Origin of the sequence: Phreatobacter sp. AB_2022a (assembly GCF_026847585.1) — a bacterium.
Taxonomy (GTDB): domain Bacteria; phylum Pseudomonadota; class Alphaproteobacteria; order Rhizobiales; family Phreatobacteraceae; genus Phreatobacter.
Map to the genome: position 1 here is coordinate 1 of NZ_JAPSET010000004.1, position 56863 is coordinate 56863.

Consider the following 56863-nt stretch of genomic DNA (forward strand, 5'->3'; position numbering starts at 1 on the left):
GCGGCGCCGTCGCGCTGAGCGACTAGCCCGGCTTCGCCCGGGCATTCCCGAAAGGTGCCCGTCAAGGGCGCCCGACACGACCATGGCAAGGGCCGGGAGACCGGCCCTCGTTTTTTGTTGCGGCGTGGGGCCGCCATGCGCGCCTCCCGCTACCCGAATCGAACCGAGAGCTTTAAAGAGGAAGTCCCATGACGCGGTATATTTTCATCACCGGCGGCGTGGTTTCGTCCCTTGGCAAGGGACTGGCTTCGGCCGCTCTCGGTGCGCTGCTGCAGGCGCGCGGCTACTCGGTCCGCCTGCGCAAGCTTGATCCCTATCTCAACGTCGATCCGGGCACGATGAGCCCGACCCAGCACGGCGAGGTGTTCGTCACCGACGACGGCGCCGAGACCGATCTGGACCTTGGCCACTACGAGCGCTTCACCGGCCGGCCCTGCACGCGCCAGGACAACATCACCACGGGCCGGATCTATCTGGACATCATCACCAAGGAGCGGCGCGGCGACTATCTCGGCGCGACCATTCAGGTGATCCCGCACGTCACCGACGCCATCAAGGATTTCGTCCGGACCGGCAATGAAGGCTACGACTTCGTGCTGGTGGAGATCGGCGGCACGGTCGGCGACATCGAGGGCCTGCCGTTCTTCGAGGCGATCCGCCAGCTCGGCAACGAGCTGCCGGAAGGCGACAGCATCTACGTCCACCTGACGCTGCTGCCCTTCATCGCCTCGGCCGGCGAACTGAAGACCAAGCCGACCCAGCACTCCGTGCAGGAGCTGCGCTCGATCGGCATCGCGCCCGACATCCTGCTCTGCCGCTGCGACCGGCCCATCCCGGAAGGCGAGCGCAAGAAGCTCGCCCTGTTCTGCAATGTCCGTCCCTCGGCGGTCGTCGAGGCGCAGGATGCCGCCTCGATCTACGACGTGCCGATGGCCTATCACCGTGCCGGCCTCGACGGCGAGGTGCTGCGCGCCTTCGGCATCGAGACGGCCGATGGTCCGGACATGCGCCGCTGGGCCGATGTCTCCGACCGCGTCCACAATCCCGAAGGCGAGGTCAACATTGCCATTATCGGCAAATATACCGGCCTGAAGGACGCCTATAAGTCGCTGATCGAGGCGCTCGCCCATGGCGGCATGGCGAACCGCGTGAAGGTCAATCTCGACTGGATCGAGAGCGAGGTCTTCGAAAAGCAGGATCCCTCGCCCTATCTCGAACATGTCCACGGCATCCTGGTGCCGGGCGGCTTCGGCCAGCGCGGCGCCGAGGGCAAGATCCGGGCGGCGCAGTTCGCCAGGGAACGCAAGGTGCCCTATTTCGGCATCTGTTTCGGCATGCAGATGGCTGTGATCGAGGCGGCCCGCAACCTCGCCGGCATCGGCAACGCCAATTCGACCGAGTTCGGCCCGACGCCCGAGCCGGTGGTCGGCCTGCTCACCGAGTGGCTGAAGGGCAACGAGCTGGTCAAGCGCAGCCAGGCGAGCGATCTCGGCGGCACCATGCGCCTCGGCGCCTATACCGCGCATCTGAAGGCCGACAGCAAGATCGCCGGCATCTACCGGTCCGACACCATCTCCGAGCGGCATCGGCACCGCTACGAGGTCAATCTCGACTACAAGGCCCGGCTCGAGGCCAAGGGCCTGGTGTTCACCGGGCTCTCGCCCGACGGCGTGCTGCCCGAAACCATCGAATATCCCGACCATCCCTGGTTCATCGGCGTGCAGTACCACCCCGAGCTGAAGAGCCGGCCGTTCGAGCCGCACCCGCTGTTCCGCTCCTTCATCGAGGCGGCCAAGGTGCAGTCGAGGCTCGTCTGACCGCTATCGGAACCGGGCCAGGTCGGACCGAGGAGACGCTCGCAACATGTCGAGACGCGTGTCGTTCTGGTTTCTTTCGGTCATCCCGGCCTGATATCAATCTGGGATGAACGACAGACACACGACACGCGGTGCGGTCGCCGTGGGGCTGATCGTCGCGGGGGTCGCCGCGACGATGGGCTATGTCTGGTTCCGTGGCGGCGATTGTCCCGGCGGCACCGAAATCCCGTCCGAACGCGCCTGTCTCGCAAGCGGCCGCGCCGCCGGCCAATGCCGGGCGCTGCTGGCCGAGGCCACTGCGCTGCTCGCCCGTTCCGGACCGGTCTATGCGACCCGCGAGGCGTGCCAGGACCGCCACACGAGCTGCCAGGAGAGCCGCGGCGCAGCCGGCTTTGCGCCGCGCGCGACCGGTTTCTGCCTGATGCCCGGCGCGCCCGCGCGGATCGTGCCGCGCTTTGCGCCCGCCTGAGACGGCGAAACCGAAGCCCACCGGACGACAGCTTCAACCGGAAACAATCCGCCCCTAGCATCCGGCCTCATGCTGGCAGGGGCTGATTCATGATCGCCGACTATCTCTCCGGATTTCCGGCCTTTCTCGCGCATTTCGCCCTGGCGATCTGTTTCCTGGCCATTTTCGTCTGGATCTACACCTGGATGACCGGGCACGACGAGATGGCGCTGATGCGCGAGGGCAATGTCGCCTGCGCCATTGCGCTCACCGGCAGCGTCGTCGGCTTTTCGCTGCCGCTGGCCAGTTCCATCGAGCATTCTGTCTCGATCCTCGACAATGCCCTCTGGGCCACCGTCTCGCTGCTGGTCCAGCTCGGCGTCTATCTGATCGTCAAGCTGCTGTTCAAGGACCTGTCGAAACGCCTCGAAGCCGGCGAATTGCCGGCCGGCATCTGGCTCGCCGGCATCTCGATCGCCGGCGGCCAGCTCACCGCCGCCTCGATGACCACGTGAGGTGCGCCCGATGACCGCCGAGCCTCTGCCGCCCGAGCCTCAGCGCAAGCGTTCCATTCTCCTGTCGCCCGCCGGCATCGGCGCCATGGCCGTGGTGGGTGTCGGCGCCATCGTCGCGACCAATGGTTTCGGCGTCGGCAACCGGCGCAACTGCACGAGCTCCAACCGGATCGCGACGACGGCCGAGCAGTGCCAGCTGACCATGCCGGGGCCGCTCTGTGCCGCCGCCTTCGCGCAAGGAGCGACCGCCGTCGGCCTGTTCCAGGGCAGCAGCGGCGCCTGGCAGCATGTGGTCCTGAGGCGCGGGGGCGACGGGCGCTATCTCGATCCGGCCAATCGGGTTTTTCAGGAGGGACGAGCCTGCCGGTCGTCGTCCTCGTCGTCATGGGGGCGCTCGAGCGGCTCCCACTATTACTACTATTCCGGCGGCGGCTCTTCGGGCAGCTCCTACGGCAGCGCGTCCTCGACCAGCCTGTCGCCGAGCGCCAGCCAGGCCGTCCAGCGCTCGGGCTTCGGCTCGACCGCGCGCAGCATGTCCTTTTCGAGCGGCGGGTGAGGCCGGGCGAAGCCATGTCGTGCCGGGCCGGGGATGGTTTACGATCGATGAACGACGAGAATGCAATCTTTCTGCGCTATCGATTCTCAATTTGAGGCGTTCTTGATGTTTGCGCGCGCTGGCTCTTTCCACGAGCGCTTGGCCAGGTGGCTGCGGCCGTGCCGGCCGGCATGCCGGCGCGAGGAGGGACGATGATGATGAACGGACAGCAGGCCCTGGGGCCCGAACGCAAGCGTTCCGCACTCGTCGCCCCTCTCGCGGTCGGCGCCCTGGTGATCGGCGGGGCGGCGATCTGGGGCGGCGGCACCTTCAGTTCGTCCCGGCCCACCGCGGATGGCGCGGGCAATGTCGCGACCGCCGCGTCCTCGACCTCGACCAGCGACCAGATCGCACGCGGCGCCTGCGGCATGAACCGGATCGCCCGCTCGGTCGAACAGTGCCAGGCATTCCTGCCCGGCACGTCCTGCGCCGACAGCTTCTCGCGCGGAGCCGAGGCGGTGGGGTTGACCCGAACCAGCAGCGGGCCATGGGAGATCGTGGCGCTGCGCCGCGACGGCGTGGAGCGCTATGTCGACACGGCTAACCGCCGCTTCGAGGAGGGCCATGTCTGCTCTGCCTCGAACGGCACGTCGCGCATTCCGATGATCATTCCCTTCCTCATTCCCGGCTCGAACGGCCAGCGGACCGGCCTTGCGCCGTCGCCGGGCACCGCGCCGCAGGTCGCGCCGCAGACCGGTCCGGCCGGCAGTCAGAGCCCCGCGGTGCAGCGCTCCGGCTTCGGCTCGACCGCCCGCAGCATGTCGATTTCGAGCGGAGGCTGACCATGCAGCGCAAGGCCATGGCGGAGCGGCCGAACTGGCGCGCGCTGGCGGACGACTATGGCTTTGCCTATGCCATGCCCGACGGCCAGCAATACTGGGACGAAAGCGCGGCCTATCTGTTCACGCTGCGCGAGATCGAGGACGACCTCGAAAGGGCGACGGAGGAGATCGTCGCCCTGTGCGGCGAGCTCGTCGGCAGGGCGGTTCGCGACGAGACCTATCTCAAGCGGCTCAACATTCCCTCGACCTTTTGGGACTGGATCGCCGCCAGCTGGCAGCGGCCGGACCCCAGCCTCTACGGTCGCTTCGACTTCATCTATGGTGGCAACGGGCCGGCCAAACTGCTTGAATTCAATGCCGATACGCCGACGGCCCTCTATGAGGCGGCGGTGTTCCAGTGGCTGTGGCTTGAGGATCGGGTCGCCGCCGGGGCGCTGCCGCGCGGCGCCGACCAGTTCAGCAGCCTGCACGACAAGCTGATCGCCCGCTTTCGCGCCATCCCGACCAACCGGCCGCTGCACCTCACCGCCTATTCGAGCGAGGTCGAGGACCGCAAGACGGTCGAATATCTCTCCGAATGCGCCATGGAGGCCGGTCATACGGTCGTGCTGATCGACATTGCCGATATCGGCCTCGACGGTCAGGGCCGGTTCGTCGACGAGCAGAGCCGCACGATCGAGACGCTGTTCAAGCTCTATCCCTGGGAATGGCTCATCCATGAACCCTTCGGCGCGTCGATCCCGTCAAGCCCGACGGTCTGGATCGAGCCCGCCTGGAAGATGCTGCTCTCCACCAAGGCGATCCTGCCGGAGCTCTGGCGGCTGGCGCCCGGCCATCCGAACCTGCTGGAGGCCTATTTCGAAGATGATCCGGCGGCGAGCGCACTCGGCCGCAGCTATGTCGCCAAGCCGATCGTGTCGCGCGAGGGCGCCAATATCGAGATCCGCCGCGACGGGGCGACGCTGGTCGCCGCCGAGGGCCCATACCAGAACCTGCCGCGTGTGCTGCAGGGGCTGGCGCCCGATGTCGTCTTCGACGGCATGCGGCCGGTCATCGGCGCGTGGATCGTCGACGATGCGGCCGCCGGCATCGGCATCCGCGAGGACAAGGGCCTCGTCACCGGCAACATGTCGCGTTTCGTGCCCCATGCCATTGTCGGCTGACCGGAACGGCCGGCCCTGCCGAAACGCCTGAGGCCGTCATCGGTTGATTGCGACGGAGAGGTCTGTCAGAAGGCTTGTCCGTCTGACCAGACCCAAGGCCATCTCACCGATGACTGCTCAATCGACCGTTACCGTCGGTTCCGTCCGCTTTGGCAACAAGCTGCCGCTGGCGCTGATTGCCGGGCCCTGCGCCATGGAAAGCCGCAGCCACGCCCTGGAGGTCGCGAGCGCCCTGAAGGAGATCGCCGGGCGTGTCGGCATCGGCCTCGTCTACAAGTCGTCGTTCGACAAGGCCAACCGCACGTCGGGCAAGTCGTCCCGCGGCATCGGCCTCGCCGCGGCGCTGCCGATCTTTGCCGAGGTCAAGGAGAGCCTCGGCGTGCCCGTCATCACCGACGTGCACGAGATCGAGCAGTGCGCGCCGGTCGGCGAGGTCGTCGACATCCTGCAGATCCCGGCCTTCCTGTGCCGCCAGACCGACTTGCTGGTCGCGGCCGCGCGCACCGGCCGTGCCGTCAACGTCAAGAAAGGCCAGTTCCTGGCGCCCTGGGACATGGCCAATGTCGCGGCCAAGGTGACGGAAGCCGGCAATCCCAACGTGCTGCTGACCGAGCGTGGCGCCTCCTTCGGCTACAATACGCTGGTGACGGACATGCGCGGCCTGCCGATCATGGCCGAGACCGGCGCTCCGGTGATTTTCGATGCCACCCATTCCGTGCAGCAGCCGGGCGGCAAGGGCTCGTCCTCTGGCGGCCAGCGCGAATTCGTGCCGGTCCTGGCGCGCGCGGCCGTCGCGGTCGGCGTCGCGGGCGTGTTCATCGAGACCCATCCCGACCCCGACAAGGCGCCGTCCGATGGGCCGAACATGGTGCCGCTCGCCGAGATGGAGGGCCTGCTCAGGACGCTCGTCGCCTTCGATCGCCTGGCCAAGGCCTGACGGCGGGTTCGAGCGAGGGATGACACGCGCGATGACCACACGCTCCTGCCTGTCCGTCGTGCTCGCCGCCGGCGAGGGCACCCGCATGAAGTCGGCCAAGCCGAAGGTGCTGCACGAGGTGGCGGGCCTGTCGATGCTCGGCCATGTCCTGACCGCGATCGCCGGCGCCGGCGGCACGGCCGCCGCGGTCGTTGTCGGCCCCGGCAGGGACGATGTCGCGGCCGAGGTGCGCAGGCTGGTGCCCGATGCGGGCGTCCATGTCCAGGTCGAGCGGCTCGGCACGGCCCATGCCGTGCTGCAGGCCGCCGACGCGCTGAAGCGGGGCTATGACGACGTGATCGTCGCCTTCGGCGATACGCCGCTGGTTCGCGCGACGACATTCGGCCGCCTGCGCGAGGCGATCGCGGCTGGCGCCGCCGTCGCGGTGCTCGGTTTCGAAGCGGCCGATCCGACCGGTTATGGCCGGTTGGTGGTGGCGGACGGCAAGCTTGCGGCGATCGTCGAGCACAAGGATGCGAGCGAGGAGCAGAAGCGCATCACGCTGTGCAATGGCGGCCTGATGGCGCTTTCGGGAGCGCAGGCGCTGCGCCTTCTCGAGGGCGTGGGCAATGCCAATGCCAAGGGCGAGTTCTACCTGACCGACGTGGTGGCGCTGGCGCGGCAGGCGGGCCTCCCCACCGCCGTCGTGACCGCGCCGGAAGATGAGGTGCGCGGCGTCAACGACCGCGTCCAGCTGGCCGAGGTCGAGGCCATCGCACAAGGGCGGCTGCGGGCCGAGGCGATGCGGGCAGGGGTGACCATGGTGGCGCCCGAGACCGTGTTCCTCAGCCACGACACGGTGCTCGGCCAGGACGTCGTGCTCGAGCCGCATGTCGTCTTCGGTCCGGGCGTGCGGATCGCCGGCGATGTCACGATCCGGGCCTATTCGCATCTTGCCGGCTGCGAGGTGGCCGCGGGCGCGACCATCGGGCCGTTCGCCCGCATCCGGCCGAAGAGCCGGATCGGCGAGAAGGTTCATATCGGCAACTTCGTCGAGGTGAACCGCTCGACGCTGGGCCGACAGGTCGAAGCCAACCATCTCGCCTATCTCGGCGATTCGACGGTCGGCGAGGGCACCAATGTCGGCGCCGGCACCATCACCTGCAATTTCGACGGCGCCGACAAGAACCCCACGGTCATCGGCCGCGATGTTTTCGTCGGCTCGAATTCGACGCTCATCGCGCCGCTGACGATCGGCGACGAGGTGCTGATCGCTGCCGGCAGCACCATCACCCAGGACGTCGAGGCGGGCGGGCTCGCCTTCGGCCGGCCGCGGCAGGCGGTCATTCCGGAGCGGGGCGCGGAGAAGATCCGCGCGAACAAGGTCCGGCGGGCGGAACGCAAGGCACGCGGCGGTTGAGCGGCCACAGCTGTTTCAAACCGTTACATCAATTCATTTCAGTCGCACCGGCCTTGGCCATTAAAGGGCTGGTGACGGCGCACCGGCCATATCGGCCGGAGCCTCTCAAGGCACGGAGCATTCTCACATGTGTGGAATCATCGGCATTCTCGGCAGGGAACCCGTCGCTCCGCAGCTGGTCGACAGCCTCAAGCGGCTGGAATATCGCGGCTATGACTCCGCCGGCGTGGCGACACTGGAGAACGGCGTGCTGGTGCGCCGGCGCGCCGAGGGCAAGCTGCGCAACCTCGAGGCGGCGCTCCGGAACGCGCCGCTGGACGGTCATATCGGCATCGGCCACACGCGCTGGGCGACACACGGGGCGCCGACCGAGACCAATGCCCATCCGCATGTCTCGGAGGGCGTCGCCGTCGTCCATAACGGCATCATCGAGAATTTCCGCGAGCTGCGGGCCGAGCTCGAGGCCAAGGGCGTCAGGCTTTCGACCCAGACCGATACCGAAGTGGTGGCTCATCTCGTCGGCCAGGAGATGAAGGCGGGGCACGGTCCGGTGGAGGCCGTCGGCCGCACTTTGCCGCGCCTGCGCGGCGCCTTCGCGCTGGCCTTCGTCTTCGAAGGCAATGACGACCTGCTGATCGGCGCGCGCAAGGGCTCGCCGCTCGCCGTCGGCTATGGCGAGGGCGAGATGTATCTCGGCTCCGACGCCATCGCGCTGGCGCCCTTCACTTCGGCGGTCGCCTATCTGGAGGAGGGCGACTGGGCGATTCTCAATCGGCATTCGGCCGAGATCCGCGATGCCAGCGGCGCCGTGGTCGAGCGGCCGGTGATCCAGTCCAGCGCCCAGGCCTTCCTGGTCGACAAGGGCAACTATCGCCACTTCATGCTGAAGGAGATTTACGAGCAGCCGGAGGTCGTGGCGCGCACCGCCGCCCACTATCTCGACATGGCCAACGGCCAGGTGCGGCTGCCGGCCGAATTGCCGTTCGACTGGGCCAGGCTGCCGCGCATCTCGATCGCCGCCTGCGGCACCGCCTATCTTGCCGGCCTCACCGCCAAATACTGGTTCGAGCGCTTCGCGCGCATCCAGGTCGACATCGACATCGCCTCGGAGTTCCGCTACCGCGAGACGCCGATGGAGCCGGGCGGCCTGATGATCGTGGTGTCGCAGTCCGGCGAGACGGCCGACACGCTCGCTTCGCTGCGCTATGCCAAGGAGAACGGCCAGCACGTCCTCGCCGTGGTCAATGTTCTCACCTCGACCATCGCCCGCGAGAGCCATATCGTCATGCCGACGCTCGGCGGGCCGGAGATCGGGGTCGCCTCGACCAAGGCCTTCACCTGCCAGCTCACGGTGATGGCCTCGCTCGCCATCGCGGCCGGCAAGGCGCGCGGCTTCATCGACGCGGCGGAGGAGGACGCGCTCGTCCGCGCCATGATGGAGGCGCCGCGCTACATCAACGAGGCGCTGACGCTCGACGACAGCATCGCGCAGCTCGCCAAGTCGCTCGCCAAGTCGCAAAGCGTGCTCTATCTCGGCCGCGGCATCAGCTATCCGATCGCGCTCGAGGGCGCACTGAAGCTGAAGGAACTCTCCTACATCCATGCCGAGGGCTATGCGGCGGGCGAGCTGAAGCACGGGCCGATCGCGCTGATCGACGAAGCCATGCCGGTGGTCGTCATCGCGCCGCATGACCGGATCTTCGAAAAGACCGTGTCGAACATGCAGGAGGTGGCCGCCCGCGGCGGACAGATCCTGCTGGTGACCGACGCGCAGGGGGCCGAGCATGCCTCGGTCGATGCGACCGCCACCGTGGTCATGCCTGATCTTCCGGCCCTGATCGCGCCGATCGTCTATGCCGTGCCGATCCAGCTCATCGCCTATCACACGGCGGTGGAGATGGGCACCGACGTCGACCAGCCGCGCAATCTCGCGAAAAGCGTGACGGTGGAATAGGCCGCTGCGGCATCGCCGCGGCAGGGCGCCTCAGGCGCCGCCGCGGCTGCCCCGCAGGCGGATGACGATCACCCCGACATAGGCGGCGAAGAGGGCGCCGAGCGTCGCCGGCAGCCCGGTCGGCGGCCAGAGATCCATGCCGAAGCCGGCCAGCGGCGGGCCGACGATCAGGCCGGCCGAATACATCACCACGAAGGCGGCATTGGCCTGGGCGAGATCGGCGCCGCGGAAGCGGCCGCCGAGATGGGCGAGGCCGACCGTATAGAGGCCGGCGACGATGCCGCCCCAGACGAAGAGCAGGACCACCAGCGCCGTCCGCGACATCGGCACGAAAGCCATGGTCGCCATTCCGATGGCGCCGACGGCTGCGCAGAACAGCAGCACCACCCTGCGGTCGATGCGGTCGGCGACCAGCCCGAGCGGCACCTGGAAGACGAGATTGCCGAGCGAAACGAAGGAGACGAGCGTGGTCGCCGCGACAGCGTCCAGGCCGGTGGCGATGCCGTAGAGCGGCAGCAGGGCGAAGGCGCCGGTCTCGGCGGCGCCGAAGACGAGCGCGGCGAGGGTGGCCGCAGGTGCCGCCCAGAGAAAGGCGGCGAAGCCGCGCGATGGCTCCTCCTCGATGCTGGGCGCGATGCCGCGGGCGATCAGTACCGGCAGCATGGAGAGGGCGAACAGCGCCGACCCGACGAGATAGGGAGCCGGACCGGACGTGCCGACCATGGTCAGGATCTGGGGACCCGCGGCGAAGCCCAGCGACAGCGCGGTCACATAGATGCTCAGCACGAGGCCGCGGCGCTCCTCGGGCGCGACGGCATTGATCCAGTATTCCGACAGGACGAACAGCACGGTCAGCGCGACGCCGAAGACGAAGCGCAGCGGAAACCAGGCCCAGAGGGGCTCGATCACGAGGAAGCCGAGAAACGAGACGATGCCGAGGGCGACCGCCCAGAGCAGCACCGGCCTGACGCCGAAACGGCGGGCCCAGCCCGAAATGAAGGGCGCGCAGACGAGGGTGGCGACGCCGCCCATGGCCGAATTGAGCCCGATCACCGTGCGCGACGCACCCTTGGCGTCGAGAGCGAAGGAAATGAGCGGGATGGACAGCGACAGGCCGATGCCCACCGCCACGATGCAGGCGATGGCGGCGGTGATCGAGAGGATGAACTGCCTGGGGTCGGCCGGCGCGGTCGGGCTGGTGCTGGTCATGAGAGCGCCATCTCATGACGAGGCGAAGGCGGCGTGACAAGGGCGGCCCCCGCGCGGCAGCCCAGCCCTTGCGAACCGAACCGCACCGACAGGGGCGCCGGGCCGGCCCGCGCCTACAGCACCTCGCGCTGGAAGACCTTGCGCTGCATGTAATAGAAGGGCACCGGCAATTCCGGCGCGAAACCCTTGGCGATGCGCTCGCCGAGCTCCTCGAGCACCACTGTGGTGATGGTTGGCAGGTCTTCCTGCAGGGCGTCCTTGAGGGTCAGCCATTTCAGCTCGACCAGTTCGGCATGCGGCCCGACCACGCCGTCGACGCGATGGGCGATATGATCGGCGTCGCAGGCGAAGAAGCGTGTGTCGAACCGCTTCGGCCGGCGCGGCGGCGTGATGGCGCGGCAGACGAACTGCAGCGATTCCAGGTTGGGGAACACACCGTGCTCGGCGAAGCCCTCCCAGCCCTTGGGCACGCCTTCCGGCACGCCGGCATCGCGCGTGCCGAGGAGCAGGCCGGTCTCCTCGAAGGTCTCGCGCACGGCGGTCAGCGCGAGCGACCGGGCGCGCGACAGCGAGGGCCGCTGCACGCGCTTCATCAGCCGCGTCTCCGCATGGCCGTCGAGCGCCCCGAAGACGGGCATGTCGCGGTCCGCCGGGTCGCGCCGGCCGCCGGGGAAGACGAACTTGCCGGGCATGAATTTCAGGTCGTGCCGGCGCTTGCCCATCAGCACCTTGGGAGCGGGGCCCTTGCGGTCGATCAGGATCAGGGTGGCGGCGTCGACCGGACGCAGGTTCGCCCAGCGCTGCTCGCGCTCGGTCTTGGTCAGGCGCTCGGTCAGAGCTTGGCCCCGCTCATTCATGATCTGGTGCTCGCTTCTTCTTTCGCTTCGGGACTGTCGGGATCGAAACCATGCATGCGCAGGGCCCATTGCAGGCCCACCACCAGGCCCTTGATCGGCGGCAGCAGGCCGAGGCACAGGATCAAGGTCAGCGGCAGCCAGAGCGCGAAATGGATCCAGAGGACCGGCTCGTAGCGCAGCTCCACCCACATCAGCAGCGGCACGATGACATGGCCGACCACCATGATGGTCAGATAGGGCGGGGCGTCGTCGGCCCGGTGATGGTGCAGTGCCTCGCCGCAGTGCGCGCAGGTCGGCGCCACCTTCAGATAGGACGAGAACAGCCGGCCCTCGCCGCAATTGGGGCAGCGGCAGCGTGCGCCGCGCCACAGCGCGGTCCACAGGTTGCGTTCGGGCCGGGCGTTGGCCGGCTCGGCGCCGTGCAGGATCCGGACAGTCATTTGCGCCCTTTTCGTTTCCAAGGCGGACGCGAGGGCTTGTCGCCCGGCCGGGCGCGCCGGCCATCGCCAAAGCCCTCGTCCCGGCGGTTGTGACGTCCGATCCGCTTCGGGGCAAGCCCGGGCCGGCCATCGCTCATCAGTTCGAAACGCAGGGCTCCGGCCACCGGCGCGGCCTCGACCAGCCGGACGGAGACCGTGTCGCCGAGCCGGTAGGTTTCGCCGCTCCTGCTGCCGACGAGCGCCTGCTGGCCTTCCTCGTATCGGAAATAGTCGCCGCCGATGCTGGCCGCCGGCACGAAACCGTCGGCCCCGGTGTCGTCGAGCCGGACGAACAGGCCGGAGCGGGTGAGGCCGGAAATGCGCGCGCCGAAGATATCGCCGACGCGCTCCGAAAGGTGGGCGGCGATCAGCCGGTCGATGGTTTCGCGCTCGGCCGCCATGGCGCGCCGTTCGGCGGCGGAGATTTCCGCGCCGATCTCGGCGAGCGCGCCGGCCTGGCCATCTGTCAGGCCGTCGTCACCGAGATTGAGCGCGCGGATCAGGCCGCGATGGACGATGAGATCGGCATAACGGCGGATCGGCGAGGTGAAATGGGCGTAGCGCCGCAGGTTGAGGCCGAAATGGCCGATATTCTCGGGCGAATATTCCGCCTGGGACTGCGAGCGCAGCACCACCTGGTTGACCAGCTCGGCCGATTCCGTGCCGCGGGCGCGGGCCAGGATCTGGTTGAAATTGGCCGGCCGCAGCACGGCCGCCTGCGGCAAGGTGATGTCGAGGGTGCGCAGGAATTCCTTCAGTGCCAGCAGCTTCTCGTAGGCCGGCGCGTCGTGGATCCGGTACATGCAGGGAATGCGGTGCTTTTCCAATGTCTCGGCCGCGCAGACATTGGCGAGGATCATCATTTCCTCGATCAGCCGGTGGGCATCGAGGCGCTCGGGCACCACCACGCGATCGACGGTGCCATCGGGCTTCAGCAGGATCTTGCGTTCGGGCAGGTCGAGATCCAGCGGCTCGCGGTCGTCGCGCGCCCGCTTCAGCGCCCGATAGGCTTCCCAGAGCGGGTTCAGCACGGGCCCGACCAGCGGGCCGATCCGCTCGGCGGCCTCGCCCTCCAGACGACCGTCGACCGCGGCCTGGGCTTCGCCATAGGCGAGCTTGGCTGCCGAACGCATCAGGATGCGGTGGAAGCTGTGCGCCTTGCGCCGCCCGTCGGCGCGGATCACCACCCGGCAGGCGATGGCCGGCCGGCTTTCGCCTTCGCGCAGCGAACACAGGTCGTTGGAGATGCGCTCGGGCAGCATCGGCACGACACGGTCGGGAAAATAGACTGAATTGCCCCGGATCGCCGCCTCGCGATCGAGTGCCGAGCCGGAACGGACATAGGCGGCGACATCGGCGATGGCGATCGTGACGATGAAGCCGCCGGTATTGTCCGGGGCGGTGTCCGGTTCGGCGTGGACCGCGTCGTCGTGGTCCTTGGCGTCGGGCGGATCGATGGTGACGAGCGGCAGCTTGCGCCAGTCCTCGCGGCCGGCCGCCGTCGCCGGCCGCGCGCGCTCGGCTTCCGCCAACGTGTCGGCGCGGAAGACCGAGGGAATGCCGTGGACCTCGAGCGCGATCTGCGAGATCGCCCGTTCGCTGCCGAGATGGCCGAGCCGCTCGCGCACCCGGGCGACCGGCGGGCCGAACCGGGTGTTCCTGACGATGTCGACCGCCACGAGATCGCCGTCGCGGGCATCGCCGACGGCCTCGGCGGGAATGGCGAGCTCCCGGCCGAGATTCTTCTTGTCGACGGGCAGGAGCCGGCCGCCATGGCCCGCTATCGCGCGGAACACGCCGATGAGCCGGGCACGGCCCCGGTCGAGGATCTTCATGACGCGGGCGGTGGGCCGCGGGTCGTCGGGCGCGCCGCCGTCGGCCATGCGCACCAGGGCCCGGTCGCCGAGCCCCGGCACGGGATCGCCCGGGCGCGGCCGATGCGGCACCGCGAGCACGATGTCGGGCACCGCGCCGAGCTCGTCCTCGTCCCATTCGGCGGGCGTCGCGATCAGGTCGCCGTCGTCGTCGCGCCTGACGACATCGACGACCAGCACGCGCGGCAACGCGCCGGGCTTGTGCAGCTTGCCGCGGCCGCGCGCCAGCAGGCCGTCCTCGACGATCTCCTTCAGGAGGTGCTTGAGCGCGACCTTGTCGGCGCCGCCGAGGCCGAAATGCCGCGCGATCTCGCGCTTGCCGACCTTGCCGGGCTGGCTGGCGATGAAAGCGAGCACGTCTTCGCGGCTGGGCAGGCGCGGCGCGGCATCGGTCTTCGGCTTACGGGGCAATGATCACGGATCCTGCACGCGCCGGGGAGCGGCGCGGCTTCCAGGCTAACCGATCACGGAGCGGGACGAAACGCGCCTCGCCCGCTTCACGTCTTGGCCTTTTCGGCCGGCTTGACGGCCTTTTTCGCGGCGGCCTTCGGCTTGGCGGCGGATTTGGCCCTGGCCGCCGGCTTAGCCTCGCCATTCGCCTTGGCCCGGCGCCCGCCCTTGGGACGGGAGCCGGCGGCTTCGGCACGTGCCGCGATCAACTGCACCGCCTCGTCCATGGTCAGGCTGTCCGGAGCCTTGCCCTTGGGCAGGGTGGCGTTGACCGAGCCATGCTTGACATAGGGGCCGTAGCGGCCGGCCATGACGGTGACCGGGCCGCCGAGGGTCGGGTGCTCGCCGAGCTCGCGGCCGGGCGCGGCGGCGGCACGGCCGAACCGTCCCTTGGCGCCGCTCTCCTTGGCGACGATGAGATCGATGGCGCGGTTCGAGCCGATCGCCAGGACATCGTCGTCCTTTTCGAGATTGGCATAGGTCCGCTCGTGCTGCACATAGGGACCGTAGCGGCCGATGCCGACCAGGATCGGCTTGCCGCTCTCGGGGTGGACCGCCACCTCCTTCGGCAGGGCGAGGAGGGCGAGGGCCCGTTCGATGTCGATTTCGGCGGGACTGAGGCCCTTCGGCAGCGACGAACGCTTCGGCTTGTCGCCTTCGCCGAGCTGGATGTAGGGCCCGAAGCGGCCGTCGCGCACGGTGACTTCAAGGCCGGTATCCGGATCCTCGCCGAGCCGCCGCGTGCCGTCAGGCGAGGCGCCGGCCGGAGCATCGCCGACCGCATCGGCGCTCGGGGCGGCGAGCTGACGCGTATAGCGGCATTCGGGATAGTTCGAGCAGCCGATGAAGGCGCCGAACTTGCCAAGCTTCAGGGACAGCGTGCCGCTGCCGCAGGTCGGGCAGAGCCGCGGGTTCGTACCATCGCCCCGGTCGGGGAAGATATGCGGACCGAGGCTCTCGTTGAGCGCCGACAGCACATCGGCGACCCGCAGCTCCTTGGTGCTGTCGATCGCCGCCGTGAAATCGCGCCAGAAGTCGCGCAGCAGTGCCTTCCAGTCGAGCTCGTGATTGGACACGAGGTCGAGCTGTTCCTCGAGCGCCGCCGTGAAGCCGTATTCGACATAGCGGTTGAAGAAGTTTTCGAGGAAGGCGATGACCAGCCGGCCCTTGTCCTCCGGCACCAGGCGCTTCTTCTCGACGCGCACATAGTCGCGGTCCTGCAGCGTCTGCAGCGTCGCTGCGTAGGTCGAGGGGCGGCCGATGCCGAGCTCTTCCATGCGCTTGACGAGGCTCGCCTCGGAATAGCGCGGCGGCGGCTCGGTGAAGTGCTGGGTGGCGGCGATCGCCTGTTTCGACAGCTTTTCGCCGACCGTCATCGCCGGCAGCCGCTTGCCGTCCTCGTCGTCGCCGTCGTCGTCGCGATCCTCGGTATAGAGGGTGAGGAAGCCGTCGAACTTCACCACCTGGCCGGTGGCGCGCAGGTCGAGCTTGCGGCCGAGCGAGGAGCCGAGGCCGCCGACGGTCGCGATGATGTCGACCGTCGTGCGCTCGAGCTCGGCGCTTTCCATCTGCGAGGCGACGGTGCGCTTCCAGATCAGCTCGTAGAGCCGGGCCTGTTCGGGCTCGAGGAAACGGGCGACGTCGCGCGGATGACGGCGGACGTCGGTCGGCCGGATCGCCTCGTGGGCTTCCTGCGCGTTCTTGACCTTGGAGGTGTATTTGCGCGGCGCGCCGGGTACGTAGCGGGCACCGAAATCCTTGCCGATCAGGCTGCGGATCTCGGCGACCGCCTCGGGGGCGACATCGACGCCGTCGGTTCGCATATAGGTGATGAGGCCGACCGTCTCGCCGCCGATGTCGGCGCCCTCGTAGAGCCGCTGGGCGATCTGCATCGTGCGGTTCGGCGCGAAGCCGTATTTGCGGCTCGCCTCCTGCTGCAGCGTCGAGGTGGTGAAGGGCGGGAAGGGGTGGCGCCGCGCCGGTTTGGCCTCCACCGCGGCGACGGCGAAATGCGCCTCGTTCAGGGCCTTTTCGAAGGCGCGCGCCTCGGCCTCGGTGCCGACGTCGAGCCGCTGGATCTTCTGGCCGTCGGCGCCGACGAGGCGGGCCTCGAAGCTCTCGGCGCGTGGCGTCGCAAGGGTTGCGACCAGCGACCAGTATTCGCGCTTGACGAAGCGCTCGATCTCGGCCTCGCGCTCGCAGACGAGGCGAAGCGCCACCGACTGCACGCGGCCGGCCGAGCGGGCGCCCGGCAGCTTGCGCCAGAGCACCGGCGAGAGGTTGAAGCCGACGAGATAGTCGAGCGCGCGGCGCGCCAGATAGGCCTCGACGAGGTCGACGTCGATGGCGCGCGGATTGGCCATCGCATCGAGAACCGCCTGCTTGGTGATGGCGTTGAAGGTGACGCGCTCGACCGGCACGTCCTTCAGCACACGCTTGTCGCGCAACGCTTCCAGGAGATGCCAGGAGATCGCCTCGCCCTCGCGATCGGGGTCGGTGGCCAGGATCAGCTTGCTCGCGCCCTTGACCATCTTGGCGATCTCGCCGATGCGCTTGGCGCCGCGGCCGTCGGCTTCCCAGACCATGGCGAAATCGGCGTTCGGATCCACCGACCCGTCCTTGGCCGGCAGGTCGCGCACGTGGCCGAACGAGGCGACGACCTCGTAGTCCGAGCCCAGATATTTGTTGATCGTCTTCGCCTTGGCCGGCGATTCGACGATGACCACGTTCACGCCCAAGATTGCGTCCCTTGAGAATCCATTCGCATCCGGCGGCCCGCCGACGGGGGCCGCAAGTCGGGCGGAACATGGGCACAAGGCCGCATCAAGTCAAATGGGAGAAATGCCCGATAGGCCTCTGTGTGGCTTCGACGCTGCGCCCGCCGGGCATCAGAGGAGACCTGCGCCTCCGGCGGGATCGCGCCAGACCCGGCCGGCGAGCTCCAGCTCGAGGAGGACGATCCGGACCGTCGCCACGGAGAGGCCCGCCTGCCTGACGATGTCGTCGACGGCGACCGGCACCGGACCGAGCAGGTCGAGCACGCGGGCGCGCTGGTCGTCGGCGGGCTCCACCGGGGCGGGTCGATCCTGCTCCTCGGCGCCGAGGCGCTGCGGCCCCATGGCGACCAGCGGCGCGAGCACGCCGGTGACGTCCTCGACGCCGGTGACGAGCACCGCGCCCTGTTTCAGCAGCCGGTTGGTGCCTGCCGCGCGGGGATCGAGCGGCGAACCGGGCACGGCGAAGACCTCGCGGTTCTCCTCCAGAGCGAGCCTGGCCGAAATGAGCGAGCCGGAGCGTTCCGCCGCCTCGACCACGACGAGGCCGAGCGAAAGGCCGGCAATCAGCCGGTTGCGGCGCGGGAAGTCCTTGGCGCGCGGCTCGTGGCCTACGGGCATTTCACTGATGGCGCAGCCGGTTGCGAGGATCTGTTCGAGCAATGGTTCGTTTTCGGGCGGGTAGATCCGATCATGGCCGCCGGCGAGAACCGCGACAGTGCCGCCGGCCAGCGAGGCCCGGTGGACGGCGGTGTCGATGCCGCGCGCGAGGCCCGAAACGGTGACGAAACCACTCTCGGCGAGACCGCGCGCGAGCAGGCCCGCCATCTTGAGGCCGGGGATCGAGGCATTGCGTGCGCCGACCAGCGCCACTGCCGGCCGGTGCAGCGCGTCGACAAGGCCGCGGATACCGATCAGCGGCGGCGGCGCCACGGTCTCGCGCAGCAGCGGCGGATAGTCCGGTTCGTGGAGCGCCGTCAGCTGGATGCCGCTGCGGGCCGCAGCCGCCATCTCGCGCTCGGCCTGGTCGTGGCCGAAGACGCGGAAGTCGCGGTCGCCGCCTCGCCGGGACAGGCCGGGCAGGGCGTCGAGCGCCGCCTCGGCGCTGCCATAGAGCCGGAGCAGTTCCCGGAAGGTGCGGGGGCCGACATGGGCCGAACGGGCAAGGCGCAGCCAGGCGAGGCGTTCCGCATCGGTCAGGCGTCGCCCCGGCCGGCTGGTCATGGCGGCCCGCAGGTGGTCGCGCGCCGGGCGCTCACGTGGCTGTCCCCGAGCTTTTTTCGCCGATCCGGCTTTCGGTGCCGGCGAGCAGCTTGCCGATATTCTGGTGATGTTTCGCCCAGAGCGCGGCGGCGACGGCGAGGGTCGCGACACCCATCTGCAGCGGCGAGCCGGCGGGGGCGGGCAGCGCGGCCTGCAGCGCCGGCCACTTGGCCAGAGCGATGAGCGCGAGCGGCGTCAGGAGGCTCGCCACCAGCGCGGCCAGCGACGAATAGCGGAAGGTGAAGGCCATGGCGAGCCAGACGATGGCGAAGAACAGGAAGGCGGGCCAATAGAGGCCGAGCAGCAGCCCGAGGAAGGTCGCAACCCCCTTGCCGCCCTTGAAGCCGAGCCAGACCGGAAAGATGTGGCCGAGAAAGGCGCCGATGCCGGCGACGAGGCCCGCTTCGGGCCCGGCCAGGTGGCTTGCGATCAGCACCGCGGCGGTCGCCTTCAGCGCGTCGAGCAGCAAGGTCGCCGCCGCGAGCTTCTTGTTGCCCGTGCGCAGCACGTTGGTCGCGCCGATATTGCCGGAGCCTATGGTCCTGATGTCGCCGAGCCCGGCGCCGCGGGTGAGGAGCAGGCCGAAGGGGATGGAGCCCAGGAGATAGCCGAGGCCGAGGACCGGCAGGAGGACGGATAGCGGGAGATCGAACATCGAACGGGGCCCTCGGGGATGCTGTCGTGTCTTGCCTGGCGCGACCGATCCTATCATTCGCGCGCCAGCCGCATAGCGCTATCGGCGAAAGACGGATGTCAGGAAGCCCCGGCAACGCGTTGATTCCGGTCGGGGCTCTCAGGAGGGGGCGTCCGGACCGGCCTATCCGTGCACCGTGCGGCCGGCCACCAGCGTCTTGATCACCCGGCCGGTGAGGCGCGCCTCGTCGAAGGGCGAGTTCTTGCATTTCGACTTGAGCGTGTCGCGGTCGAGCACCCAGGGCTCGTCGATGTCGATGACCGCGAGATCGGCCGGCGCGCCGCGGGCGAGCGTGCCGCCGGGCAGGCCGAGAAGCCGCGCCGGGGTCGTCGACAGGGCCTTGAGGAGGGTCGGCAGCGGCACCAGGCCGGAATGGACGAGCCGGAGGGCCGCCGGCAGCATGGTTTCGACGCCGACCGCGCCGGGCGCGGCCTCGGCGAAGGGCAGGCGCTTGGTCTCGACGTCCTGCGGGTCGTGATCGGAAACGACGACGTCGATCAGGCCGTCGGCCACGGCGTCGGCGAGGGCCAGGCGATCGTCCTCGGTGCGCAGCGGGGGCGACAGCTTGCAGAAGGTGCGGTAGCTGCCGATGTCGTTTTCGTTGAGGGTCAGGTGGTTGATCGTCACCGCGGCGGAGACCGGCAGGCCTTCATTCTTGGCCCGCGCAATAATGGCGAGGCTGTCGCGGCAGGTGATGGAGGCGGCGTGGTAGCGCGCGCCGGTCAGCTTGACGAGGCGCATGTCGCGCTCGAGCATGACCGTCTCGGCCTCGACCGGAATGCCCGAGAGCCCGAGGCGCGAGGCGAATTCGCCCTCGTTCATCACGCCTTCGCCGATGAGATCGGGATCCTCGGTGTGATGCACGATCAGCGCGTCGAAATCGCGCGAATAGGTCATGGCCCGGCGCATGACCAGGGCATTGGTGACCGAATGGGCGCCATCGGTGAAGGCCACGGCGCCGGCCTCCTTCAGCAGGCCGAACTCGGTCATTTCGCGGCCGGCGAGCTTCTTGGTGATCGCTGCCATCGGGTGGATGCGCACGACGCCGGTGTCGCGTGCCCGGCGCAGCAGGAAGTCGACGATCGCTGGATCGTCGATGACCGGCTCGGTCGAGGGCTGGCAGACGATGGTGGTGACGCCGCCCGCGGCCGCGGCGCGCGAGGCCGAGGCCAGCGTCTCGCGGTATTCGTAGCCCGGCTCGCCGACGAAACATCTGATGTCGACGAGGCCCGGCGCCACCACGGCGCCACGGCAGTCGACAATTTCGGTGCCGTCCGGCACGGCGCTGGCGGTGAGCGCTGCGCCATGGTCGCGGATGACGCCGTTCTCGACGAACAGACCGCCCGTCACATCGGTGCCGGCGGCCGGGTCGATCAGGCGGGCATTGGCGAGCAGCAGGGGGCGAGGATCGGGCTGGGCCATGGCGTCACGCATTCGGCAGGTTGCGCGCGAGCGCTTCGAGCACGGCCATGCGGACCGCGACGCCCATCTCGACCTGCTCGCGGATCAGCGACTGGGCGCCGTCGGCGACCGAGGTGGCGATCTCGACGCCCCGGTTCATGGGGCCTGGATGCATGACCAGGGCATCGGGCTTGGCATAGCGCAGCTTCGCCTCGTCGAGCCCGTAGAAGTGGAAGTATTCCTGTACCGAGGGGACGAAGGACCCGTTCATGCGCTCGCGCTGGAGGCGCAGCATCATGACGATGTCGGCATCCTTCAGGCCCGACTTCATGTCGCGGTAGACCTCGACGCCGAGCCGTTCCAGCGACGCCGGCAGCAGCGTCGAGGGGCCGATGGCGCGCACGCGCGCCTGCATCTGGTTCAGCAGGATGATGTTCGAGCGGGCGACGCGCGAATGCAGGATGTCGCCGCAGATCGCCACCGTCAGGCGTTCCAGCCGGCCCTTGTTGCGCCGGATGGTCAGCGCGTCGAGCAGGGCCTGGGTCGGATGCTCGTGGGTGCCGTCGCCGGCATTGACCACCGAGCAGTCGACCTTCTTCGACAGCAGCTCGACGGCCCCCGAGGCCGCGTGGCGCATGATCAGGATGTCGGGATGCATGGCATTGAGCGTCAATGCCGTGTCGATCAGCGTCTCGCCCTTCTTGATCGAGCTCTGCGCCACCGACATGTTCATCACGTCGGCGCCCAGGCGCTTGCCGGCAAGCTCGAAGGACGACTGCGTCCGGGTCGAGTTTTCGAAGAACAGGTTGATCTGGGTCCGGCCGCGCAGAGAGGTCCGCTTCTTCTCGACCTGACGGTTGAGGGTGACGAACTCTTCGGCCAGATCGAGCAGGCCGGTGATCTCGGAAGCGGAAAGGCCTTCGATCCCGAGCAAGTGCCGGCGGTTCAGCACGAAGGACGAGGGCGTAACTGTCATAAGCCCTGGCGCTTAAACGGAGTCGGGGGCCATAGCAAGGCGGATCTCGCGGCTTGTCCCAGGCGAAATCTCATCGCCCCGCGCCGGCGGTGGCAAGACACCGCCGCTCGATGATCTGAACGGGCGGAAAGGTCAGGCAGTCGGCCGTGTCGAACAGCACATCGAAGGGCTGGAGCGAGGCCTCGAGCGCGGCCTGCGCTTCGCGCATCCGGTGGGCGGCAATGCCGGTCGCCAGCGTGCAGTGGGGGATCCAGGCCCCCGGTCGATAGTGAGGATGACAGCGGGCCGGATCGATCGAGCGGTGCACGGCCTCGTGCAGCGCGGCAAGATCCGCATCGGCGCCGGGCGCGGCCCAGACCACCGGCGAGCCGTCGCCGAAATGGCGAATCCGCGCAAAGCGCAGCCGCAGGGGCGCGGCCCCTTCCGCCATCGCCGCGAAAGCGTCCTGCAGGGCCGGCAGCTCGATCCGTTCGTAGATCGCGAGGGTGATATGCGGCGCATAGGCCTGCGCCGCCATGCTGGCTTCGGGCTCGAAGGCGGCGGCTGCCGCCTGGAGCGCGAGAAGCGGGGCTATCGTCGCATTGTCCGCCGTCAGGCAGATCGCGTGTTTCGAGCCGGTCGCTGGGGACATCGGCCCCCAGCCTGGCTCAGACCGCCGGCTTCGGCAAGGCTGGCGCGGCTTCGGGGGCCTTGCCGAGGCGCTTGTCGAGATAGGTGCTGACGACGCTCATGAGGTCGTCGATCGAGTTCTCGAAGAAGTGGTTGGCCCCGGGCACGACCTGCTGGTCGATGATGATGCCCTTCTGCGTCTTCAGCTTCTCGATCAGGCCCTGGACGGAAGCCAGCGGCGACACGCCGTCCTTGTCGCCGTGGACGATCAGGCCGGAGGACGGGCAGGGGGCGAGGAAGGAGAAATCGTAGAGATTGGGCTGCGGCGCGACCGAAATGAAACCCTCGACCTCCGGGCGGCGCATCAGCAGCTGCATGCCGATCCAGGCGCCGAAGGAGAAGCCGGCGATCCAGCAGGTACGTGCCTCGGGATTGAGCGCCTGCGCATAGTCGAGCGCCGAAGCAGCGTCCGAAAGCTCGCCGACGCCGTGATCGAAGCTGCCCTGGCTGCGGCCGACGCCGCGGAAATTGAAGCGCAGGACCGAGAAGCCGCGGCTGACGAACTGATAATAGAGGTTGTAGACGATCTGGTTGTTCATCGTCCCGCCGAATTGCGGGTGCGGATGGAGGACGATCCCGATCGGCGCGTTGCGGACCTTGGCCGGATGATAACGGCCCTCGATCCGACCGGCCGGACCGTTGAAGATCACCTCAGGCATGAAAGAACCTCGTCCACAGGTATGCCGCGGCGCCGACCCGAAAGCGAACCTGCCCGCGGTGGGTGTCCGTCCTTGACAGGTCGGGCTGTCACCCTTAGTTTTTAGAATTGTTCTAAAGTTTGCGCCCGGTCGCCCGATGAACGGGTTCGAACGGCTCAAACACGTGAGGGTCGGGCCTATAGCACGATCCCACGACAAAATGCCAAGCTTTTCCGCATCGGGACGTTCGCGAAGGCGACGTTGCGGGCGGGGCGCTTCGACCGAGGACCGATCGACCGCATGACGCGCGTCTATCTCGACCACAATGCCACGGCGCCGTTGCGGCCGGAGGCCCGCGAGGCCGTGTTGGCGGCGATGGCGCTCGCTGGCAACGCCTCTGCGGTGCATGGCGAGGGGCGCGCCGCGCGGCGGCTGGTCGAGGCGGCCCGTGAGGCGGTCGCCCGGCTGACGGGCGCCGAGGCCAAGCACGTCACCTTCACCTCCGGCGGCAGCGAAGCGGCGGCGAGCCTGCTCGTGCCGGGGTTCAAGGGCCTGCGGGCGGGCCCGGCCCGTTCGCTCATCGTTTCGGCGGTCGAACATTCCTGCGTGCTGGCCGGCGGCCGGTTCGCGCCCGCCGATATCCATGTCTGCCCGGTGGACGGCCTTGGCCGGATCGATCTCGGTGCGCTGGAGACCTTGCTCGGCGTCGCGCCGGGCCCGGCACTCGTCGCCGTCATGTTCGCCAACAACGAAACCGGCGTGCTGCAGCCGCTCGCGGACGTGCGCCGTCTCGCCGAGGCCCATGGAGCGAGCCTGGTCATTGATGCTGTCCAGGCGCTCGGCAAGGTGCCCGTCGACATCGCCGCCTTGGGCGCCGATGCGCTTTTCGTGTCCGGCCACAAGATCGGCGCGCCGCAAGGCGTCGGCGCCTTCGTGCGCGCCGGCGACGATGTCGGCTTCGACCGTCTCGTCACGGGCGGCGGCCAGGAGATGCGCTGGCGGGCCGGCACGGAAAATCTGACCGGGATTGCCGGCTTCGGTGCGGCGGCCCAGGCTGTACTTGACAAAATGAGTCAGGAAATCGCCGAGATCGCCGTCCTGCGGGACTGGATGGAGGCGGAGATCGCCACTATATCCCGCGCGAGCGAGGTTATTGGCTTGCAAGCGGACCGTTTGGCGAATACCAGCCTGACCGTCCATCCGGGTCTGGACGGTGAAACGACGATGATCGCCCTCGATCTCGCCGGCGTCGCCGTGTCGACCGGATCGGCCTGTACGTCGGGCAAGGTCGCGCCGAGCCATGTGCTCGCCGCCATGGGGCTGCCGGCGGACAAGGCGAAATCGGCAATCCGCGTCAGCCTCGGATGGTCCACCACCAGGGCCGATGTGGAACGTTTCACGGCCGCCCTGGCGGCGCATGTTCAGAAGCTGGCGGGCCGGGGTTCCCGGGCCGCCTGAGGCCGGCGCACCAGCGCCGCCTCGGAGAATGCCAACCTGCGGCCCTTGAAGCCGCACGGACGAGGAGAGAGCAATGCCTGCTGTTCAAGAAACCGTTGAACAGGTCCGCGCGATCGACGTCGACCAGTACAAATACGGGTTCTCGACGGATATCGAGATGGAGCTTGCGCCCATCGGTCTCTCCGAGGACACGGTCCGCTACATCTCCGCGCGCAAGAAAGAGCCGGCATGGATGCTGGAATGGCGGCTGGAGGCCCTGCGGCGCTGGTTGACCCTGCGCGAGCCCGACTGGGCGCGCGTCAACTATCCGAAGATCGACTTCCAGGACATCCACTACTACGCCGCGCCGAAGTCCAACCCGGCGCCGAAGTCGCTGGACGAGATCGATCCGGCGATCCTGGAGACCTACAAGAAGCTCGGCATCCCCCTGCGCGAACAGGAGATCCTCGCCGGTGTCGCGCCCGAGAGCCGCATCGCCGTCGATGCCGTGTTCGACAGCGTTTCCGTGGTCACCACCTTCAAGGAGGAGCTGCGGAAGGCCGGCGTCATCTTCTGCTCGATCTCGGAAGCGCTGCAGGAACATCCCGAGCTCGTGAAGAAATATATCGGCTCGGTGGTTCCGACGACCGACAATTTCTACGCGACGCTGAACGCTGCCGTGTTCTCTGACGGTTCCTTCGTCTACGTGCCGCCGGGTGTGCGCTGCCCGATGGAACTGTCGACCTATTTCCGCATCAACGAGCAGAAGACCGGCCAGTTCGAGCGCACGCTGATCATTGCCGACAAGGGCTCCTATGTCAGCTATCTCGAAGGCTGCACGGCGCCGATGCGCGATGAGAACCAGCTGCACGCGGCCGTCGTCGAGCTGATCGCGCTCGAGGACGCCGAGATCAAATATTCGACCGTCCAGAACTGGTATCCGGGCGATGCCCAGGGCCGGGGCGGCATCTACAATTTCGTCACCAAGCGCGGCGACTGCCGCGGCGCGCGCTCCAAGATTTCCTGGACCCAGGTCGAGACCGGCTCGGCGATCACCTGGAAATATCCCTCCTGCATCCTGCGCGGCGACGACAGCCAGGGCGAGTTCTATTCGATCGCCGTGTCGAACGGCGCGCAGCAGGTCGATTCCGGCACCAAGATGATCCATCTCGGCAAGAACACGCGTTCGCGGATCATCTCCAAGGGCATTGCCGCCGGCCGGTCCGAGAACACCTATCGCGGCCTGGTCTCGGCGCATCGCCGGGCGACCAATGCCAAGAACTTCACCAACTGCGACTCGCTGCTGATCGGCGACAAGTGCGGTGCACACACCGTGCCCTATATCGAGAGCAAGACCTCGACCGCGGTGTTCGAGCACGAGGCGACCACCTCGAAGGTCTCCGAGGACCAGATGTTCTATTGCCGGCAGCGCGGCCTCTCCGCCGAGGAGGCGGTGGCGCTGATCGTCAACGGCTTCGTCAAGGACGTCCTGCAGCAGCTGCCCATGGAGTTCATGGTCGAGGCGCAGAAGCTGATCGCCATCTCGCTGGAGGGCAGCGTCGGCTGACCGATGGGTGCCTCCGGGCCGGGGCACCAAAGCCCGGCCGCCGGCGCAAGGCGCCGGATCTCTCCATTCCCGAGGCGCATGGCCGCTTGAGACGGCCGGACGCCGCAACGACATTTCAGGACCTTAACCCATGCTCGAGATCAAGAACCTGACCGCCAAGATCGCCGACGAGGACACCCAGATCCTCAACGGCCTGAACCTGACCGTGGAGACCGGCAAGGTCGTCGCGATCATGGGCCCCAACGGTTCCGGCAAGTCGACGCTCTCCTATGTTCTCGCCGGCCGCGAGGACTATGAGGTCACCGACGGCGAGGCCTGGCTCGACGGCGTCAACATCCTGGAGATGGAGCCGGAGGACCGCGCCGCGGCCGGCCTGTTCCTGGCCTTCCAGTACCCGATCGAGATTCCCGGCGTCGGCCAGATGACCTTCCTGAAGGCGGCGATCAACGCCCAGCGCAAGAAGAATGGCCAGGACGAGATCGCAACGCCGGAATTCATCAAGCTGGTCAACGCCAAGGCCAAGGAGCTCGGCATCTCCCCCGACATGCTCAAGCGCTCGGTCAATGTCGGCTTCTCGGGCGGCGAGAAGAAGCGCAACGAGATCCTGCAGATGTCGCTGCTCGCGCCGAAGCTGGCGATCCTCGACGAGACCGATTCCGGCCTCGACATCGACGCGCTGAAGATCGTCGCCGACGGCGTCAACCGGATGCGCGCGCCCGACCGCTCCTTCGTCGTCATCACGCACTACCAGCGCCTGCTCGACTACATCAAGCCGGACGTCGTGCACGTCCTCTCCAAGGGCCGGATCGTCAAGACCGGCGGACCGGAGCTTGCCCTGGAGCTGGAAGCCAACGGCTATGCCGACGTGGTCGGCAAGGCGGCGTGAGGATCAGGCGATGAACGCGGTCACTCCCATTCGCACCCCGGCGGAACAGGCGCTGATCGGCGCCTATGCCGCGACCAAGGGGGCTGGCAGCGAGGCGCTGGAAGCGCTGCGCTCGGCCGGCTTCTTCCGCTTCGAAATGCTCGGCCTGCCGCACCGGCGCGTCGAGGAGTGGAAATATACCGACCTGCGCACCATGATGCGCGACGCCAAGCCCTTTGCCGGCGCCCCGGACGCGGCGACGCTGCTGGCGGCCAAGACCTCGCTCTATGCCCTGCCGCGGATCGGCGAATGCCGCATCGTGGTGCTGGACGGTGCCTTCGCGCCGGAGCTCTCCGACCTCTCCAAGCTGCCGGCGGGCGTGACCGTGTCGGGCCTGGCCGATGCGCTGGCGCGCCGGCCCGCGATCGCCGCCCGCCTTGCCGGCGGCACGATCGCCCAGGGCAATGCCGCCTTCGCGCTGAACGCGTCCTTCCTCTCCGACGGCCTGCTGGTCGAAATCGCGCCGGGTGCCGAGGTCGGCCATGCGCTCGATCTCGTCTCCATCGTCTCCGACGGGCCGGCGCGCTTCGTCAACCTGCGCAATCTGGTGATTGTCGGCGACAAGGCGTCGGCGACGATCGTCGAGACCCATATCGGGCCCGACGGGGCCGACTATCAGAAGAACTCGGTGCTGCAGGTCGTGGTCGGCGCCGGCGCGACGCTGGAACATGGCCGGCGGCAGGTCGACGGCAAGGATGCGCTGCATCTGGCGACCCTCGAGGCGGAAATCGGCGCCGATGCCCATTTCGACAGCCTGACGCTGACGACCGGCGCGGCGATCTCGCGCAACCAGCTCTTCGTCCGGTTCGCCGGCGAGCATTCGACCGCCTCGCTTCGCGGCGTCTCGATGCTGCGCGGCAAGCAGCACTCGGACACCACGCTGGTGGTCGAGCATGCCGTGCCGCATTGCGACAGCCGCGAGACGTTCAAGCACGTCCTCGACGGCGAGGCCCACGGCGTGTTCCAGGGCAAGATCATCGTCGCGCCGGATGCCCAGAAGACCGACGGCAAGATGATGAGCCAGGCCATCATGCTGGCCGAAGGGCCGTCCATGGACAACAAGCCGGAGCTCGAGATCTTCGCCGACGACGTCCAGTGCGGCCACGGCTGCACCTGCGGCGCGCTCGACCCGGACCTGATGTTCTACCTGAAGGCCCGCGGCATTCCGCATGCGGAAGCCGAGGCGCTGCTGATCGAGGCCTTCGCGCGTGAAGCCATCGAGGATTTCGGCGGCGATCTGCCTGCGGTCGAGGAGCTGCGCGAAGCCATGTTCGGCACGATCGCCGAGTGGATGCGCACGCGCTGAGGCTGACGGCTTCCCGATCGGCCCTGCATGACGGTTGGCCATGCAGGGCGCATCAAGCGAATGTCGGTTCGCAGAGACGAGAAGGTGTGAGGCATGGGCGCGCGTCATCCCGCGGTTGCCGACGGCTATGATGTCGACCTGATCCGCAAGGACTTTCCGGCGCTCGCGCTGAAGCCCTATGGCAAGGATCTCGTCTATCTCGACAATGCCGCTTCGGCGCAGAAGCCGGCGGCGGTCATCGAGCGCATGAAGCGCGCCTACGAGACCGAATATGCCAATGTCCATCGCGGCCTGCATTATCTCGCCAATGCCGCGACGGAGGCCTATGAGGCCGCCCGCGAGAGCGTCAGGGCGTTCCTGAATGCAGGCTCGACCGACGAGATCATCTTCACGCGCAATGCGAGCGAAGCGATCAATCTGGCGGCGGCCTCGTTCGGCGGCATGGTGATCGGCGAGGGCGACGAGATCGTCGTCTCGATCATGGAGCATCACTCCAACATCGTGCCCTGGCACTTCCACCGCGAGCGCAGCGGCGCGAAGCTCGTCTGGGCGCCGATCGACGATCAGGGCAATTTTCTCCTCGATGAGTTCGAGAAGCTGCTCGGGCCGCGGGTCAAAATGGTCGCGCTGACCCACATGTCGAATGCGCTCGGAACGGTGGTGCCGATCAAGGACGCGATCCGTCTTGCCCATGCCCGCGGCATTCCGGTGCTGGTCGACGGTTCCCAGGCCGCCGTCCACATGGACGTCGACGTCCGCGACCTCGATGCCGACTTCTATGTGTTCACCGGCCACAAAGTGTACGGGCCGACCGGTATCGGCGTGCTTTACGGCAAGCGCGAGCACCTCGACCGCATGCCGCCCTTCAACGGCGGCGGCGAGATGATCAGCGTCGTCACCACCGAAACGGTGACCTACAACGATCCGCCGCATCGTTTCGAGGCGGGTACGCCGGCGATCGTCCAGGCGATCGGCCTCGGCGAGGCGCTCGACTACATGATGTCGATCGGCGGTGACAAGATCCGAGCGCATGAGGATGGGCTGGTGCGCTATGCCCATGAGCGGCTCGGCGCGATCAATTCGCTCCGGATCTTCGGCGAGGCGCGTGACAAGGGGGCGATCGTCTCGTTCGAGATGAAGGGCGCCCATGCCCATGACGTTGCGACCGTGATCGACCGCTACGGCGTCGCGGTCCGTGCCGGCACGCATTGCGCCATGCCGCTCCTGCAGCGTTTCGGCGTCACTTCCACCTGCCGGGCGTCCTTCGCGCTCTACAACACCCGCGACGAGGTCGATGCGCTGGCCGAGGCGCTGATCAAGGCCCAGGGCATGTTCGGCTGATCGGGCGCCCGCGCGGCGTTCGATTTGAAATGCCGCGCCGACGGCATTATGTGACGTTCGCGGCGTTGTCACCGCCACGGATGGCCTGCGCGGTTTCATACGAACAAGGGACCTTGACCCCTATGGACGATACTCAGACGCTCAACACGACGGTCGCCGGCGACACGTCGGCGATCCCGCCGGAAGAGCTGGATCGGCTGACCGACGACATCGTCGCGGCCATGAAGTCGGTCTACGACCCCGAGATTCCCGCCGATATCTACGAGCTCGGGCTGATCTACCGCGTCGATATCGATGATGACCGCAAGGTGGCGATCGACATGACGCTGACCTCGCCGTCGTGCCCCGCCGCGGCCGAACTGCCGGGCATGGTCGAGAATGCCGTCGCATCTGTTCCCGGCATTGCCGAGGTCAAGGTGACGCTGACCTTCGATCCGCCCTGGGACCAGAGCCGCATGTCGGACGAGGCGCGCGTCGCGCTCAACATGTGGTGACGGCGACATCCGGGCTTAACTTCGCCCGGCTACTTTCTATATCTTGATCAGAGCTGCTTTGGACGCCGGGCCTTGAACCCGGTCCGTTTCGGAGACCTGAAGACCATGCCGCTACCGAAAATGCAGGCCATGCGCCTCACCAATGCCGCTGCCGAACGGGTGAGGGCGCTCACCGAGGCCGCGGGCAACGCCCAGGCCGGCCTCAGGGTCGGCGTCAAGAAGGGCGGCTGCGCGGGCATGGAATATACGATGGAGTTCATCGACGGGCCGGCCAAATTCGACGAGATCGTCGAGGACAAGGGCGTGCGCGTCTTCATCGACGCGAAGGCCGTGCTCTATCTGCTCGGCACCGAGATGGACTATGTCGTCGACAAGATGTCGGCGCGGTTCGTGTTCAACAACCCGAACCAGACCTCGGCCTGCGGCTGCGGCGAATCGATCGCGCTGACGCCCGCCGCCCCGGAAGCGCTCGGCGCCTCCTGATGCGCTCGGGGCTGATCGATCCCGACGTCCTGAAAGACCTGTTCCAGCCCTTCGGCCCCATCGTCGTCCGAACAATGTTCGGCGGCCAGGGCATCATGCGCGATGGGTTGATGTTCGCGCTCGTCCATGACGGCGTGGTCTATCTGAAGTCGGATGCGGAGGCCGACGCCGCCTTCACCGCCGAGAATTGCCCCCCTTTCGTCATGACCACCAGGGCGGGCAAGGAAATGGGCCTGAACTACCGGCGCATGCCGGAAGCCTGCTATGACGACGAAGCGAGCGTGAGGCAGTGGGCGGGTCTTGCCTGGAGCGCCGCGCTCAGGGCCGCGGCAAGAAGGCCCGTGCCCCGGCCGTCGCGCGGCGGCAAGCCGAAGGCGTCCCGCGCGCGATAGGTGGGGAGCCGGCCGACCCACATGATTTTGCGCTCCCTTGTCGGATCGCGTCTCCCGGTGACGTCCTTCGAAAGAGACAGCGGAGGACGACGATGAGCCAGATCAGGAAGGGCCATGCCGAAGCGGGCGGCGTCCGCTATGGTTACGAGATCCACGGCGAGGGCGCGCCCCTGCTGCTGCTGCACGGCGGGTTCGGCACGATGGACATGTTCGCCCCGCTGCGCGATCGCCTCGCCGAGCGACGCCGGGTGATCAGCGTCGACCTCTACGGCCACGGCCGCACCGCGCTGACCGATCGGCCGATCGATACCGTCGCCATGGGCGACGACATGGCGACCGTGGTGCGCTCCCTCGGGTTCGAGCGGGTGGACGCGGTGGGCTATTCCGCCGGCGCCAAGGTCGCCTTCCGGCTGGCGGCGCAACACCCCGAGGCGGTATGCAAGCTGGTCCTGGCTTCCGTCGCCTATGCCGATACAGGCTTCTATCCGGACGTCCGCGCGCAGCAGCAGCGCCTCACCCGCGAGACCGCCTCCATGCTGATGCAGACCCCGTTATACGACGCGTACAAGGCGGTGGCGCCGCGCGTCGAGGATTTCCCCGAATTCGTCGCACGCATGGGCGAGGCTCTGCGCCAACCGTATGACTGGTCGGAAGAGGCGGTGGCGCTGAAGCCGACCACGCTACTGGTCTACGGCGACAGCGACATCTTCGAGCCGGGGCATATCGTGCGCTTCTACCAGTTGCTCGGAGGCGGGCTGCGCGACGGCGGCTGGGACGGGTCTGGCATGGTTCGCCACAGACTGGCGATCCTGCCCGGCGTCACCCACTACACGCTGCCCGATGCCCCGGGCCTTATCGACATGGCGCAGGCTTTCCTCGACGGGTGAGCGCCGGGCCGTCCGGCCGGCGCCGAAGCGACGGCGCCACGTCCGGGCGCGAACCATGTCGACCCGCTCGGCCACCAGTGCCGGCCGAGATAGCCTCGCGGCCAATATCGGTTCAGGCCACCTTGGGGCGCTCGCGGGTGATTTCAGCGTCGGTTTCGCAGATCACGCGGTTCCGGCCGCTGCGCTTGGCGGTATAGAGGCACTTGTCTGCGCGCTCATAGAGTGTCGCCGCGGTGTCGCCCGGCTGGAACATGGCGACGCCGAGCGAGACCGTGATCCGGCCGAGATTTTCGCTGGTCGAGCGCTTGATCAGTTCCTTGGTCATGACCGCGCGCCGGATGTGCTCGGCGACCGAGACCGCCGCGCGCTGCGTCGTGTCGGGCAGGATGATCGCGAATTCCTCGCCGCCGTAGCGGCAGGCGAGGTCGCCCGGCTTGACGTTCTGCTTGACCGCCAGGGCCACGAGCCGCAGCACCTGGTCGCCGGTCAGATGGCCGAACGTGTCGTTGAACTTCTTGAAGTTGTCGATGTCGCTGACCAGGAGCGCCAGCGGCGTGCCGGACTTCTGCGCCAGCAGGAGGGCCTTGTTGATCGCCTGGTCGTAATATTTGCGATTGCCGAGCGAGGTTAGCGGATCGGTCAGCGATTCCGTGCGCGCTGCATCAAGATTGTCCTGCAACTGCCTGATTTCGCTGCGCGATGCGCGCAGTCGCTGCTCCAGCGCCTTGTTGTTGGCTTCGATTTCGCGGGTCGAGCGCACCAGGGTCTCGATGACCGCCCGGACGCCGTCGCTCGAGCCGGCCGCCGACAGCTTGGCCGAGGCCCCGGCGAGATCGTGGCCATAGGCGCTCGCCTGGCCGGCCGCCGAATCGATCATCCGCATGACGCCTTCGATCTCGTCCATGACGCGGCTGCCGACGACGTCGATCTTGTCGGTGAGGCGGCCAGGCGACAGGAACTGCTCGTAGATCGCATCGAGCTGATCCTGGCTGACCGCGCCATGCTCGGCGATCAGCGCATTGACCGCGTCCGAGAGCTCGGTGTGGTAGCCGGAAGCATAGGCGTACCAGACCTCGTAGTTGCGCGGGATCGCCGCAAGCTTGCGCCCCTTGATCTGTCCGAAGGCCAGATCGGCGAAGGAATGCGTCCGTTCGATGTCGTCGTAACGCTCAAACATGGCGGCGGCCGTCCCTGCCGGACAGGAGGCGGGCAGGACGCAGCCCCCTTGGATTGTAGCCGGCAGGTTATGCAGCCAATACTGAATGGCCGGTAAAGGCGATCGTTACGATTTGGCCGGTTGACGGGACTTAAAGGTTATCGGGCGCAGCAGAAACTGCGGAAGATGCGACAGATCGGCCTCTTCCGAGGCGTCCGAGCGCTGCTGGGACCGGGGCGACGGCTGGCCGCGCGGCGCACGATCCTCGCGGGCGGGCCGGTCGTCGCGGACAGGACGATCTTCGCGGGCGGAACGGGCCGGGCGATCGCCGCCGGGCCGTGCTTCGCCGCGCCGGGCATCGCCGCCCTTGGCGTCGCCACGCCGGCCGCGGCCGGCTTCGCCGCGTCCGCCTTCACGGCTGCCGCGGCGCTCGCGCCGCGCCTCGCTCGCCTCCTCGTCCGAAACCGGCGAGCCATCCCAGTTGATCGCCTGGCCGATCAGCTTCTCGATGGCCGCCAGCGCCTTCATGTCCTCGGTGGTGACGATGGTGATGGCGGTGCCGAGACGCCCCGCGCGGCCGGTGCGGCCGATCCGGTGGACATAGTCCTCCGGATGATGCGGGGTGTCGTAGTTGAAGACGTGGCTGACATCGGGAATGTCGAGCCCGCGCGCGGCGACGTCGGAGGCGACCAGGAGCTGGGTGGCGCCGTCACGGAACGAGGCCAGTGCCTGCATGCGCGCGCGCTGGTCCATGTCGCCATGCAGGGCCGCGACCGAGAAGTCGTGCTTCTGCAGGGATTTGTAGAGCGTCGCGACCTCGCTCTTGCGGTTGCAGAAGATGATCGCGTTCTTCAGGTTCTCGGCGCCGCGGATGAGGTGGCGCAGCACGTCGCGCTTCTCGTAGTCCTTGCGGCCGGCCTTCACCAGCTTCTGGGTGATGGTGCTGGCGGTGGAGGCCGGACGGGCGACCTCGACCTTGACCGGATTGTGCAGGAACTGCTCGGTGATGCGCTGGATCTCCGGCGGCATGGTGGCCGTGAAGAACAGCGTCTGCCGGGTGAACGGCACCATCTTGCAGATGCGCTCGATGTCCGGGATGAAGCCCATGTCCAGCATGCGGTCGGCTTCGTCGATGACGAGCAGTTCGACGCCGGTGAGCAGCAGGCGGCCGCGCTCGAAATGGTCGAGCAGGCGACCGGGCGTCGCGATCAGCACGTCGACGCCGCGGGTCAGCTTGGCATCCTGGTCGCCGAACGAAACGCCGCCGATGAGCAGCGCCACGCTCAGCTTGTGGTTGGCGCCATATTTGACGAAGTTTTCCTCGACCTGGGCGGCGAGCTCGCGCGTCGGCTCGAGAATGAGCGTGCGCGGCATGCGCGCCCTGGCACGGCCTTCCTCCAGCATGGTCAGCATGGGCAGCGTGAAGGCCGCCGTCTTGCCGGTGCCGGTCTGGGCGATGCCGAGCACGTCGCGCCGGGCCAGCACATGCGGAATGGCTTCGGCCTGGATCGGGGTGGGGGTGGTATAGCCGGCGCTGGCGACGGCCGATTGAACCTTGGCGCTGAGGCCCAGTTCGGAAAATGACATAGGGTTGTTTAGTCCTTGGCCTTGAAGGGTCTGATGACGGAGAGGTGACGTTCGGCGCGAAACGGTTTCGCGCGGATCGGCCCCTAGAACCCACGAGGCCGGACGGACGGTGCGGAAGGCGCAAATGCTGCTTAAGCCTTCTCGACGCGCTGCAACATAGCTCCTGAGGCCGGATTGTCAATGAATGTCAGCTGTGCAAACGGTACGACACGACGTGTTTGCATCGCTTTGGCCCTGATTTTCAGGGCACGATGTCGTCAGAGGGCTTGGCCCGATTCCGGGTGTTGGAAGACGTCATCATGGCACACGAGCCGCTTGTCCTGGTTCCAGGCTTGAATTGCACCGAGGCGCTTTTTGCGCCGCAACGCAAGGCGATCGGCCGGTCCCGGGAGGTCATCATCGCCGACCACCGCCAGGACGCCACGATCGCGGCGGTGGCGGAACGGCTTCTGGCCGAAGCACCGCCGGTCTTTGCTCTCGGCGGCCTGTCGTTCGGCGGCTATGTGGCGTTCGAGGTCATGCGCCGGGCGCCGGAGCGGGTGACGCGCCTCGCGCTCCTGGACACGCGGGCGAGCGCGGATACCGAACAGGACGCCGAAATCCGCCGGATGACCCTTAAATTCGCCGAGCGCGGCCATTTCGACGAGGTCCACAGCCTGCTCTGGCACCGTCTGGTGGATGTGGCCCGGGTGCACGACGCCGCGCTGGAGGCGCAGGTGCGGGCCATGCACGATGCGACCGGGCCGGAAACCTTCATCCGCCAGCAGAAGGCGGTGCTGGCGCGGCCGGACTACCAGCCCGGCCTTGGCGCGATCACCTGTCCGACCCTGGTGCTGGTCGGGGAGGGCGACGTCATCACGCCGCCCTTCATGTCCGAGGACATGGCCGACGCGATCCCGGGAGCCCGGCTCGTCCGGATCCCCGACTGCGGCCATCTGTCGACGCTGGAGCGGCCCGAGGCGGTGAACGCGGCCCTGGCGGATTGGCTGGCCTGGTAGGCCTGCCGTTGCTCAGCGCGCCGCGAACATGACGTCGCCCGGCGGGCCGATGGTCAGTTCGTAGCGGCGGCGCTGGCCGTTGGTGAGCACGGTTGCCTCGAACAGGACACGCGAGCCGGTCGTTTCGGGCTCGATGCGATAGTCGTCGATCTTGATGCGCCAATCGAAGACTTCGGGCACCTCTTCGGCGGCGACGACCGCGAAGCGGCTGCCCCGGCTGTCCGGCGCGAGCCATTGGACGAACAGCCGCATCGCCTCCGCGCGCACCGAAGGGCGGATCAGCACGATGCGGGTCAGGCCCTCGCGCTCCGGGCTCGCCCAGGTGCCGGCGATCCGGACGAACATGATCTCGCCGGGAATGGCCGCCAGCAGCCGCGCCGCGTCGACCGGGTCCGCCCGGGCCGGGGCAGGGACGAGGCCAGCCGCGAGGGCGGCGGCGATGAGGGCCACCTTGACGGGGGCGGGCCGGGCCGCACCCCCCGACATCTCAGATATCCAGCTCTTCGGCGAACTCGGCCCGTTCCTGGATGAAGGCGAAGCGCGGCTCGGCCTTGGCGCCCATCAGCCGCTCGACGCTGTCGGAGGTTTCCGGCCGCTCCTCGGGCTCGACATGGACGCGCAGCAGCGTGCGCACCTTCGGGTCCATGGTGGTTTCCTTCAGCTGCTGCGGCATCATCTCGCCGAGGCCTTTGAAACGGCCGATCTCCACCTTCTGGTTGCCCTTGAAGGCGGATTTCAGGAGCTCGTCCTTGTGGGCGTCGTCGCGCGCATAGATCGTCTTGCCGCCCTGGCTGAGGCGGTACAGCGGCGGCACCGCGAGATAAAGATGGCCGTTGTCGATCAGCCGCGGCATCTGCCGGTAGAAGAAGGTGATCAGCAGCGTCGCGATGTGGTCGCCGTCGACATCCGCATCGGTCATGATGATGACCTTCTCGTAGCGCAGGTCGTCATCGCGATAGTGCGAGCCGGTGCCGCAGCCGAGCGCCTGGATCAGATCGGACAGCTGCTGGTTCTGCGCGAGCTTGTCGCGGCCGGCGCTGGCGACGTTGAGGATCTTGCCGCGCAGCGGCAGGATCGCCTGGGTCTTGCGGTCGCGCGCCTGCTTGGCCGAGCCGCCCGCCGAGTCGCCCTCGACGATGAACAGTTCGGAGCCCTCGGCCTGGTTGTTGGAGCAGTCGGCGAGCTTGCCGGGCAGGCGCAGCTTGCGCACCGCCGTCTTGCGGTTGACCTCCTTTTCCGCGCGCCGGCGCAGGCGCTCCTCGGCCCGCTCGATCACCCAGTCGAGCAGGCGGTTGGCCTGGTTCGGATTGCCGGCAAGCCAGTGGTCGAACGGGTCGCGAATGGCGTTTTCGACGATGCGCGAGGCCTCGGCGGTCGCCAGCTTGTCCTTGGTCTGGCCCTGGAATTCGGGCTCGCGGATGAACACCGACAGCATGACCGCGCAACCGGCCAGGATGTCGTCGGTGGTGATCTGCGCGGCGCGCTTGTTGCCGGTGCGCTCGGCATGGTCTTTCAGGCCGCGCAGCAGCGCGATCCTCAGGCCCTGCTCATGGGTGCCGCCCTCGGGGGTCGGGATGGTGTTGCAGTAGGACGAGATGAAGCCGTCCTGGTCGCCGACCCAGCCGATCGCCCATTCCGCCGAGCCGTGGCCCTGGCGGTCGATCTTGCCGGAAAAGATGTCCTGGTGGACCATGGTCGCGCCGGTGAGGGTGGCGGCGAGATAGTCCTTCAGGCCGCCGGGGAAGCGCAGAACGGCCTTTTCCGGAACGTCCGTGCCCTTGACCAGCTCCGGGGCGCAGCTCCAGCGGATCTCGACGCCGCCGAACAGATAGGCCTTGGACCGCGCCATCTTGAACAGGCGCGCCGGCTTGAAGTGATGGCCGTCCTTGAAGATCTGCGGATCGGGCAGGAAGCGGATCCTCGTGCCGCGCCGGTTCTGCACCCGGCCGAGCTCCTCGAGGCCTCCCAGCGGAACGCCGCGGGAGAAGCGCTGGCGGTAGAGGGTCTGGCTGCGCGCGACTTCGACGTCGAGCTCGACGGACAGCGCATTGACCACCGAGACGCCGACGCCGTGCAGGCCGCCCGAGGTCTCGTAGACCTTGGAGTCGAACTTGCCGCCCGCGTGCAGGGTGCACATGATGACCTCGAGCGCCGACTTGCCCGGGAATTTGGGATGCGGGTCGATCGGGATGCCGCGGCCGTTGTCGGTGACCGTCAGCGCCCCGTCGGCGTCGAGCTCGACATCGATCCAGGTGGCATGGCCAGCCACGGCCTCGTCCATGGAATTGTCGATGACTTCGGCGAAGAGGTGGTGCAGCGCCTTCTCGTCGGTGCCGCCGATATACATGCCCGGACGGCGCCGGACAGGCTCAAGCCCTTCCAGAACCTCGATGGAGGAGGCGGTATAGCCCTGTTCGCCCGGCGTGCCGGCGCCGGCTTTCGCCTGAGCCTTGACCGGCTCGGCCTTTGGCCGGCCGGCGGCTGCGCGCGCGGCGGCCGGCTTTTCCGAACCGGATCGCTCGAACAGGTCGTTGGAATCCATTGTACACCATGAGCTCAAAAGGGGCCTGGCCGGAAAATCCGGCGAAGGTGCCCGAATCGATTCGCTTATCTTGGCACATGCGCGCCCGGAAGCGAACGGAACGGAAACAGAAGCGGCGAAAGCCCCCACAATTGCGGGTTGCCACGCTCGGTCATGGATATGGCCAGGCGGCGATCGCGGCCCGATATCAGACATTGCACCGTTCTGGAACCCTGGCCTTCGCCTCGCGGTTCCGCCATAGCGCTCCCGTTGCGCCATGGCATCGCCGCGACCGATCGCTTACATCTGGATGGGGAGCGCGCCGTCCGAAAGGCATGGCGCCCGACAGTGGAAAAGACCCATGAACTTCACGATGTTCGTCCCCATCGCCATCGGCGCGGTTGCCGTCGTGCTGCTGATGGGGCTCGTCAACATGCTGCGCAACGGCCCGGCCAGCACGTCGCAAACCCTGATGCGCTGGCGCGTCGGGCTCCAGTTCCTGGCGATCATCGTCATCGTGATCGCGATCTGGCTGAAGGCCAGCGGCGGCTGACCGGCGGGCAGGGGCGGGAGAACCATGGTCAAGCTCAACAAGATCTACACGCGTACCGGCGATGACGGCACCACCGGGCTCGCCGCCGGCGGCCGGCGGCTCAAGTTCGACCTGCGCGTCGAGGCCTATGGCATCGTCGACGAGGCCAATGCGGCGATCGGGCTCGCGCGCCTGCATACCGCCGACCAGGGCGAGCTCGACGCCATGCTGTCGCGGATCCAGAACGATCTGTTCGATCTCGGCGCCGATCTCGCGACGCCCGATACCGGCGAGGCGCTGCCTTACGAGCCGCTGCGCATCGTGCCGGCGCAGGTCACGCGCCTCGAAGGCGAGATCGATCGGCTGAATGCCGAGCTGAAGCCGCTGAAGAGCTTCATCCTGCCGGGCGGCAGCCCGGCGGCGGCCCACCTGCATCTTGCCCGCACGATCAGCCGGCGGGCCGAGCGCGTCATGGTGGCGCTGTCGCGCCAGGCCGGCGAGATCGTGTCGCAGGCCTCGCTCCACTATATCAACCGTCTCTCGGATTTCCTGTTCGTCGCCGGCCGCTACCTCAACGACAAGGGCGCGCGCGACGTGTTGTGGGTGCCGGGCGCGAACCGGTGAGCGCGGCGCGGCCGAAGGTTGCGGTTCGGAGAGGTCATGGTTCCCCGGATGTCGACCGAGCGACTGATCCTCGACCCGCGCGCCGCGTGCGATATCGAGGATTTCGTCGCGATGGATGCCGATCCGATCGTGCGGCGCTTCATGCCGCCGGCTTTCCGCGACGGTTTCGATCCCGCGGGCTACCGTGCCGCGCTCGCCGGGCGTATCGGCCATGATTTCGGCCCGGGGCTCGGACATTGGACGATCCGTTCGAAGCTGTCGCCGCACGATTTCCTCGGCACCGTGCTGCTGATCCCGGTCGAAGGGAGCGGACCGGGCGTCGAGATCGGCTGGCGTCTGCCGCGTGCGGCCTGGGGCAGGGGCTACGCCCGCGAGGCGGCCGCCCGTGTTTTGTCTCACGGCTTCGCGACGGTCGGCCTTGCCGAGGTGCTCGCGCTGATCGACCCACAGAACCGGCCCTCGATTGCCACCGCGCTGGCGCTTGGCTTCACGGCGCAAGGGCAGCGCGCGGCCTATGGGACGACCTTCGATCGTTATCGTCGAGCGCAGGCGCCCCCGGGGTGAACCGATAGGCGCGGTGTTGTGCAGCCGGAGTCCAGCCGCGACTGACTTCCGCGCGCCCCGGCCGCGTCTCCACCGTCAGGCGGCCACCGCCTATTTCGAACGAGCCGGCATACCGCCGGGAAACTCGGGCAGCGCGGTCTTCGGGTCGTACCAGGTCGCCGCGTCCGATCGCCAGATATGCGCCGTCGGCGTCTCGGCGATCGGCGTATCCAGGCATCCCAGGCGCAGCAGCACCGTCGGCTGGCCCTGGCGGGCGGCCAGGATGTGCGAACCGCAGCGCGTGCAGAAATGACGGGTCTTTCCGGGCGATGATTCAAAGCGGCCGAGGATCGCTTCGCCGCGTGTCCATCGGAATGCGTCACGCGGAACATTGCTGACACTGGAGAAGGCCGAGCCGTGTGCCTTGCGGCATGTCCGACAATGGCAGTGGACGATCGGCCCCGCCTCGGCGTCGACCTCATAGGCTACCGCGCCGCAAAGACAGCTTCCCCTCAGCATGGGCATCTCCGCTCTGGTCGTGTCATCGTAGCTGGTACTTTCCGGTCTTGGCACGCGATATCGAACCGCCTTTCGATTCAGCCCCGAAAGGGCTTGACAGGCCGGCCGTCCGCCCGCACATAACCCCGCCATGAACACGATCTCGACCTGCACCCGACGCCGCCGTCTCATCCTGCGATGAGCGCGCGCGGTCGCTTGCCCTGGTCGATCCGATCGCCGCGCAGCCAGCGCGGCTTTTTTTTCGCCTGAACCACCCCCAAAACCCGTCTCATCCTTCGTCCCTGCGGAGACCTGCCATGGCTACCAAGGCCAAAATCGCCATCCTCGGCGCGTCCGGCTATACCGGATCGGAACTCGTTCGCCTGCTGCTCAGGCATCCGCGCGTCGAGATCGTGCTGATGACCGCGGACCGCAAGGCCGGCCAGCCGATGGCGGAGGTGTTCCCGCAATTCGCGCCGTTCCAACTGCCCGACCTCGTGTCCATCGACAGCATCGACTGGAAGGCGGCAGCGGTCGATCTCGTCTTCTGCGCGCTGCCGCATGGCACGACGCAGACGGTGATCGCTTCCATCCTGAAGGCGCGCAGCGACATCAAGGTGGTCGACCTCTCGGCCGATTTCCGGCTCGCCAACCCGGCCGACTATGCCCGCTGGTATGGTCACGAACATCATGCGCTCGACGTCCAGGCCGAGGCCGTGTACGGCCTGCCGGAGCTGCACAGGGCGGCGATCAAGAAGGCGCGGCTGGTCGCCAATCCCGGCTGCTACCCGACCTGCTCGATCCTGCCGCTCGCGCCGCTCCTGAAGAAGAAGGCGATCGATAGCGACAACATTGTCGTCGACGCCAAGTCCGGTGTCTCCGGCGCTGGCCGCGCGGCCAAGGAAGGCAGCCTCTACTGCGAGGTGACGGAAGGCCTGCACGCCTATGGCGTCGCCGGGCACCGGCATTCCTCGGAGCTCGACCAGGAGCTGTCGATCGCCGCCGGCAAGCCCGTCCTCGCCACCTTCACACCCCACCTCATGCCGATGAGCCGGGGCATGCTGGCGACCACCTATGTCACCGCCAAGCGCGGCCGGACCGCGGCCGACCTGCACGCGATCATCGCCCAGGCCTATGCACGCGAGCCCTTCGTGCACCTCCTGCCGCTCGGCCAGACGCCGCAGACCCGGCATGTCCGCGGCTCCAACCTGATCATGATCGGCCTCGTCCAAGACCGCGTGCCGAACCGGGTGATCGTGGTTTCGGCCATCGACAACCTGGTCAAGGGCGCGTCGGGCCAGGCGGTCGAGAACATGAACCTGGTGCTCGGCTATCCCGAGACGCTGGGGCTCGAGCAGATCGCGCTGTTCCCCTGAAGGCGGCCGGGCGCCCGGAACGCCGGGCGCCTGTCCTCGGCCTCAGCGGCCGCGAATGGCATTGGCCGCGACCGATGCCGTGAACGAGAACAGGGCGTCGCCCGCGATCACCCCGCCGGCGAACACCTCCATGGTGGTCTGGCCGGCCGGCGCGCGGCGGCGCAGCCAGAGGAGGCGCAGGACGATGCCCGTCAGCACGGCCCAGCCGGCGAGCGGGCTCGACAGCAGCAGGCCGGTCGCGAGCAGCACGCCGAGCTGGCGCTTCGGACCGCCGAGAAGCTGCAGGACCGCGCCCGGAATGGCCCAGATCATGAGGTTGCGGGCGGTCGATCCGGACACGCCGGCATGGATCGCCGCGGCGTAGACCCGGTCGATCGGCGGAACGAGGTCGCGGGCGAAGAAACTCTGCCAGGACAGGGCGACGATGACGATGGCGACGCAAAAGGCGATGAGCGCGGCATAGAACTGCTCGCGGCGTCCCTCGATCTCGAAGCGGGTGGAGTATCCCGCGCGCAGCAGGGTGCCCGCCTTGAGGTCGTAACCCATATCGGCGAAGGCGGGGCCGGTGGCGGCGGTGAAGCCGGCGAGCAGGGCAAGCGCGGTGATCGGAAAGCCGATCATGATGCCGATCATCAGGGTGATCAGCGCCACCGCGAAGGCCGGGAACCAGCCGGTATGCATGGCCGCGAGGCCGACGATGAGCTCGTGGATGAGCGCCGCCAGCGCGGCATAGAGCACGAAGGCGATGAGGAGGCCGAGGGGCATCTCGGTCAGCAGCCCGCCGGCGACCGCGATGACGGCCGCGATCGCGACATAGGCGAGCGAGCCGAAACCGAGCGTCCGGCGAATGTCGATCACGCCGCCGCCGGCTGCTGCCGGCTTCTTCACGATATGCGGCAGCATCTGCACGAGCGCCATGAGGCCGGCGCCGACCATCAGGCCATGGGGCACGAAGGCGGCGGCAAGATCGCCGCGCGGCACGATGTCGGCGAAGGCCGGGCCGGAAAACAGGACGCTGGAATAGCCGCGCAGCAGCAGGCCGAGGCCGAACATGGAGAGCGCCCAGATATTGCCGATGAAGGCCGACCCGAAGGCCGACATGGGGACGCCGAGCCACGAGCCGGCCGCGCCGCAGCCTATGCCGAGGCCGAGGATCACCGCGCTGCGGCCGCCCTCGTCGCCCGCGCGGATCGCCTCGGCCGCGGCGACGCCCGGCGGCCAGGCCCCCTCGGCGGGAAACATGGCGCTGCCGTAGAGGCGGTAGAGCAGAAAGCCGTCGAGCAGCATGGCCGCGCCAACGCCGACGAACATCGGCAGGATCAGATCGGGCCGGCCGAGCACATAGGGAATGCCGATCGGCAGCAACAGGCTGTTGGCCGCGCCGAAGGTCGCCGAGGATATGGCGCTCTGCACCAGGTTCTGCACATGGGTCGAGCGATAGTGGCGAAACAGCCGCAGCGGGATGCGCGCCAGCGCCATGGCGGCGAGCGCGCCGACGATCGAGGTGTTCGGCGTGATGCCGAGCGTGGTCAGGATCTGCATGCCGATAATGCCGCCGAACACCGACATGATCAGCACGAGGATGAGCGTTGCCGGCGCGATGACGCGGGGATGGCGAGGCACGGCGGGTTCGGGCGCGGCAGCGGCCGGATCGGCGGGTGCCGATGCTGCACCGGAGGTCAGCTCTTGCGTCGTCATCGCGGCGTTTCCCTGTCGTCGATTTTCGGGAAACGGTAGAGACGGGTCCGCAGCCTCGATATACGTGCGCGCACTTAAAGGGGCGGGAGGGCCGGCCGCTCAGCGCTGCGGCGTCATCAGCGCCCGCCGGATCAGCTCGGTCACCGAGCCGGCGCCGAGCTTTGCCATGGCCCGGGCGCGATGGATCTCGACGGTGCGGTGGCTGATGCCGAGGGCGCGGGCGATCAGCTTGTTGGCGCCGCCCTCCAGCACATGCACCAGCACTTCGCGCTCGCGCGGGGTCAGGCCGTCGGTGGCGCCGGCGAGGCGTTTCATCAGCTCCGGCCCCGAATAGTTCTCGGCCGATGGCCCGACCCGGCCGCCGGTCATGTCGGCGAGCCGCATGCGGGCGGCGCCGGCGATGATGCGGCGGGCCGGCACGACCAGCTTGCCGGTTGTTTCCGCCACCTGGCGCGCCATGGCCTCCGTATAGCCGACCGAATGCATCAGGATCAGGTCGGCGCCCGTCACCGTGCTCGCGGCATCGGCGAGGCGCGCGCTGTGGCCGCCTTCGACGGTGGCATGGGCGCTCTGCAGCAAGGTGCCGTAGCCGAAGGCGGCGAGCACCGCGCCCTGGCGGGGCAGGGGAAAGATCACGCCGATGCGGGCATCGCCGACCACCAGCGCCGCGATCCACGCATCCACGGCGCTCTGGCCGTGGATCAGCGGCGTGCGGGTCGAAAAGGATGTGAAGACGCCGGTGGTCGCGAGCACGATGAGGTCGTAGCCGAGGCCGTCGACATGGGCGATCAGCGTCTCCGCCCGCTCGGCGGCGAAACGGACCTGCACCACGACATGGGTGCCGTCGGCGAGCGGCGCGAACAGGCCGAAATCCTCCTCCGCCGGCGCGTGTTCGAGGATCGCGTCGCGGCCGAGGCCGTCGAGCGCGCCGAACTCGTCGCAGTCGACATCGCCGAGGATCGAGCGCATTTCCGGCATCAGGTCGGGGCGCGGGCTCTGACCGATGGTGATGACCGCGATGCGGGGCGCGCGCTCGTCTGCCACGTCTCATCCCTCCGATACGAGTGCGCACGTATAGATGACCCCACGGCTGCCCCGTAGTCTGGCATCAACACGAAACGGGGACACCATGCAACGCAAGATTGAGCGAGAAGAGCTGGAGCCATTGGCCACGGGGGCCTGGATTCTTGGCACCGGAGGCGGCGGCTCGCCGTATTCGTCCTATCTCGGCATGCGCAAATTCTACGAAGACGGCGGTCATGTCGATCTCATCGATCCGCGAGATCTTGCCGACGACGATCTCGTCGCCGTCGTATCGACCATGGGGGCGCCGCTTGTCTTTCAGGAACGGATGACCGATCCGGACCTGGCGGTGAAACCGGTGCGCATGATGGAAGCCTATCTGGGCAAGCGGTTCCGGGCGGTGATGAGCATCGAGGTCGGCGGCAGCAACGCCTTCCAGCCGCTGCTGGTGGCGGCGGCGAGCGGGCTTCCGGTGGTCGATGCGGACGCCATGGGGCGGGCCTTCCCGGAAGCGCAGATGACCAGCTTCGCCATTGCCGATCTTGCCGTGTTCCCGCATGCGCTCGCCGATATCCGCGACAACGAGGTGATCGTCGCGCGGGCGGCGAGCTGGACCTGGATGGAGCGCCTGCGGCGCAAGGTCTGCACCGAGCTCGGCTCGGTCGCCGCCACCTGCCAGGCGCCGCGTACCGGCCTCGAGGTCAAGCGCCACGCGATCGTCCATACCACGTCGCGCGCGATCGCCCTCGGCCGCGAGGTGCGTCGGGCGCGGGCCGCCCACGAGGATCCGGTCGCAGCCACCATCGCCGCGGCCGACGGCCTCATGCTGTTCCGCGGCAAGGTTACCGACGTGCAGCGGCGCACGACGGAGGGCTTCCTGCGCGGCGAAGTGACGATGGCCGGCCTCGACGGCGATGCCGGGGCGCGCTTCTCCGTCGCGTTCCAGAACGAATATACGATCGGCTGGCGCGACGGCGCGGTTGCGGTCACGACGCCGGATCTCATCTGCGTGCTCGACAGCGTGTCGGGCGAAGCCATCGGAACGGAGAGCCTGCGCTATGGGCAGCGGGTCAGCGTCATCGCGCTGCCGTCTCCGGATATCCACCGCACTCCCAAGGGGCTCGCCCATGTCGGGCCGCGGGCGTTCGGTCACGATGTCGATTATGTCAGCGTTTTCAAAGGTTCGGGCGGGGAGATCAGGGCATGAGCCGGATCGGTATCGATGTCGGCGGCACCAATACGGACGCCGTCCTGGTCGACAGCGGCAAGGTGGTGGCCGCGATCAAGACCGCCACGACGGAGGACGTGCTGTCCGGCGTCAGGACGGCGCTTGCCGATCTCCTCGCGGCAGCCGGTGACGCGCCGGCGGCGCGGGCGATCGAAACCGTGGTGATCGGCACCACCCATTTCACCAATGCGGTGGTCGAGCGGCGCGGGCTTCAGAAGGTGGCGGCTCTGCGCATTGGCCTGCCGGCCAATGCCGGCCTGCCGCCCTTCATCGACTGGCCGGCGGATCTCGCCGCGGTCGTGCATGGACGGATCGACATGGTCGCCGGCGGGCATGAATATGACGGCCGGCCGCTCGTGCCGCTCGACCGGGGCGCCATCCGTGCTGCGGCGCGCAGGATCGCCGACGCCGGCATCGCCGCGGTTGCCATCACCAGCGTGTTCTCGCCGCTGACCGCCGAAAACGAAGCGGAGGCCGCCGACATCCTGCGCGAGGAGGCACCCGGCATCGGCATCACGCTGTCGTCGGAGCTCGGCCGCATCGGCCTGCTGGAGCGCGAGAACGTCGCCCTGCTCAATGCCGGGCTGCAGGCGCTGGCCCGCAAGACGACGGCGGCCTTCGTCGACGCGCTGCGCCAGAGCGGCATCACCGCGCCGCTCTATCTCACGCAGAACGACGGCACCATCATGCATGCGAGCCTCGCCGAGCGGTATCCGGTCTATTGTTTCGCCTCAGGTCCGACCAACAGCATGCGCGGCGCGGCATTCCTTTCCGGCCTCGACGACGGCATCGTGGTCGATGTCGGCGGCACCACCAGCGATATCGGCTATCTGAAGGGGGGCTTCCCGCGCGAGGCCAATGCGGCCGTCGAGATCGGCGGCGTCCGCACGCTGTTCCGCATGCCCGACCTCCTGTCGCTCGGCCTCGGCGGCGGCACCGAGATCTCCGCCGACGGCCTGGCGATCGGGCCGCGCAGCGTCGGCTACCGGCTGCTCCAGAAGGCGATCTCCTGTGGCGGCGACACGCTGACGGCAACCGACATCGCGGTGGCCGCCGGCCGTATCACGCTCGGCGACCGGGACCGGCTTGCGGCTCTGACGCCCGGTTTCGTCGAGGCCGTCAGCCGGCGCATGGGCGAGATGATCTGCGACGGGGTCGACCGGATGAAGACCGATGCCGCCGATGTGCCGCTCCTTGCGGTCGGCGGCGGCAGCTTCCTCATCCCCGATGCGGTTGCGGGGGCTTCGGAGGTCGTCAGGGTGCCGCATCATGCGGTTGCCAACGCGGTCGGCGCGGCGATCGCGCAGGTGAGCGGCGAGGTCGACCAGATCTTTACCGGGATGGGCCGGGCCGAAGCGATCGATCGGGCCGAGGCTGAGGCCGCGCGGCGCGCGGTCGAGGCGGGCGCCGACGCGGAAACGCTCGCGACCATCGAGGTCGAGGACATTCCGCTGTCCTACCTGCCGGGCGATGCGCGCCGTGTCCGGGTCAGGATGATCGGCGATATCGCAAGCACCGGGCCGAGCGCGGCGCGCTGAGGCGCCGCGCGACGGATCAGCGCATCATCAAGGTGGCGAAGCGGGCGCGCTGGGTGTCGTTCCAGGGCGTCGAGCGCTTGATCGACAGGTCGACCTGCGCCGTGGTGGTCGAGGCGCTGACATGGCGCTCGCCGTCGACGAAAACCGCCTGGTCGAAGGCGAGCGAAGCGCCGCCGACCTTGACGATGCCCGTCGCGATCTGGACGAAGCCGGGATAGAGGATTTCCCGGTGATAGTAGATCTCCAGATGGACCAGCGAGATGCCGCGTCCCTCGCTGGTCAGCCGGATGCTTTCGCGCGCGAAGAACTCGGTGCGGCCGATCTCCAGATAGGTGGCGATGACGGCGTTGTTGACGTGGTTGTTCGGGTCGAGATCGCCGTAGCGGATGGGATGCACGGTGACGAACGGATAGGCGTCGAGCGGCGGGCGCTCGCTCATCGGTATTCTCTGGCTCAATATTTCACCTTCACATAGCGGCCGGGCGCGTCTTCGATCGGCCGATGCTTCTTATTGCCGATCGCGCGGGCCGCAACCTCCTTGCCGTCATGGCGCCTGATCCATTCGCGCCAGTGCGGCCACCACGAGCCGGGATGTTCGGTCGCCTTGGCGACCCAGGCGTCGAAATCGCCGACCGGCGGGCCGCCGGTCCAATGCTGGTATTTGCCCTTGGCCGGCGGATTGACGACGCCGGCAATGTGCCCGGACCCGGCCATGACATATTCCACCGGTCCGCCGAAGGCCGACGAGCCGAGGAACACCGAGCGGGCAGGGGCGATATGGTCCTCGCGCGCGGCGAGGTTGTAGACGGGCACCTTGACCTTCTTCAGGTCGAGCTTCTCGCCGTCGACCTCCATGCGGCCGCTGGACAGGTCGTTGTTGAGATAGCAGTGGCGCAGATAGAAGGAATGATTGGCCGCCGGCATGCGCGGCGAATCGGCGTTCCAGTAGAGCAGGTCGAAGGGCATCGGCGTCTTGCCCTTCATGTAGTTGTTGACGACGTAGGACCAGATCAGGTCGTTCGACCGCAGCATGTTGAAGGCATTGGCCATCTGGCTGCCTTCCAGATAGCCGGTTTGGGCCATCCGCTTTTCCAGCGTCTGGATCTGATCCTCGTCGACGAACACCTTGAGGTCGCCGGCATGGGTGAAGTCGACCTGGGTGGTGAAGAAGGTCGCCGTCTCGACGAGGTCGATGCCCTTGGCCGCCATGTAGCCGAGCGTGACCGCGAGCAGCGTGCCGCCGACGCAATAGCCGATGACGTGCGACCGCTTCTGGCCGGTCACTTCGCCCACCACCTTCAGGGCGGCGATCGGCCCCTCATGCATGTAGTCGGCAAAGCTCTTGCGGGCATGCCGCTGGTCGGGGTTGACCCAGGACACGACGAACACGGTCAGGCCCTGGTCGACCGCCCATTTGATGAAGCTTTTGTCCTGGACGAGGTCGAGGATGTAGAACTTGTTGATCCAGGGCGGAATGATCAGCAGCGGCACCGCACCGACCTTCTCGGTGGTCGGGGAATATTGGATGAGCTGCATCAGGTCGTTTTCGTAGATCACCTTGCCGGGCGTGACCGCCAGGTTCTTGCCGAGGGCGAAGGGGCTGTCGTCGGACTGGCGGATCTTCAGGTCGCCGCCGCCACGCTCGATGTCCTCGGCCAGCAGCTGCATGCCGCGCACCAGGTTCTCGCCGCTCGAGCCGATGGTCTCGCGCAGCAGCTCGGGATTGGTCGGCACGAAATTGGACGGCGACAGGGCGTTGACGATCTGCCGCATGTAGAAGCCGGCCTTGTGCTTGGTGTGGCCGTCGAGCTCGGCCCGTTCGACGAAGCGCTCGGCAAGCCCCGTGGTCACGAGGTAGAACTGCTTGAGGAAGTCGAAAAAGGCGTTGTCGCTCCACTGCCGGTCCTTGAACCGGTTGTCGCGGGCGTCGGGTTTTACCACCGGCTCGGCCTTTTCGCCGCCCATCATCTTCAGCGAAGCGGCCCACAGCTCCATGTAGCGGCTGGTGAATTCCGACTGGATGGTCATCGCCCGCTGCGGATCCTTCAGCCAGAATTCGGCAACGAGACCCAGCGTCTTGACGATATCGGCCAAGCCTTCGGGTTGTTCGCTCGAATGGCTGCCGGTCTCGCGCGGCTTCATATAGGCGGCGAAGGCCTTGCCGCCGAGCTCGATCATGCGCGCGACGTTGGACGAGAGGCGCTCGACATCCATCGCCCGGAAGCGGAACGGATCGTCGCTGCCGTGATCACCGGCGCCGGCCGCCGCGGCCGGGGCTGGACTTTGTGCCGCAGCCTGGCGCTGGGCGGCACCGCCTTCGATCGCCACGAGGTGCGGCCGAGCCGGCGGCGTGGCCGCAGCCGCCGCGCTCGGCGCGGCCGGGCTCTTGGCTGCCGTTCTGGATTTGGCCGGGCGCGGCTTGGCGCTCGCTCCGGCGGCTTTCGCAGCCGAGACCTTGGCGGGAGCGGCGTGCGCCGGAGCCTGCTTGACCGCCGGTTTCGCGGCCTTGGCGGCTGCGCTGCGCGGGCGCCCGGCTTCGACCGGCTCGGCGGCAGCCTTCGAGCGTCTGGCCGCACCGCGTGGAGCACTGGGTGCCTTCGGCTTGCTCGAATCGCCTTTCGCCATGAGCTTCCCTCCGGTTTTCGCCGCTTTCGTCCAGCGCCTCGAGCCCGAGACGCGCCGCATCCCGATACCGGAATGTCGGGCGCCTTTCGGATTCGACAAGGACGCTAGCACCCTGTCGAGCCCCCGTGTCGTTTTGGTTTCGAAATTCGCCCGCTCGCCTGATATAGGAAGCTGCGAATTTCGGGATCACGACACCGGTACGAAATCGGTCCACTTTTTGCCCGATCCATATTAGGAAGGCCGCGAGCACACCGCCAGCGAAAGATGGCGGCGAGGCTCTCTGGAGATCGATATGCGGGACATGACGGATAAGGCTGGGACGGCAGCGAGAGCGGGCGGGGCAGGTGCTGCCGGAACCGGCCGGGCCAGGGCCCGCGGAGCCAAGGCCGGCCTCGGCGTGATCGCCCTCGCGGCGCTGGCGCTCGGCGGCTGCCAGACCGCCAACGACGAATATCCCTCGCCCTATGGTCCCTCGCGCCGCATTCCCTTGCCCGCCGTTGCCGGCGGCGGCCTCTGGCAGCCGCAGCCGATCCGGGCGAGCGGCTACGGCTCGGCAACCCTCATCTCGCGCCTGCCGCAACCGCCGCGCGTGACGCCGCCGGCACGCTCGTCGGAAACGCCCGAACTGCTCACTGCGGCCCAGCAGGCCGAGCGCCAGCGCGCGCTGCAGGCCGCCCGCGACAACCAGGTCGGAGCCATGGACCGCCGCCTGACCTCGTCCGGGCGCGTGCGCGGTCCGGATCCGGGCTCGCGTCCGGCCATCGAAGAAGACGAGCCGCTGCCGCAATCCCAGCCGCGCCGCTGAGCCGCATCGGGGCCGGTTTCGGCCGGCGGGGCGCAACAACCGATCAGACAAGCATTCCGCTGCCGCCCGCGCCGTGTTAGGTCTGGCGGCCTTGCCGGAGCTTCCGGTGTCCTGCACGTGCGCTCGCCCCGATTTCGGGACGGCGCCGATGCCGGAGACGGGGCGCTGGCAATTTATTAAATCGCTTAACGTTTTGATGGCTTTCGCGCGATCTCGGTTCCGCATCGGAGCAAGCCGCGCGAAAGGTGTCACGACACCAGGATTCCACACCAGCCAAGACGACCCGAACCAATGACCACGACCGACTTTCACCGCATCCGTCGCCTGCCGCCTTATGTGTTCGAGCAAGTGAACAAGGTGAAGGCCGCGGCGCGAGCTAAGGGCGTGGACATCATCGATCTCGGCATGGGCAATCCGGACCTGCCGGCGCCCGACCACGTGATCGAGAAGCTCAAGGAAACCATCGGCAAGCCGCGCACGGACCGCTATTCCGCCTCCAAGGGCATTCCGGGGCTGCGGCGCGCGCAGGCGGCCTACTATGCCCGCCGTTTCGGCGTGAAGCTCAATCCGGAGACCCAGGTCATCGCGACGCTGGGCTCGAAGGAGGGCTTTGCCAACATGGCCCAGGCGATCACCGCGCCGGGCGACGTCGTGCTCTGCCCGAATCCGAGCTATCCGATCCACGCCTTCGGCTTCCTGATGGCCGGCGGCGTCATCCGCTCCGTGCCGGCGACGGCGGACGACGAGTATTTCCGCGCCATGGAGCGCGCGATGCAGCATTCGATCCCGAAGCCCATTGCGGTGGTCGTCTGCTATCCCTCCAACCCGACGGCGCAGGTGGCGGATCTCGCCTTCTATGGCGAACTGGTGCGCTTTGCGAAGAAGCACGAGCTCATCGTGCTTTCCGACCTCGCCTATGCCGAGGTCTATTTCGACGACAACAACCCGCCGCCCTCGATCCTGCAGGTGCCCGGCGCCTTCGATGTCGCGGTCGAATTCACCTCGATGTCCAAGACCTTTTCCATGGCCGGCTGGCGCATGGGCTTTGCGGTCGGCAACGAGCGCCTCTGCGCGGCGCTCGCGCGGGTGAAGAGCTATCTCGACTATGGTGCCTACACGCCGGTGCAGGTGGCGGCGACCGCCGCGCTGAACGGTCCCGAGGACTGCATCCGCGAAATGCGCGAGACCTATCGCAAGCGGCGTGACGTGCTGATCGACAGCTTCGGCAAGAGCGGCTGGGCCGTTCCCGCGCCGCAGGCCTCGATGTTCGCCTGGGTGCCGATCCCGGAGCCGTTCAAGTCGCTCGGCTCGCTCGAATTCGCCAAGCTGCTGGTCGAGAAGGCCGAAGTCGCGGTCGCTCCCGGCATCGGCTTCGGCGAGCACGGCGACGACTATGTGCGCATCGCGGTGGTCGAGAACGAGCAGCGCATCAAGCAGGCCGCGCGCAACGTCAAGCGCTTCTTCGACACCGCCGCCACGACGCTGCACAATGTGGTGCCGCTCGCGGCCGCCGGACGATAATCGGCGCGACCGGTTGGCAGGACAGACAAGCAGGCAGGCACATGATCAAGGTCATCGTCGTCGGTGCGACCGGCTGGGTCGGCCGTGAACTCGTCAAGGCGGTCAGCGCCGCGACGGATCTGGAGCTTGCCGGTGCGGTCGCACGGTCGGCGGCGGGCGAGGATGCCGGCATCGCCGCCGGCATGCCGGCGCTCGGCGTGACGGTGACGGCGAGCCTCGATGAGGCGCTCGCCGCGCCGGCCGACGTGGTCGTCGACTACACCAAGCCGCATGTCGTGAAGGGCCATGCGCTGGCGGCCGTCGGCGCGGGGCGCCATGTGATCGTCGGAACTTCGGGCCTTTCGGCGGCGGACTATGCCGAGATCGACGCCGCTGCGCGGGCCGCCGGGCGCGGCGTCATCGCCGCGGGCAATTTCTCCATCACGGCCTCGCTGCTGAAGCGCTTCGCCACCATTGCGGCCCGCCATATTCCCGACGTCGAGATCATCGACTATGCCTCGGCGAAGAAGCCCGATACGCCGTCGGGAACCGGCCGCGAGCTCGGCGAGATCCTGTCGAAGGTGCGCCTCGCCGGCACGGCGAAGCCCGTCGGCGAGCTCGGCGGCATCCAGGAGACGCGCGGCGGCGCCGTCAATGACGGCGGCATCGCCGTCCAGGTCCATTCGGTGCGCATGCCCTCCTATATCCTCTCGGCGGAGGCGATCTTCGGCCTGCCGGACGAAAGGCTGACGATCCGCCACGACGCCGGCGCCTCCGCCGCGCCCTATGTCGGCGGCACGCTGCTTGCCGTGCGCAAGGTCGGCGGCCAGGTCGGGCTCGTCAGGGGCATCGACCACCTCATCGATTGAGGCGGCCGCGCGCGGCCTGCCATTCCTTGCCTTGACCGGCCAAATCGGGCACAAGCCCGGCGCGGCGCATCGCCGCTGATGTCGCGGATCAGTTCCTCATGCAGGACATTTCGAAGGTAGGCGTCGCCGGTTCCGGCGCGGCGGGGGCTTTGAGGATCGGCATTGCCGGCCTCGGCACGGTGGGCGCATCGGTCGTCCGTCTGATGGCCAAGCGCGACAACCTGCTGAACGAGGCCTCGGGCCGGCGGATCAAGGTCGTGGCGGTCTCGGCGCGCGATCGCAACCGCGACCGCGGCATCGCGCTCGACGGCATGCGCTGGGTCGACGATCCCGTGGCGCTCGCCGCCGACGGCAATATCGATGTCTTCGTCGAACTGATGGGCGGCGCCGAAGGCCCGGCCAAGCAGGCGGTCGAGACGGCGCTCGGCGCCGGCAAGGCCGTGGTGACGGCGAACAAGGCGCTGCTCGCCGCCCATGGCACGGCGCTCGCCCGCCGCGCCGAGAAAAAGGGCGTGCCGCTGAATTTCGAAGCGGCGGTCGCCGGCGGCATCCCGGTGATCAAGACCCTGCGCGAGGGTCTGGTCGGCAATGCCATCGAGCGCGTCTACGGCATCCTCAACGGCACCTGCAACTATATCCTCACGCGCATGGCGGAGGAGGGGATTTCGTTCGAGTCCTGCCTGGAGGACGCGCAGCGGCTCGGTTATGCCGAAGCCGATCCGACCTTCGACGTCGACGGCTTCGACACCGCCCACAAGCTTTCGCTGCTTACCAGCCTCGCTTTCGGCACGCTGGTCGACACCAAGGGCATCTCGATCGAAGGCATCCGGTCGATCAAGCCGGTCGACCTGAAGATGGCCGACGAACTCGGCTACCGGGTAAAGCTGCTCGGTGTCGCCCAGCGCACCGCCGACGGCGTCGAGCAGCGGGTGCATCCCACCTTCGTGCCGAAGGAATCGGCGATCGCCCAGGTCAACGGCGTGCTGAACGCGGTCGCGATCGACGCTGACGCCGTCGATCTGACCCTGGTCGGCCCGGGCGCCGGCGGCGATGCGACGGCCTCCGCCGTCATCGCCGATATCGCCGACATCGCCCGCGGCCACCGCACGGCGCCGTTCATCCGGCCGATCGCCTCGCTCACCCAGCCGACCCGGGCGCCATTGACCCGTCACGAAGGCGGCTATTACATCCGCCTGGAAGTGGTCGACCGGCCGGGCACGGCGGCCAGAATCGCCTCGCGCATGGCGCAGAACAAGATTTCGCTGGAATCCATTGTTCAAAGGCGTTCGGGCCCGGTGCGGGGCGGCACCGATCCTGCCGCCGCGGAAGCGCCGGCCCCGGTCGTGCTGATCACCTATGCCACGACGGAGGCAGCGGTGCAGCGCGCCCTGAAAGCCATGGATGCCGACGGCGTGCTCCTGGGGCGGCCGCAGGTCATCCGTATCGAACGCAGTTGAAAAACAGCCTCCTAGGGGAGCATTGCCATGTCCGAACACGGGCTTTCCGTTCCGAAAAACCTGGTCATCGAGCGAGTCCTGTCGATGGAACTCGTGCGCGTGACCGAGCGTGCGGCGGTGGCTTCGGCGCGCTTGCGCGGGCGCGGCAATGAAAAAGCCGCCGACCAGGCCGCGGTCGATGCCATGCGGCGCGAATTGAACAAGCTGCCGATCGACGGCCGCGTGGTGATCGGCGAGGGCGAGCGCGACGAGGCGCCGATGCTCTATATCGGCGAGGAAGTCGGCACCAAGCACGGGCCGAAGGTCGATATCGCCCTCGACCCGCTGGAAGGCACGACGCTCTGCGCCAAGGACATGCCGGGCTCGATCGCCGTGATCGCCATGGCCGAGCAGGGCTCGCTGCTCTATGCGCCCGACGTCTATATGGACAAGATCGCGGTCGGCCCGGGCTATCCCAAGGGCGTCGTCGACCTCGACGCCTCGCCGGTCGACAATATCCACGCCATCGCCAAGGCCAAGGGCGTGAAGCCGAACGAGATCACCGCGCTGATCATGGACCGGCCGCGTCACGCCAAGCTCATCGAGGCGGTGCGCGGCACGGGCGCGGCGATCCGCCTGATCACCGACGGCGACGTCGCCGGCGTCATCCACACGGCGAGCGCGGCCGAGACCGGCATCGACATCTATCTCGGCATCGGCGGCGCGCCGGAGGGCGTGCTGGCGGCGGCGGCGCTGCGCTGCGTCGGCGGCCAGATGCAGGGCCGGCTCATTCTGGATTCGGAGGCCAAGGTCGAGCGCGCCCGCACCATGGGCGTGAAGGACCCGCACAAGAAATATACGATGGAGGAGATGGCTTCCGGCGACGTCATCGTGGCCGCGACCGGCGTCACCGACGGCGCGCTGCTCAAGGGCGTCTTTTTCGGTCCCGACCTGATCACCACCGAAACCATCGTCTATCGCTCGACCACCGGCACCGTCCGGCGCATTTTCGGCGAGCACCGGCAGTTCGAGAAGTTCCACCTCGACTGACGAGCCCGGCGCCCATGCTCAACCCGCCGCGGCTGTTCCTCGGGGTCCGGCAATCGGTTCTCGGTCGCGCGTGGCGCGACCGGCTGGACGATCTGGGCCGGGCACAGGCGCTGGCGATCACGCAGGCGCACGACCTGCCCGACATTCTCGCGCGGGTGCTCGCCGGCCGGGGGATCCCGGCCGAGGCCGTCGAGGCCTTCCTTGAACCGACGATCCGGGCAGCCATGCCCGATCCCTCGGTGCTGACCGACATGGACCGGGCCGTCGAACGCCTCGTGCGGGCGGTGCTCGCCGAGGAAAAGATCGCGATCTTCGGCGACTATGATGTTGATGGCGCAACCTCCTCGGCGCTGCTGACGCTGTTCCTCAGGGATTGCGGCATTGCTCCGGTCGTGCGCATTCCCGACCGCATTTTCGAAGGCTACGGCCCGAACAGCGACGCGATCCGGGCGCTGCGCGCCGATGGCGCGACGCTGCTCGTGACGCTGGACTGCGGCACGACCAGCCACGAGGTGCTGGCCGAGGCGGGCCGGATCGGTTTCGACGTGGTGGTGGTCGACCATCACCAGGCCGACGAGACGCTTCCCGCGGTTGCGGCCCTCGTCAATCCCAACCGGCTCGACGACCTCTCCGGGCTCGGCCACCTCTGCGCGGCCGGCGTCACCTTCATGCTGGTGGTGGCGCTCAACCGGGCCTTGCGCGCGCGGGGCTTCTGGAGTTCGGCGCGGCCCGAGCCAGACCTGATGCGCCTCCTCGACCTCGTTGCGCTCGGCACGGTGGCCGATGTCGTGCCGCTGACCGGGCTCAACCGGGCTTTCGTCGCGCGCGGCCTTGCCGTCATGCGCAGGCGCGACAATGTCGGGCTGCGCGCGCTGATGGACGTGGCCCGCCTCGACGGTCCGCCGACGCCCTATCATCTTGGCTTTCTGATCGGTCCGCGCATCAATGCCGGCGGCCGGATCGGTGATGCCGGTCTCGGCGCGCGGCTTCTGACGACGGGCGACACGCTCGAGGCGCAGCGCATCGCGGCCGAGCTCGACCGGCTGAACCGCGAGCGGCAGGTGGTCGAGCTTGGCACGGTGGCCGAGGCGGAAGCCGAGGCGCTGGCAGCGCTGGGGCCGCTGGAGGAAGGGACTGCGGTGGTGGTCACCGCCGGCACCGGCTGGCATGCCGGCGTCGTCGGCCTCGTCGCCTCGCGTCTGAAGGAGCGGTTCAAGCGGCCGGCCTTCGCGATTGCCTTCACCGGCGATGTCGGCACCGGTTCCGGCCGGTCGCTGCCGGGCGTCGATCTCGGCGCGGCCGTGCGCCAGGCGGTCGCGGCCGGTCTTCTGACCAAGGGCGGCGGTCACGCCATGGCCGCCGGCATTACCGTTTCGCGGGAGCGCCTTGCCGATTTCCGGGCTTTTCTGGAAGACAAGCTGGCCCCGGCAGTCGAGCGGGTCCGCCGCGAGGATGCGCTCGCGATCGATGCCGCGACCACCGCTGCAGCGGTGCGGCCGGAGCTTGCGACCCTCATTGACCGGGCCGGGC

52 protein-coding genes (1 of these 52 cut by a window edge) are annotated in these 56863 nt (G+C 68.0%); 32 read left to right on the plus strand and 20 right to left on the minus strand.

The window, feature by feature from the left end:
• Nucleotides 1-188 precede the first annotated feature (188 nt).
• The 9 genes from OZ671_RS04015 (at nt 189) to glmS (ending at nt 9610) form a co-directional block, all read left to right on the plus strand.
• Nucleotides 189-1817 carry a CTP synthase gene (locus OZ671_RS04015; RefSeq protein WP_268859532.1) on the plus strand — a complete coding sequence of 543 codons (1629 nt, stop codon included), beginning with the start codon at nt 189-191 and terminating at the stop codon, nt 1815-1817.
• Between the two features lie 106 nt (nt 1818-1923).
• Complete coding sequence (locus tag OZ671_RS04020; protein WP_268859533.1) at nt 1924-2286, plus strand: DUF1190 domain-containing protein; 363 nt, start codon at nt 1924-1926, stop codon at nt 2284-2286.
• A gap of 89 nt (nt 2287-2375) precedes the next feature.
• The gene (locus OZ671_RS04025; RefSeq protein ID WP_268859534.1) at nt 2376-2780 is read left to right on the plus strand and encodes a DUF350 domain-containing protein; all 405 of its coding nucleotides are present in this window, start codon (nt 2376-2378) and stop codon (nt 2778-2780) included.
• Nucleotides 2781-2790: 10 nt separating this feature from the next.
• A complete protein-coding gene (locus tag OZ671_RS04030) occupies nt 2791-3336 on the plus strand; it encodes a hypothetical protein (RefSeq protein ID WP_268859535.1) in 546 nt (181 codons plus the stop codon).
• A 191-nt stretch (nt 3337-3527) separates the two neighbouring features.
• Nucleotides 3528-4157, plus strand: coding sequence for a hypothetical protein (locus tag OZ671_RS04035; protein ID WP_268859536.1), 630 nt, complete (start codon nt 3528-3530; stop codon nt 4155-4157).
• A 2-nt stretch (nt 4158-4159) separates the two neighbouring features.
• On the plus strand, nt 4160-5320 hold the full coding sequence (locus OZ671_RS04040) for a glutathionylspermidine synthase family protein (protein ID WP_268859537.1): 1161 nt from the start codon (nt 4160-4162) through the stop codon (nt 5318-5320).
• Nucleotides 5321-5429: 109 nt separating this feature from the next.
• Nucleotides 5430-6257, plus strand: coding sequence for a 3-deoxy-8-phosphooctulonate synthase (gene kdsA / locus OZ671_RS04045; protein WP_268859538.1), 828 nt, complete (start codon nt 5430-5432; stop codon nt 6255-6257).
• A gap of 31 nt (nt 6258-6288) precedes the next feature.
• Nucleotides 6289-7656, plus strand: a complete 1368-nt coding sequence (glmU, locus tag OZ671_RS04050; RefSeq protein WP_268859539.1) for a bifunctional UDP-N-acetylglucosamine diphosphorylase/glucosamine-1-phosphate N-acetyltransferase GlmU — start codon at nt 6289-6291, stop codon at nt 7654-7656.
• 127 nt (nt 7657-7783) lie between these two features.
• The gene (glmS, locus tag OZ671_RS04055; RefSeq protein ID WP_268859540.1) at nt 7784-9610 is read left to right on the plus strand and encodes a glutamine--fructose-6-phosphate transaminase (isomerizing); all 1827 of its coding nucleotides are present in this window, start codon (nt 7784-7786) and stop codon (nt 9608-9610) included.
• Between the two features lie 30 nt (nt 9611-9640).
• Here the strand turns inward: glmS and OZ671_RS04060 are convergent, their stop codons facing one another.
• From OZ671_RS04060 to OZ671_RS04110, 11 genes are all read right to left on the minus strand, one after another.
• The gene (locus OZ671_RS04060; RefSeq protein ID WP_268859541.1) at nt 9641-10819 is read right to left on the minus strand and encodes an MFS transporter; all 1179 of its coding nucleotides are present in this window, start codon (nt 10817-10819) and stop codon (nt 9641-9643) included.
• Between the two features lie 113 nt (nt 10820-10932).
• Nucleotides 10933-11676: an NUDIX hydrolase gene (locus tag OZ671_RS04065; protein ID WP_268859542.1), complete on the minus strand. Its 744-nt coding sequence runs from the start codon at nt 11674-11676 to the stop codon at nt 10933-10935.
• Entirely contained in the window at nt 11673-12116 is a 444-nt protein-coding gene (locus OZ671_RS04070; protein ID WP_268859543.1) for a DUF983 domain-containing protein, read from the minus strand. Before OZ671_RS04070 ends, OZ671_RS04065 begins: the two co-directional genes overlap by 4 nt.
• The gene (gene rnr / locus OZ671_RS04075; protein ID WP_268859544.1) at nt 12113-14440 is read right to left on the minus strand and encodes a ribonuclease R; all 2328 of its coding nucleotides are present in this window, start codon (nt 14438-14440) and stop codon (nt 12113-12115) included. The genes OZ671_RS04070 and rnr overlap by 4 nt, the downstream gene beginning before the upstream one ends.
• An 86-nt stretch (nt 14441-14526) precedes the next feature.
• Nucleotides 14527-17211 carry a type I DNA topoisomerase gene (gene topA / locus OZ671_RS04080; RefSeq protein ID WP_268859701.1) on the minus strand — a complete coding sequence of 895 codons (2685 nt, stop codon included), beginning with the start codon at nt 17209-17211 and terminating at the stop codon, nt 14527-14529.
• Between the two features lie 156 nt (nt 17212-17367).
• Nucleotides 17368-18477: a DNA-processing protein DprA gene (gene dprA, locus OZ671_RS04085; protein WP_268859545.1), complete on the minus strand. Its 1110-nt coding sequence runs from the start codon at nt 18475-18477 to the stop codon at nt 17368-17370.
• Nucleotides 18478-18508: 31 nt separating this feature from the next.
• The gene (gene plsY / locus OZ671_RS04090) at nt 18509-19171 is read right to left on the minus strand and encodes a glycerol-3-phosphate 1-O-acyltransferase PlsY (RefSeq protein ID WP_268859546.1); all 663 of its coding nucleotides are present in this window, start codon (nt 19169-19171) and stop codon (nt 18509-18511) included.
• 162 nt (nt 19172-19333) lie between these two features.
• Complete coding sequence (locus tag OZ671_RS04095) at nt 19334-20632, minus strand: dihydroorotase (RefSeq protein ID WP_268859547.1); 1299 nt, start codon at nt 20630-20632, stop codon at nt 19334-19336.
• Nucleotides 20633-20636: 4 nt separating this feature from the next.
• Complete coding sequence (locus tag OZ671_RS04100) at nt 20637-21587, minus strand: aspartate carbamoyltransferase catalytic subunit (RefSeq protein WP_268859548.1); 951 nt, start codon at nt 21585-21587, stop codon at nt 20637-20639.
• Nucleotides 21588-21657: 70 nt separating this feature from the next.
• Nucleotides 21658-22218 carry a 2'-5' RNA ligase family protein gene (locus tag OZ671_RS04105; RefSeq protein ID WP_268859549.1) on the minus strand — a complete coding sequence of 187 codons (561 nt, stop codon included), beginning with the start codon at nt 22216-22218 and terminating at the stop codon, nt 21658-21660.
• A 16-nt stretch (nt 22219-22234) separates the two neighbouring features.
• Nucleotides 22235-22915: an alpha/beta hydrolase gene (locus OZ671_RS04110; RefSeq protein ID WP_038312493.1), complete on the minus strand. Its 681-nt coding sequence runs from the start codon at nt 22913-22915 to the stop codon at nt 22235-22237.
• A gap of 279 nt (nt 22916-23194) precedes the next feature.
• Between OZ671_RS04110 and OZ671_RS04115 the strand changes: the two genes are divergently transcribed.
• From OZ671_RS04115 to OZ671_RS04155, 9 genes are all read left to right on the plus strand, one after another.
• Nucleotides 23195-24352, plus strand: a complete 1158-nt coding sequence (locus tag OZ671_RS04115) for a cysteine desulfurase family protein (RefSeq protein ID WP_268859550.1) — start codon at nt 23195-23197, stop codon at nt 24350-24352.
• 73 nt (nt 24353-24425) lie between these two features.
• Nucleotides 24426-25898: a Fe-S cluster assembly protein SufB gene (gene sufB / locus OZ671_RS04120; protein WP_268859551.1), complete on the plus strand. Its 1473-nt coding sequence runs from the start codon at nt 24426-24428 to the stop codon at nt 25896-25898.
• A gap of 130 nt (nt 25899-26028) precedes the next feature.
• Nucleotides 26029-26784 carry a Fe-S cluster assembly ATPase SufC gene (gene sufC / locus OZ671_RS04125; protein ID WP_268859552.1) on the plus strand — a complete coding sequence of 252 codons (756 nt, stop codon included), beginning with the start codon at nt 26029-26031 and terminating at the stop codon, nt 26782-26784.
• A gap of 10 nt (nt 26785-26794) precedes the next feature.
• Nucleotides 26795-28129, plus strand: coding sequence for a Fe-S cluster assembly protein SufD (gene sufD / locus OZ671_RS04130; protein ID WP_268859553.1), 1335 nt, complete (start codon nt 26795-26797; stop codon nt 28127-28129).
• Nucleotides 28130-28222: 93 nt separating this feature from the next.
• Nucleotides 28223-29470: a cysteine desulfurase gene (locus OZ671_RS04135; RefSeq protein WP_268859554.1), complete on the plus strand. Its 1248-nt coding sequence runs from the start codon at nt 28223-28225 to the stop codon at nt 29468-29470.
• A 122-nt stretch (nt 29471-29592) separates the two neighbouring features.
• On the plus strand, nt 29593-29964 hold the full coding sequence (locus tag OZ671_RS04140; protein WP_038312511.1) for an SUF system Fe-S cluster assembly protein: 372 nt from the start codon (nt 29593-29595) through the stop codon (nt 29962-29964).
• Between the two features lie 105 nt (nt 29965-30069).
• The gene (locus OZ671_RS04145; RefSeq protein WP_268859555.1) at nt 30070-30447 is read left to right on the plus strand and encodes a HesB/IscA family protein; all 378 of its coding nucleotides are present in this window, start codon (nt 30070-30072) and stop codon (nt 30445-30447) included.
• Nucleotides 30447-30839, plus strand: coding sequence for a TfoX/Sxy family protein (locus OZ671_RS04150; RefSeq protein ID WP_268859556.1), 393 nt, complete (start codon nt 30447-30449; stop codon nt 30837-30839). The genes OZ671_RS04145 and OZ671_RS04150 overlap by 1 nt, the downstream gene beginning before the upstream one ends.
• A 92-nt stretch (nt 30840-30931) precedes the next feature.
• Nucleotides 30932-31726, plus strand: coding sequence for an alpha/beta fold hydrolase (locus tag OZ671_RS04155; protein ID WP_268859557.1), 795 nt, complete (start codon nt 30932-30934; stop codon nt 31724-31726).
• Nucleotides 31727-31838: 112 nt separating this feature from the next.
• Here OZ671_RS04155 and OZ671_RS04160 read toward each other — a convergent pair whose 3' ends face one another.
• Nucleotides 31839-32903, minus strand: coding sequence for a GGDEF domain-containing protein (locus tag OZ671_RS04160; RefSeq protein ID WP_268859558.1), 1065 nt, complete (start codon nt 32901-32903; stop codon nt 31839-31841).
• 105 nt (nt 32904-33008) lie between these two features.
• On the minus strand, nt 33009-34469 hold the full coding sequence (locus OZ671_RS04165; RefSeq protein ID WP_268859559.1) for a DEAD/DEAH box helicase: 1461 nt from the start codon (nt 34467-34469) through the stop codon (nt 33009-33011).
• A gap of 299 nt (nt 34470-34768) precedes the next feature.
• Between OZ671_RS04165 and OZ671_RS04170 the strand changes: the two genes are divergently transcribed.
• Entirely contained in the window at nt 34769-35467 is a 699-nt protein-coding gene (locus tag OZ671_RS04170; protein ID WP_268859560.1) for an alpha/beta fold hydrolase, read from the plus strand.
• Nucleotides 35468-35479: 12 nt separating this feature from the next.
• On the opposite strand, the gene OZ671_RS04175 is transcribed toward OZ671_RS04170, so the two are convergent.
• Together OZ671_RS04175 and parE are read right to left on the minus strand one after the other, a co-directional pair.
• Nucleotides 35480-35953 (minus strand): hypothetical protein, encoded by a 474-nt coding sequence (locus OZ671_RS04175; RefSeq protein ID WP_268859561.1) that lies wholly within the window; start codon nt 35951-35953, stop codon nt 35480-35482.
• A gap of 1 nt (nt 35954) precedes the next feature.
• A complete protein-coding gene (gene parE / locus OZ671_RS04180; protein ID WP_268859562.1) occupies nt 35955-38009 on the minus strand; it encodes a DNA topoisomerase IV subunit B in 2055 nt (684 codons plus the stop codon).
• 340 nt (nt 38010-38349) lie between these two features.
• On the opposite strand from parE, the gene OZ671_RS04185 reads away from it, so the two are divergent.
• The 3 genes from OZ671_RS04185 to OZ671_RS04195 are packed head-to-tail and all read left to right on the plus strand — an operon-like array spanning nt 38350 to nt 39708.
• The gene (locus OZ671_RS04185; RefSeq protein WP_268859563.1) at nt 38350-38541 is read left to right on the plus strand and encodes a twin transmembrane helix small protein; all 192 of its coding nucleotides are present in this window, start codon (nt 38350-38352) and stop codon (nt 38539-38541) included.
• A 24-nt stretch (nt 38542-38565) separates the two neighbouring features.
• Nucleotides 38566-39144, plus strand: a complete 579-nt coding sequence (locus tag OZ671_RS04190; protein WP_268859564.1) for a cob(I)yrinic acid a,c-diamide adenosyltransferase — start codon at nt 38566-38568, stop codon at nt 39142-39144.
• 36 nt (nt 39145-39180) lie between these two features.
• On the plus strand, nt 39181-39708 hold the full coding sequence (locus OZ671_RS04195; protein ID WP_268859565.1) for a GNAT family N-acetyltransferase: 528 nt from the start codon (nt 39181-39183) through the stop codon (nt 39706-39708).
• A gap of 90 nt (nt 39709-39798) precedes the next feature.
• On the opposite strand, the gene OZ671_RS04200 is transcribed toward OZ671_RS04195, so the two are convergent.
• Complete coding sequence (locus tag OZ671_RS04200; protein ID WP_268859566.1) at nt 39799-40206, minus strand: GFA family protein; 408 nt, start codon at nt 40204-40206, stop codon at nt 39799-39801.
• 296 nt (nt 40207-40502) lie between these two features.
• Here OZ671_RS04200 and argC point away from each other — a divergent pair, with 296 nt between their 5' ends.
• The gene (gene argC / locus OZ671_RS04205) at nt 40503-41561 is read left to right on the plus strand and encodes an N-acetyl-gamma-glutamyl-phosphate reductase (RefSeq protein WP_268859567.1); all 1059 of its coding nucleotides are present in this window, start codon (nt 40503-40505) and stop codon (nt 41559-41561) included.
• Nucleotides 41562-41603: 42 nt separating this feature from the next.
• On the opposite strand, the gene OZ671_RS04210 is transcribed toward argC, so the two are convergent.
• On the minus strand, nt 41604-43259 hold the full coding sequence (locus OZ671_RS04210; RefSeq protein ID WP_268859568.1) for an OPT/YSL family transporter: 1656 nt from the start codon (nt 43257-43259) through the stop codon (nt 41604-41606).
• Nucleotides 43260-43358: 99 nt separating this feature from the next.
• Complete coding sequence (locus OZ671_RS04215; RefSeq protein WP_268859569.1) at nt 43359-44303, minus strand: AroM family protein; 945 nt, start codon at nt 44301-44303, stop codon at nt 43359-43361.
• 85 nt (nt 44304-44388) lie between these two features.
• Between OZ671_RS04215 and OZ671_RS04220 the strand changes: the two genes are divergently transcribed.
• Both OZ671_RS04220 and OZ671_RS04225 read left to right on the plus strand, forming a co-directional pair.
• The gene (locus OZ671_RS04220) at nt 44389-45489 is read left to right on the plus strand and encodes a DUF917 domain-containing protein (RefSeq protein WP_038312573.1); all 1101 of its coding nucleotides are present in this window, start codon (nt 44389-44391) and stop codon (nt 45487-45489) included.
• The gene (locus tag OZ671_RS04225) at nt 45486-47048 is read left to right on the plus strand and encodes a hydantoinase/oxoprolinase family protein (RefSeq protein ID WP_268859570.1); all 1563 of its coding nucleotides are present in this window, start codon (nt 45486-45488) and stop codon (nt 47046-47048) included. The genes OZ671_RS04220 and OZ671_RS04225 overlap by 4 nt, the downstream gene beginning before the upstream one ends.
• A 16-nt stretch (nt 47049-47064) precedes the next feature.
• Here OZ671_RS04225 and OZ671_RS04230 read toward each other — a convergent pair whose 3' ends face one another.
• Nucleotides 47065-47487, minus strand: coding sequence for an acyl-CoA thioesterase (locus tag OZ671_RS04230; RefSeq protein WP_038312578.1), 423 nt, complete (start codon nt 47485-47487; stop codon nt 47065-47067).
• 14 nt (nt 47488-47501) lie between these two features.
• Complete coding sequence (gene phaC / locus OZ671_RS04235) at nt 47502-49262, minus strand: class I poly(R)-hydroxyalkanoic acid synthase (RefSeq protein ID WP_268859702.1); 1761 nt, start codon at nt 49260-49262, stop codon at nt 47502-47504.
• Between the two features lie 136 nt (nt 49263-49398).
• Between phaC and OZ671_RS04240 the strand changes: the two genes are divergently transcribed.
• From OZ671_RS04240 to recJ, 7 genes are all read left to right on the plus strand, one after another.
• Nucleotides 49399-49908, plus strand: coding sequence for a hypothetical protein (locus tag OZ671_RS04240; RefSeq protein ID WP_268859571.1), 510 nt, complete (start codon nt 49399-49401; stop codon nt 49906-49908).
• Nucleotides 49909-49974: 66 nt separating this feature from the next.
• Nucleotides 49975-50478 carry a hypothetical protein gene (locus tag OZ671_RS04245; protein WP_146053056.1) on the plus strand — a complete coding sequence of 168 codons (504 nt, stop codon included), beginning with the start codon at nt 49975-49977 and terminating at the stop codon, nt 50476-50478.
• 291 nt (nt 50479-50769) lie between these two features.
• Nucleotides 50770-51999, plus strand: coding sequence for an LL-diaminopimelate aminotransferase (locus OZ671_RS04250; protein ID WP_038312599.1), 1230 nt, complete (start codon nt 50770-50772; stop codon nt 51997-51999).
• A gap of 41 nt (nt 52000-52040) precedes the next feature.
• On the plus strand, nt 52041-52847 hold the full coding sequence (gene dapB, locus OZ671_RS04255) for a 4-hydroxy-tetrahydrodipicolinate reductase (protein ID WP_268859572.1): 807 nt from the start codon (nt 52041-52043) through the stop codon (nt 52845-52847).
• Nucleotides 52848-52945: 98 nt separating this feature from the next.
• Nucleotides 52946-54304, plus strand: coding sequence for a homoserine dehydrogenase (locus OZ671_RS04260; protein ID WP_268859573.1), 1359 nt, complete (start codon nt 52946-52948; stop codon nt 54302-54304).
• 27 nt (nt 54305-54331) lie between these two features.
• Nucleotides 54332-55333 (plus strand): class II fructose-bisphosphatase, encoded by a 1002-nt coding sequence (gene glpX / locus OZ671_RS04265; protein WP_038312605.1) that lies wholly within the window; start codon nt 54332-54334, stop codon nt 55331-55333.
• A gap of 14 nt (nt 55334-55347) precedes the next feature.
• Nucleotides 55348-56863 carry the 5' portion of a single-stranded-DNA-specific exonuclease RecJ gene (gene recJ, locus OZ671_RS04270; protein ID WP_268859574.1) on the plus strand. It continues 290 nt past the right edge of the window, so the window shows 1516 of its 1806 coding nt (coding positions 1-1516); the start codon lies at nt 55348-55350; the stop codon falls past the right edge of the window.

Coding starts and splice junctions, on each gene's coding strand:
- OZ671_RS04190 (WP_268859564.1), top strand. CDS start 38,566: ATGGTCAAGCTCAACAAGATCTACACGCGTACCGGCGATGACGGCACC.
- OZ671_RS04230 (WP_038312578.1), bottom strand. CDS start 47,487: ATGAGCGAGCGCCCGCCGCTCGACGCCTATCCGTTCGTCACCGTGCAT.
- OZ671_RS04140 (WP_038312511.1), top strand. CDS start 29,593: ATGGACGATACTCAGACGCTCAACACGACGGTCGCCGGCGACACGTCG.
- OZ671_RS04020 (WP_268859533.1), top strand. CDS start 1,924: ATGAACGACAGACACACGACACGCGGTGCGGTCGCCGTGGGGCTGATC.
- OZ671_RS04195 (WP_268859565.1), top strand. CDS start 39,181: ATGGTTCCCCGGATGTCGACCGAGCGACTGATCCTCGACCCGCGCGCC.
- OZ671_RS04100 (WP_268859548.1), bottom strand. CDS start 21,587: ATGACAGTTACGCCCTCGTCCTTCGTGCTGAACCGCCGGCACTTGCTC.
- OZ671_RS04165 (WP_268859559.1), bottom strand. CDS start 34,469: ATGTCATTTTCCGAACTGGGCCTCAGCGCCAAGGTTCAATCGGCCGTC.
- OZ671_RS04040 (WP_268859537.1), top strand. CDS start 4,160: ATGCAGCGCAAGGCCATGGCGGAGCGGCCGAACTGGCGCGCGCTGGCG.
- OZ671_RS04110 (WP_038312493.1), bottom strand. CDS start 22,915: ATGCCTGAGGTGATCTTCAACGGTCCGGCCGGTCGGATCGAGGGCCGT.
- OZ671_RS04200 (WP_268859566.1), bottom strand. CDS start 40,206: ATGCTGAGGGGAAGCTGTCTTTGCGGCGCGGTAGCCTATGAGGTCGAC.
- OZ671_RS04145 (WP_268859555.1), top strand. CDS start 30,070: ATGCCGCTACCGAAAATGCAGGCCATGCGCCTCACCAATGCCGCTGCC.
- phaC (WP_268859702.1), bottom strand. CDS start 49,262: ATGGATGTCGAGCGCCTCTCGTCCAACGTCGCGCGCATGATCGAGCTC.
- glmU (WP_268859539.1), top strand. CDS start 6,289: ATGACCACACGCTCCTGCCTGTCCGTCGTGCTCGCCGCCGGCGAGGGC.
- dprA (WP_268859545.1), bottom strand. CDS start 18,477: ATGACCAGCCGGCCGGGGCGACGCCTGACCGATGCGGAACGCCTCGCC.
- OZ671_RS04135 (WP_268859554.1), top strand. CDS start 28,223: ATGGGCGCGCGTCATCCCGCGGTTGCCGACGGCTATGATGTCGACCTG.
- parE (WP_268859562.1), bottom strand. CDS start 38,009: ATGGATTCCAACGACCTGTTCGAGCGATCCGGTTCGGAAAAGCCGGCC.
- OZ671_RS04210 (WP_268859568.1), bottom strand. CDS start 43,259: ATGACGACGCAAGAGCTGACCTCCGGTGCAGCATCGGCACCCGCCGAT.
- OZ671_RS04245 (WP_146053056.1), top strand. CDS start 49,975: ATGACGGATAAGGCTGGGACGGCAGCGAGAGCGGGCGGGGCAGGTGCT.
- sufD (WP_268859553.1), top strand. CDS start 26,795: ATGAACGCGGTCACTCCCATTCGCACCCCGGCGGAACAGGCGCTGATC.
- glmS (WP_268859540.1), top strand. CDS start 7,784: ATGTGTGGAATCATCGGCATTCTCGGCAGGGAACCCGTCGCTCCGCAG.
- sufB (WP_268859551.1), top strand. CDS start 24,426: ATGCCTGCTGTTCAAGAAACCGTTGAACAGGTCCGCGCGATCGACGTC.
- plsY (WP_268859546.1), bottom strand. CDS start 19,171: ATGTTCGATCTCCCGCTATCCGTCCTCCTGCCGGTCCTCGGCCTCGGC.
- dapB (WP_268859572.1), top strand. CDS start 52,041: ATGATCAAGGTCATCGTCGTCGGTGCGACCGGCTGGGTCGGCCGTGAA.
- OZ671_RS04070 (WP_268859543.1), bottom strand. CDS start 12,116: ATGACTGTCCGGATCCTGCACGGCGCCGAGCCGGCCAACGCCCGGCCC.
- sufC (WP_268859552.1), top strand. CDS start 26,029: ATGCTCGAGATCAAGAACCTGACCGCCAAGATCGCCGACGAGGACACC.
- OZ671_RS04115 (WP_268859550.1), top strand. CDS start 23,195: ATGACGCGCGTCTATCTCGACCACAATGCCACGGCGCCGTTGCGGCCG.
- OZ671_RS04160 (WP_268859558.1), bottom strand. CDS start 32,903: ATGTTTGAGCGTTACGACGACATCGAACGGACGCATTCCTTCGCCGAT.
- argC (WP_268859567.1), top strand. CDS start 40,503: ATGGCTACCAAGGCCAAAATCGCCATCCTCGGCGCGTCCGGCTATACC.
- OZ671_RS04155 (WP_268859557.1), top strand. CDS start 30,932: ATGAGCCAGATCAGGAAGGGCCATGCCGAAGCGGGCGGCGTCCGCTAT.
- OZ671_RS04025 (WP_268859534.1), top strand. CDS start 2,376: ATGATCGCCGACTATCTCTCCGGATTTCCGGCCTTTCTCGCGCATTTC.
- OZ671_RS04260 (WP_268859573.1), top strand. CDS start 52,946: ATGCAGGACATTTCGAAGGTAGGCGTCGCCGGTTCCGGCGCGGCGGGG.
- OZ671_RS04015 (WP_268859532.1), top strand. CDS start 189: ATGACGCGGTATATTTTCATCACCGGCGGCGTGGTTTCGTCCCTTGGC.
- OZ671_RS04095 (WP_268859547.1), bottom strand. CDS start 20,632: ATGGCCCAGCCCGATCCTCGCCCCCTGCTGCTCGCCAATGCCCGCCTG.
- OZ671_RS04105 (WP_268859549.1), bottom strand. CDS start 22,218: ATGTCCCCAGCGACCGGCTCGAAACACGCGATCTGCCTGACGGCGGAC.
- OZ671_RS04150 (WP_268859556.1), top strand. CDS start 30,447: ATGCGCTCGGGGCTGATCGATCCCGACGTCCTGAAAGACCTGTTCCAG.
- OZ671_RS04065 (WP_268859542.1), bottom strand. CDS start 11,676: ATGAATGAGCGGGGCCAAGCTCTGACCGAGCGCCTGACCAAGACCGAG.
- OZ671_RS04220 (WP_038312573.1), top strand. CDS start 44,389: ATGCAACGCAAGATTGAGCGAGAAGAGCTGGAGCCATTGGCCACGGGG.
- OZ671_RS04060 (WP_268859541.1), bottom strand. CDS start 10,819: ATGACCAGCACCAGCCCGACCGCGCCGGCCGACCCCAGGCAGTTCATC.
- OZ671_RS04035 (WP_268859536.1), top strand. CDS start 3,528: ATGATGATGAACGGACAGCAGGCCCTGGGGCCCGAACGCAAGCGTTCC.
- OZ671_RS04225 (WP_268859570.1), top strand. CDS start 45,486: ATGAGCCGGATCGGTATCGATGTCGGCGGCACCAATACGGACGCCGTC.
- kdsA (WP_268859538.1), top strand. CDS start 5,430: ATGACTGCTCAATCGACCGTTACCGTCGGTTCCGTCCGCTTTGGCAAC.
- OZ671_RS04175 (WP_268859561.1), bottom strand. CDS start 35,953: ATGTCGGGGGGTGCGGCCCGGCCCGCCCCCGTCAAGGTGGCCCTCATC.
- OZ671_RS04185 (WP_268859563.1), top strand. CDS start 38,350: ATGAACTTCACGATGTTCGTCCCCATCGCCATCGGCGCGGTTGCCGTC.
- OZ671_RS04170 (WP_268859560.1), top strand. CDS start 34,769: ATGGCACACGAGCCGCTTGTCCTGGTTCCAGGCTTGAATTGCACCGAG.
- OZ671_RS04250 (WP_038312599.1), top strand. CDS start 50,770: ATGACCACGACCGACTTTCACCGCATCCGTCGCCTGCCGCCTTATGTG.
- glpX (WP_038312605.1), top strand. CDS start 54,332: ATGTCCGAACACGGGCTTTCCGTTCCGAAAAACCTGGTCATCGAGCGA.
- OZ671_RS04030 (WP_268859535.1), top strand. CDS start 2,791: ATGACCGCCGAGCCTCTGCCGCCCGAGCCTCAGCGCAAGCGTTCCATT.